Annotated in this window: 55 protein-coding genes (2 of these 55 running past the window's edge); 22 read left to right on the top strand and 33 right to left on the bottom strand. The window is 66.0% G+C overall.

Annotated elements, in window-relative coordinates; translation table 11 throughout:
- On the bottom strand, positions 1-352 hold the beginning of the coding sequence (locus Q0982_RS00740; RefSeq protein WP_299390882.1) for a sulfotransferase domain-containing protein. 482 nt of this gene lie to the left of the window's left edge; 352 of the gene's 834 nt are visible here — the first part of the coding sequence; it begins with the start codon at positions 350-352; the stop codon falls past the left edge of the window.
- Between the two features lie 388 nt (positions 353-740).
- Here Q0982_RS00740 and Q0982_RS00735 point away from each other — a divergent pair, with 388 nt between their 5' ends.
- The 4 genes from Q0982_RS00735 to Q0982_RS00720 all read left to right on the top strand — a co-directional run bounded on the left by Q0982_RS00735 (position 741) and on the right by Q0982_RS00720 (position 4,940).
- Positions 741-2,198 carry an undecaprenyl-phosphate glucose phosphotransferase gene (locus Q0982_RS00735; RefSeq protein ID WP_299390881.1) on the top strand — a complete coding sequence of 486 codons (1,458 nt, stop codon included), beginning with the start codon at positions 741-743 and terminating at the stop codon, positions 2,196-2,198.
- 16 nt (positions 2,199-2,214) lie between these two features.
- Positions 2,215-2,970, top strand: coding sequence for a hypothetical protein (locus Q0982_RS00730; protein WP_299390879.1), 756 nt, complete (start codon positions 2,215-2,217; stop codon positions 2,968-2,970).
- A 68-nt stretch (positions 2,971-3,038) separates the two neighbouring features.
- On the top strand, positions 3,039-3,611 hold the full coding sequence (locus tag Q0982_RS00725; protein WP_299390877.1) for a polysaccharide biosynthesis/export family protein: 573 nt from the start codon (positions 3,039-3,041) through the stop codon (positions 3,609-3,611).
- 198 nt (positions 3,612-3,809) lie between these two features.
- On the top strand, positions 3,810-4,940 hold the full coding sequence (locus Q0982_RS00720; RefSeq protein WP_299390876.1) for an outer membrane beta-barrel protein: 1,131 nt from the start codon (positions 3,810-3,812) through the stop codon (positions 4,938-4,940).
- 24 nt (positions 4,941-4,964) lie between these two features.
- On the opposite strand, the gene Q0982_RS00715 is transcribed toward Q0982_RS00720, so the two are convergent.
- From Q0982_RS00715 to Q0982_RS00700, 4 genes are read right to left on the bottom strand one after another with little or no spacing between them, the layout of a single operon-like run.
- Positions 4,965-6,380, bottom strand: a complete 1,416-nt coding sequence (locus Q0982_RS00715; RefSeq protein ID WP_299390874.1) for a CoA transferase — start codon at positions 6,378-6,380, stop codon at positions 4,965-4,967.
- Entirely contained in the window at positions 6,377-6,574 is a 198-nt protein-coding gene (locus Q0982_RS00710; protein ID WP_299390872.1) for a DUF2783 domain-containing protein, read from the bottom strand. The genes Q0982_RS00715 and Q0982_RS00710 overlap by 4 nt, the downstream gene beginning before the upstream one ends.
- A 7-nt stretch (positions 6,575-6,581) precedes the next feature.
- Positions 6,582-8,252 carry an FAD-dependent oxidoreductase gene (locus Q0982_RS00705; RefSeq protein ID WP_299390871.1) on the bottom strand — a complete coding sequence of 557 codons (1,671 nt, stop codon included), beginning with the start codon at positions 8,250-8,252 and terminating at the stop codon, positions 6,582-6,584.
- Between the two features lie 22 nt (positions 8,253-8,274).
- Positions 8,275-9,231 (bottom strand): MBL fold metallo-hydrolase, encoded by a 957-nt coding sequence (locus Q0982_RS00700; RefSeq protein ID WP_299390869.1) that lies wholly within the window; start codon positions 9,229-9,231, stop codon positions 8,275-8,277.
- 346 nt (positions 9,232-9,577) lie between these two features.
- On the opposite strand from Q0982_RS00700, the gene Q0982_RS00695 reads away from it, so the two are divergent.
- The 4 genes from Q0982_RS00695 to Q0982_RS00680 all read left to right on the top strand — a co-directional run bounded on the left by Q0982_RS00695 (position 9,578) and on the right by Q0982_RS00680 (position 13,169).
- Positions 9,578-10,588 carry a TRAP transporter substrate-binding protein gene (locus tag Q0982_RS00695; protein WP_299390867.1) on the top strand — a complete coding sequence of 337 codons (1,011 nt, stop codon included), beginning with the start codon at positions 9,578-9,580 and terminating at the stop codon, positions 10,586-10,588.
- A gap of 3 nt (positions 10,589-10,591) precedes the next feature.
- Positions 10,592-11,152, top strand: a complete 561-nt coding sequence (locus Q0982_RS00690) for a TRAP transporter small permease (protein ID WP_299390865.1) — start codon at positions 10,592-10,594, stop codon at positions 11,150-11,152.
- 19 nt (positions 11,153-11,171) lie between these two features.
- Positions 11,172-12,473, top strand: a complete 1,302-nt coding sequence (locus Q0982_RS00685; RefSeq protein ID WP_299390863.1) for a TRAP transporter large permease — start codon at positions 11,172-11,174, stop codon at positions 12,471-12,473.
- A gap of 84 nt (positions 12,474-12,557) precedes the next feature.
- The gene (locus Q0982_RS00680; protein ID WP_299390862.1) at positions 12,558-13,169 is read left to right on the top strand and encodes a LysE family translocator; all 612 of its coding nucleotides are present in this window, start codon (positions 12,558-12,560) and stop codon (positions 13,167-13,169) included.
- Between the two features lie 33 nt (positions 13,170-13,202).
- Here the strand turns inward: Q0982_RS00680 and Q0982_RS00675 are convergent, their stop codons facing one another.
- The 7 genes from Q0982_RS00675 to Q0982_RS00645 form a co-directional block, all read right to left on the bottom strand.
- Positions 13,203-13,694 carry a MarR family winged helix-turn-helix transcriptional regulator gene (locus tag Q0982_RS00675; protein ID WP_299390860.1) on the bottom strand — a complete coding sequence of 164 codons (492 nt, stop codon included), beginning with the start codon at positions 13,692-13,694 and terminating at the stop codon, positions 13,203-13,205.
- A gap of 1 nt (position 13,695) precedes the next feature.
- A complete protein-coding gene (locus Q0982_RS00670; protein WP_299390858.1) occupies positions 13,696-15,018 on the bottom strand; it encodes a TRAP transporter large permease in 1,323 nt (440 codons plus the stop codon).
- On the bottom strand, positions 15,015-15,563 hold the full coding sequence (locus Q0982_RS00665; protein ID WP_299390856.1) for a TRAP transporter small permease: 549 nt from the start codon (positions 15,561-15,563) through the stop codon (positions 15,015-15,017). The genes Q0982_RS00670 and Q0982_RS00665 overlap by 4 nt, the downstream gene beginning before the upstream one ends.
- 3 nt (positions 15,564-15,566) lie before the next feature.
- Positions 15,567-16,817: a flavin-dependent oxidoreductase gene (locus Q0982_RS00660; RefSeq protein WP_299390855.1), complete on the bottom strand. Its 1,251-nt coding sequence runs from the start codon at positions 16,815-16,817 to the stop codon at positions 15,567-15,569.
- A 231-nt stretch (positions 16,818-17,048) separates the two neighbouring features.
- Complete coding sequence (locus Q0982_RS00655) at positions 17,049-18,098, bottom strand: TRAP transporter substrate-binding protein (RefSeq protein WP_299390853.1); 1,050 nt, start codon at positions 18,096-18,098, stop codon at positions 17,049-17,051.
- Positions 18,099-18,207: 109 nt separating this feature from the next.
- Complete coding sequence (locus Q0982_RS00650) at positions 18,208-19,212, bottom strand: NAD(P)-dependent oxidoreductase (RefSeq protein WP_299390851.1); 1,005 nt, start codon at positions 19,210-19,212, stop codon at positions 18,208-18,210.
- Positions 19,213-19,260: 48 nt separating this feature from the next.
- Complete coding sequence (locus Q0982_RS00645; protein WP_299390849.1) at positions 19,261-20,163, bottom strand: LysR substrate-binding domain-containing protein; 903 nt, start codon at positions 20,161-20,163, stop codon at positions 19,261-19,263.
- Positions 20,164-20,267: 104 nt separating this feature from the next.
- On the opposite strand from Q0982_RS00645, the gene Q0982_RS00640 reads away from it, so the two are divergent.
- The gene (locus Q0982_RS00640) at positions 20,268-21,251 is read left to right on the top strand and encodes a DMT family transporter (protein ID WP_299390848.1); all 984 of its coding nucleotides are present in this window, start codon (positions 20,268-20,270) and stop codon (positions 21,249-21,251) included.
- Here Q0982_RS00640 and Q0982_RS00635 read toward each other — a convergent pair.
- Entirely contained in the window at positions 21,248-21,931 is a 684-nt protein-coding gene (locus Q0982_RS00635) for an RraA family protein (RefSeq protein ID WP_299390846.1), read from the bottom strand. The genes Q0982_RS00640 and Q0982_RS00635 overlap by 4 nt on opposite strands.
- Before the next feature lie 88 nt (positions 21,932-22,019).
- Here Q0982_RS00635 and Q0982_RS00630 point away from each other — a divergent pair, with 88 nt between their 5' ends.
- The 3 genes from Q0982_RS00630 (at position 22,020) to Q0982_RS00620 (ending at position 25,361) form a co-directional block, all read left to right on the top strand.
- Positions 22,020-23,624 carry a gamma-glutamyltransferase family protein gene (locus Q0982_RS00630; RefSeq protein ID WP_299390844.1) on the top strand — a complete coding sequence of 535 codons (1,605 nt, stop codon included), beginning with the start codon at positions 22,020-22,022 and terminating at the stop codon, positions 23,622-23,624.
- A 94-nt stretch (positions 23,625-23,718) separates the two neighbouring features.
- Entirely contained in the window at positions 23,719-24,879 is a 1,161-nt protein-coding gene (locus tag Q0982_RS00625) for an MFS transporter (RefSeq protein ID WP_299390843.1), read from the top strand.
- Positions 24,876-25,361 (top strand): GNAT family N-acetyltransferase, encoded by a 486-nt coding sequence (locus tag Q0982_RS00620; protein ID WP_299390841.1) that lies wholly within the window; start codon positions 24,876-24,878, stop codon positions 25,359-25,361. The genes Q0982_RS00625 and Q0982_RS00620 overlap by 4 nt, the downstream gene beginning before the upstream one ends.
- A gap of 33 nt (positions 25,362-25,394) precedes the next feature.
- Here Q0982_RS00620 and Q0982_RS00615 read toward each other — a convergent pair whose 3' ends face one another.
- A complete protein-coding gene (locus tag Q0982_RS00615; RefSeq protein ID WP_299390839.1) occupies positions 25,395-25,853 on the bottom strand; it encodes an Lrp/AsnC family transcriptional regulator in 459 nt (152 codons plus the stop codon).
- A gap of 169 nt (positions 25,854-26,022) precedes the next feature.
- On the opposite strand from Q0982_RS00615, the gene Q0982_RS00610 reads away from it, so the two are divergent.
- Positions 26,023-26,853, top strand: a complete 831-nt coding sequence (locus Q0982_RS00610) for a PhzF family phenazine biosynthesis protein (protein WP_299390837.1) — start codon at positions 26,023-26,025, stop codon at positions 26,851-26,853.
- Between the two features lie 84 nt (positions 26,854-26,937).
- Complete coding sequence (locus Q0982_RS00605) at positions 26,938-27,381, top strand: DUF3574 domain-containing protein (RefSeq protein WP_299390836.1); 444 nt, start codon at positions 26,938-26,940, stop codon at positions 27,379-27,381.
- Positions 27,382-27,650: 269 nt separating this feature from the next.
- Here the strand turns inward: Q0982_RS00605 and Q0982_RS00600 are convergent, their stop codons facing one another.
- From Q0982_RS00600 to Q0982_RS00555, 10 genes are all read right to left on the bottom strand, one after another.
- A complete protein-coding gene (locus Q0982_RS00600) occupies positions 27,651-28,283 on the bottom strand; it encodes a hypothetical protein (RefSeq protein ID WP_299390834.1) in 633 nt (210 codons plus the stop codon).
- 7 nt (positions 28,284-28,290) lie between these two features.
- Positions 28,291-28,740: a GFA family protein gene (locus Q0982_RS00595; RefSeq protein WP_299390832.1), complete on the bottom strand. Its 450-nt coding sequence runs from the start codon at positions 28,738-28,740 to the stop codon at positions 28,291-28,293.
- Between the two features lie 27 nt (positions 28,741-28,767).
- Positions 28,768-29,343, bottom strand: coding sequence for a sugar O-acetyltransferase (locus tag Q0982_RS00590; protein WP_322096918.1), 576 nt, complete (start codon positions 29,341-29,343; stop codon positions 28,768-28,770).
- A 37-nt stretch (positions 29,344-29,380) separates the two neighbouring features.
- Positions 29,381-30,154, bottom strand: a complete 774-nt coding sequence (locus Q0982_RS00585) for an HpcH/HpaI aldolase/citrate lyase family protein (protein ID WP_299390829.1) — start codon at positions 30,152-30,154, stop codon at positions 29,381-29,383.
- The gene (locus Q0982_RS00580; protein ID WP_299390827.1) at positions 30,151-31,674 is read right to left on the bottom strand and encodes a tripartite tricarboxylate transporter permease; all 1,524 of its coding nucleotides are present in this window, start codon (positions 31,672-31,674) and stop codon (positions 30,151-30,153) included. The genes Q0982_RS00585 and Q0982_RS00580 overlap by 4 nt, the downstream gene beginning before the upstream one ends.
- A 9-nt stretch (positions 31,675-31,683) precedes the next feature.
- The gene (locus Q0982_RS00575; RefSeq protein ID WP_299390825.1) at positions 31,684-32,166 is read right to left on the bottom strand and encodes a tripartite tricarboxylate transporter TctB family protein; all 483 of its coding nucleotides are present in this window, start codon (positions 32,164-32,166) and stop codon (positions 31,684-31,686) included.
- A 164-nt stretch (positions 32,167-32,330) separates the two neighbouring features.
- On the bottom strand, positions 32,331-33,308 hold the full coding sequence (locus Q0982_RS00570) for a tripartite tricarboxylate transporter substrate binding protein (protein ID WP_299390823.1): 978 nt from the start codon (positions 33,306-33,308) through the stop codon (positions 32,331-32,333).
- A 194-nt stretch (positions 33,309-33,502) separates the two neighbouring features.
- Positions 33,503-34,711: a D-alanyl-D-alanine carboxypeptidase family protein gene (locus Q0982_RS00565; RefSeq protein WP_299390822.1), complete on the bottom strand. Its 1,209-nt coding sequence runs from the start codon at positions 34,709-34,711 to the stop codon at positions 33,503-33,505.
- 190 nt (positions 34,712-34,901) lie between these two features.
- Entirely contained in the window at positions 34,902-35,831 is a 930-nt protein-coding gene (locus tag Q0982_RS00560) for a glyoxylate/hydroxypyruvate reductase A (protein WP_299390820.1), read from the bottom strand.
- An 84-nt stretch (positions 35,832-35,915) separates the two neighbouring features.
- A complete protein-coding gene (locus tag Q0982_RS00555) occupies positions 35,916-36,623 on the bottom strand; it encodes a TetR/AcrR family transcriptional regulator (RefSeq protein WP_299390818.1) in 708 nt (235 codons plus the stop codon).
- A gap of 184 nt (positions 36,624-36,807) precedes the next feature.
- Here Q0982_RS00555 and Q0982_RS00550 point away from each other — a divergent pair, with 184 nt between their 5' ends.
- The 7 genes from Q0982_RS00550 (at position 36,808) to Q0982_RS00520 (ending at position 44,891) form a co-directional block, all read left to right on the top strand.
- Entirely contained in the window at positions 36,808-38,157 is a 1,350-nt protein-coding gene (locus Q0982_RS00550; RefSeq protein WP_299390816.1) for an NAD(P)-dependent oxidoreductase, read from the top strand.
- A gap of 43 nt (positions 38,158-38,200) precedes the next feature.
- Positions 38,201-39,478, top strand: coding sequence for an NAD-dependent dihydropyrimidine dehydrogenase subunit PreA (gene preA, locus Q0982_RS00545; protein WP_299390815.1), 1,278 nt, complete (start codon positions 38,201-38,203; stop codon positions 39,476-39,478).
- A gap of 80 nt (positions 39,479-39,558) precedes the next feature.
- On the top strand, positions 39,559-40,797 hold the full coding sequence (locus Q0982_RS00540) for a Zn-dependent hydrolase (RefSeq protein WP_299390813.1): 1,239 nt from the start codon (positions 39,559-39,561) through the stop codon (positions 40,795-40,797).
- A gap of 73 nt (positions 40,798-40,870) precedes the next feature.
- Positions 40,871-41,731, top strand: a complete 861-nt coding sequence (locus Q0982_RS00535) for an ABC transporter ATP-binding protein (protein WP_299390812.1) — start codon at positions 40,871-40,873, stop codon at positions 41,729-41,731.
- Positions 41,721-42,647 carry an ABC transporter permease gene (locus Q0982_RS00530; RefSeq protein WP_299390810.1) on the top strand — a complete coding sequence of 309 codons (927 nt, stop codon included), beginning with the start codon at positions 41,721-41,723 and terminating at the stop codon, positions 42,645-42,647. The genes Q0982_RS00535 and Q0982_RS00530 overlap by 11 nt, the downstream gene beginning before the upstream one ends.
- Complete coding sequence (locus Q0982_RS00525; RefSeq protein ID WP_299390808.1) at positions 42,644-43,804, top strand: ABC transporter permease; 1,161 nt, start codon at positions 42,644-42,646, stop codon at positions 43,802-43,804. The genes Q0982_RS00530 and Q0982_RS00525 overlap by 4 nt, the downstream gene beginning before the upstream one ends.
- An 85-nt stretch (positions 43,805-43,889) precedes the next feature.
- Entirely contained in the window at positions 43,890-44,891 is a 1,002-nt protein-coding gene (locus tag Q0982_RS00520) for an ABC transporter substrate-binding protein (protein WP_299390806.1), read from the top strand.
- Between the two features lie 78 nt (positions 44,892-44,969).
- Here Q0982_RS00520 and Q0982_RS00515 read toward each other — a convergent pair whose 3' ends face one another.
- The 8 genes from Q0982_RS00515 to hydA form a co-directional block, all read right to left on the bottom strand.
- Positions 44,970-45,377: a hypothetical protein gene (locus Q0982_RS00515; RefSeq protein WP_299390804.1), complete on the bottom strand. Its 408-nt coding sequence runs from the start codon at positions 45,375-45,377 to the stop codon at positions 44,970-44,972.
- A 135-nt stretch (positions 45,378-45,512) separates the two neighbouring features.
- A complete protein-coding gene (locus Q0982_RS00510; RefSeq protein WP_299390802.1) occupies positions 45,513-46,757 on the bottom strand; it encodes an aminotransferase class V-fold PLP-dependent enzyme in 1,245 nt (414 codons plus the stop codon).
- A gap of 20 nt (positions 46,758-46,777) precedes the next feature.
- Complete coding sequence (locus Q0982_RS00505) at positions 46,778-48,049, bottom strand: amidohydrolase family protein (protein ID WP_322096917.1); 1,272 nt, start codon at positions 48,047-48,049, stop codon at positions 46,778-46,780.
- A gap of 123 nt (positions 48,050-48,172) precedes the next feature.
- Positions 48,173-49,114 (bottom strand): ABC transporter permease, encoded by a 942-nt coding sequence (locus tag Q0982_RS00500; RefSeq protein ID WP_299390799.1) that lies wholly within the window; start codon positions 49,112-49,114, stop codon positions 48,173-48,175.
- Positions 49,115-49,128: 14 nt separating this feature from the next.
- Positions 49,129-50,178: an ABC transporter permease gene (locus Q0982_RS00495; RefSeq protein ID WP_299390797.1), complete on the bottom strand. Its 1,050-nt coding sequence runs from the start codon at positions 50,176-50,178 to the stop codon at positions 49,129-49,131.
- Positions 50,168-51,745 (bottom strand): ABC transporter ATP-binding protein, encoded by a 1,578-nt coding sequence (locus tag Q0982_RS00490; RefSeq protein WP_299390795.1) that lies wholly within the window; start codon positions 51,743-51,745, stop codon positions 50,168-50,170. The genes Q0982_RS00495 and Q0982_RS00490 overlap by 11 nt, the downstream gene beginning before the upstream one ends.
- A gap of 79 nt (positions 51,746-51,824) precedes the next feature.
- Positions 51,825-52,844, bottom strand: coding sequence for a BMP family protein (locus Q0982_RS00485; RefSeq protein ID WP_299390793.1), 1,020 nt, complete (start codon positions 52,842-52,844; stop codon positions 51,825-51,827).
- Positions 52,845-52,960: 116 nt separating this feature from the next.
- Positions 52,961-54,403, bottom strand: a complete 1,443-nt coding sequence (gene hydA, locus Q0982_RS00480) for a dihydropyrimidinase (RefSeq protein WP_299390792.1) — start codon at positions 54,401-54,403, stop codon at positions 52,961-52,963.
- 253 nt (positions 54,404-54,656) lie between these two features.
- On the opposite strand from hydA, the gene Q0982_RS00475 reads away from it, so the two are divergent.
- A complete protein-coding gene (locus Q0982_RS00475; protein ID WP_299390790.1) occupies positions 54,657-55,520 on the top strand; it encodes a nitrilase-related carbon-nitrogen hydrolase in 864 nt (287 codons plus the stop codon).
- Positions 55,521-55,557: 37 nt separating this feature from the next.
- Here the strand turns inward: Q0982_RS00475 and Q0982_RS00470 are convergent, their stop codons facing one another.
- Positions 55,558-55,852, bottom strand: partial view of an anti-sigma factor gene (locus Q0982_RS00470; protein ID WP_299390788.1) — the final stretch only. 497 nt of this gene lie beyond the right edge of the window; the window shows 295 of its 792 coding nt (coding positions 498-792); its start codon lies beyond the right edge, outside the window; the stop codon is at positions 55,558-55,560.

Raw genomic sequence — 55,852 nt, 5'->3', positions numbered from 1 at the left:
TCGCTTCGCCTGCAATGGCGTGATGGTGATACTGGGACAGAAAGCGGTCGACCGGATCGCGCACGATGTAAATCAGCCTCACGCCCGGCGCCGTGTCGAAGATGCGCTCCGGCACGCCCGGAAACTCCGTGTGCTTGGTGTAGTTGGGCGAGGCCTCGCCGTTGATCCGGGCGCCGCTGGCGAACTGCGCTCGATACCAGTCCAGTCCCTGCGCAAAATTCTGCTTGGCCAGGAAGAAGTCGGTTTCCTTTTCACGCGAAAGCCCGATATCCGGATGTGCTCCGAGGTAGCGGTACAGGCTGGTGGTACCGCACTTCATGGCACCAATGATGATGAAATCCGGCGCCATCATGGCTTCCCGCTAGCGGTCGTCGTGAACGTGGTTCCGTCTTTAGGTTTCAGCCCTGCGATCACGAAGACGCCAAGGGGCTCTCGGCTCCTGCGATCGGCCAATTCTGTGGCCGTCTTTTCGCGGTCGCACAAAGGCCTGAAAGATGCCAGTGATTTTCCTATGACAGAGAGGGAAGTCACAACAAAGCCCACAGTTAGACCACGCGAAATCACACTTTCGCATGTTCGGAAATGGCTATTGTTTTGCGGTGCAGTAGAGAGGGGTGTCTCGTTCGGCTTCGGTGTTCGAGACCTGCGTCGTTAAACAGGATCGCGCGACAGAACGATCACAGACGCGACGGGTATGCCTAGGAACGCAGTGCCGCTGAGTCTGACAGGGGGATTGTGTAATGGATGCTGCGCTGGCGGCAGTGGACGGAAAACGGGCTAGTCGGGACGTCAGGCCGATCTCGCGCATCGCCGTCGACATCGTTTTTCGCGTTTGCGATCTGATGATTATCGGCCTCCTGGGCCTGGCAGTGTTTTTCCTCCGGCAGGCAGAAGATCCAAGTCTGTACTACCCCAAGTACCTCGGCGCGATCGTCGTTGCCATGGTGGTCGCCACGATGATGCTCCACCGTTTCGACGTGTACCGGGACGACTTTCTCTTCGCCAAGCGCATCCCTTACGGAAACATCGTCACCGCCTGGACGGTCACCTTCTGCGTCTTGCTGGCCCTGGCCTTTCTTATGAAGGTGTCTGACACCTACTCACGCATCTGGGCGCTTTCGTGGTTCTTGGGCAGTTGTGCGGGCCTGGTTGCCGGCCGACTGCTGCTGCGGCGCTGGGTGCGCGGGCTAGCTGCGGCCGGTCGCTTCGCCAATCGCACGGTTATCGTCGGGGCCGGGGAACAGGGGCGCCGATTGGCTGCCTACCTCCAAACCCACGGCGATCTGAGCACCAAGATTGTCGGTTTTGCGGATGACCGGCGTTCCCGGGTGCTGCGGGAAAGCAATGGCGTGCCGCTCCTGGGCACGGTGGGAGACCTGATTGGGATGATCCGCCGGGACGAGGTGGATCAGGTTGTTGTCGCGTTGCCCTGGACCGCCGACCAGAGGCTGAGGGAGGTCGTTGGCCAGCTTGAGCGCACACCGGTTCCGGTCAGGCTGGCACCGGATCTTGCGGCCTTCAGCTTTCCCGACCGCACCTTTACCCGGCTGGCCAGGTTGCCCGTGATGCAGCTCTTCGACCGGCCAATCTCCGGCTGGTCCTTCATCCTCAAAACGATTGAGGACCGCGGCATCGCGGCCCTGCTGCTGTTTCTGCTCTCGCCCCTGTTTCTGCTTGTTGCTCTTGCGATCAAGTTCGATTCGCCCGGGCCGGTCTTCTTTCGGCAGAAGCGCTACGGCTTCAATCACAATCTCTTCGATTGCTGGAAGTTCCGGACCATGCACCACCACATGACCGACGCCAATGCAGAGGTCCTGACGCGCCGCAATGACGGGCGCGTGACGCGCGTCGGCCGCTTTCTGCGCAAGACCAGCCTCGACGAATTGCCGCAGCTCATTAACGTCCTGAAGGGCGACATGTCCCTGGTTGGGCCGCGGCCCCATGCCACCTCCGCCAAGGCCGGCGGTCATCTTTATGAAGATGCGGTCGATGCCTATGCCGCGCGTCACCGCGTCAAACCGGGCATCACCGGCTGGGCCCAGGTGAACGGCTGGCGCGGGGAGACCGACACGGTCGAAAAGATTGAGCGTCGGGTCGAGCACGATCTCTTCTACATCGAGAACTGGTCGCTGGCCTTCGACCTGCAGATCCTCATCAGAACCGCCTTCGTCGTTCTCGGCGATCGCGAAGCCTATTAGAAGGGAGCCTGACATCTTGCCGGACACCATGAAGGTTCCCCCTCTGCGCAAGGCCATTATCCCTCTGGGTGTGAGGCCTCTCGGGCTCCAGCCGATCGCCGGAGTGCCGGGACAGGCGCCTTCCTTTGCCGGAGAAGACCGCGATCTGCGTGCGGTCGTGGAAGAAGCGCGTGCCTGCGGATTGAGCGAGTTGGTCCTGGTGACGGAAGATGGGGTGACCGTCGTGGACGACCGCCGCGGCGGACGCCACATCCACGTTTTGGGTTGGCCTTCCGCAGCGGACCCGGAGGGCAGCGACGCGCCCCGGCCGCGCCAGATCAGGGTCGGGCGTCAGAGCGGCCAGCGCAGCCTTGCGACCGCGCTGCTCGCCGCTCGCAAGGTCGTTGGCCAGGAGCCGGTGGCCGTGCTCGTGCCGGCCCAGCCACAGACCGGTGGTGCCATGGCGATGCTGCGCCTGGCGGCACGCTATCGGCAGGCAGGCGGGAATGCGGTTGCCGTGCTGGATGACGGTCTGAGAGAGCGGGATGGCTGCTTCGCCGCGGTCACGGCGGCGTCCTTGGGCCGCTACATCCTGCAGCCGCAAGTCTTCGAGGCGCTTGAGAGTCAGGCCGTTCCTGACCTTCATGCAGCCGTTCTCTCAACCGCCGAGGCTTGGCCTCTGAGCGTGGTTGCCATGCGCATTGAACCGGAACCCGGACAGAATCGTGCCGATCGGCTGCGCCAACCAGCGGAGGTCTGGGCGGGCAGCCGCTTGTCCGAGGCCGGCGACTGATCGTGATCGACGCACTGCCGACCGGGGAGCGGCAGGCGGTGTTTGTAAGGTGAGTAAAGGAGGAGGAGATGCACGTCGGGGGAAGCTTTGCCGTCAGGTCTCTGGCGGCGGCCATGCTTTCGATTCTCGTTGCCGGATGCACCGGGGCAGGGTCTCTGCCGCCGCTTCCGGCCAAGGCGGAAGGACCATACAAGTTGGGTGCCGGCGATCGGGTCCGCCTGGTGGTCTTCGGGCAGGAGGAACTGACCGGAGAATACCTTGTCAGCGATTCCGGGTTCGTGACGGTGCCCTTGATCGGGGCGGTCGATGCGGAAGGCATGAGCGTTCAGCAGCTCGAGGATGCCGTTGCCGAGAAACTCGCGCAGGGAATCCTGGTCTCTCCGAACACAACGGTCGAGATTGCGACCTACCGGCCATTCTATATTCTGGGCGAGACCAGAGCGCCGGGACAATACGCCTATGTGCCGCGGATGACGGTGCTCACCGCGGTCTCGATCAGCGGAGGGTTCACCTTCCGGGCGGATCAGGACACCGTTTCGATCACCCGAGAAGTTGATGGCGGGCTTGCGGAGTTCAGGGCCGATCCGCTGGCGCTCGTGCAGCCGGGCGACGTGATCAACGTTTACGAACGCTACTTCTAGGCGGTTCCCATTTCTGATTCCGTTGATCCTGTCGCGGTTCCGCCGCCGATGACCGCTTTGCCACGCCCTGACTCTTCGGCCCCGGGGTTGCTCGCTGTGCGGCGGATGGCCTGTGCCGTGCTGGCAGGGGGGCTGGCAGGAGGACTGGCAGTTTCCCTGGCGGCCGCTCCGGCGGCGGCGCAGGAAAGTGGCGAGCCGGTGGCCGTCTTTGAACGGCCGCGCGAGGCCTTTGATGCAAAAGGGCTCGACCTGGGTGGGTTTCGCCTGTTCCCAAGCCTCAGCGTCAGCGAGACCTATGACGACAATATCTTCGCCGACGAAAGCGGCGAGGAAGACGATTTCATCACCTCGGTCGCGGCATCCTTGGTTGCCCGGAGCGAATGGTCGCGCCACAGCCTGCGCGTTGTCGGCCAGATCCGGGATCAGACCTTCCTGGACAACTCGAGCCAGGACCGCACCGAATACCTGGTTCGTCCGCAGCTTCGGCTGGATCTGGCGGAGCGGAACCAGGCTGATCTCAGCGCCGAGTACAGCCGGCAGGTCATCGGCCGCGACGACCCGGAGGATACCGGTGAAGAGGACCCGACGGAGTTCGACCGTTTTCAGGTGAATAGCGGCTATACCCACCGTTTCAACAGGGTTTTCGTGGGCGGGCAGGTGCAGGTGCGCCGGGACGACTACGTTTCCACCGGCGATGACGACCGCGACCGCATCGAGTATCGTTTCGGCCTGCCGATCGGCTATGAGATCTCCGAAATCACTGACGTGACTTTGGAGCCCTTTTTCCGCATCCGGGAGTTCGATGAACTGGACGAAACAGGCGCGGACCGCGACGCGCGGGCGGGCGGCGCCACCATCGGTATTGAAACCGAGCTGAGCCGCCTCGTGCATATCGCCCTGGATGTGGGGTTCATTGCCAATGACTTCGAGGACCCCGACTTCAATGACGATGTCGACTTCATCGTCGACGGGGATTTCACCTGGTACGTCACCGAGCTGACAACCGTGAAGGGGCGCCTGGCGCGGCGGGACAATGCGACCAACACGCCCGGGTCTTCGTCAAAGACCCAGTCGACGGTTTCCGGCGAGGTCCAGCACGAGCTGATGCGCAATGTTCTGTTGGTGGCCGAGGCGCGTTACGTCCAGGACGATTTTCGCGAGGTGGACCGTGTCGACGACCGCGCCATCTTTTCCGTCGGCGGCGAGTACTTGATCAACCGCTACGTCTCGATCGGGGCGGACTACCGCTATGTGCAACGCTGGTCGGATGACGAGGACAGGGATTTCTCCCGCAACCTCGTGACGCTCGGGCTGCGCACCAAGTTCTAGGAAGCAGCCCCAGGCTCGGGGCGCTTAGGGCCACGCCGGCGGGTGGCTGCCCAGAGGAACGCTCGGGCGCGCAAAGGCGGGCGGCGTTTCTGACATCTGCGCCGCATGCCTGATGGCGCTGAGGCGCCCGAAACCGGAGGCCAGGGTTTCCATCAGGCTTTCCAGGTAGCGCTCTTCCGGTTCCGCGCAGTCGTGGCCGCCGGCAACCCGGCCAAGACTCTGCAGCCAGCGGCCGCTGCGCGCCAGGGAAACCCTGACATGCCAGCTACCGCCCTCTTCGGCTCGTCGGATCAGGGCGGCAATGGCCCCGAAGGCCATAAGGTATCCGGATGCGTGGTCGAGCGCTTGGCAGGGCAGTTCCTTCGGGCCCTCGACCCCGGCTGCCTGCGCTTCCGCATGATTGATCCCGCTGGCGGTCTGGACCAGGGAATCGAAGCCGCGCCGTCCGGCCCACGGCCCGTCGTAGCCATAGGCGTTGAGGGAGACATAGACGATGCCGGGCCGCAGGGCGGCGGCCTCGGCCGGGCCGAAGCCATGGCCGGCCACCGCGCCGGGACGGTAGCCCTGGACGAAGACGTCGGCATCACGCAGGAGGCGGGTCAGGCCTGCGCGGCCTTCCGCTTGGCGCAGATCCAGGTGCGCTGAAAGCTTGCCGCGGCCGCTGTCGATCACCAGAGGTTCGATGAAAGGCAGGTGCGGGCCGGCGATCCGCATCACCTCCGCACCGTGGGCGGCGAGGGCGCGGCCGGCGACAGGCCCGGCGATGATACGGGTGAGGTCGAGAACGCGGATGCCGGCGAGAGGACGGGGTGCAGCATTTGGCGGTTCCGGCGCACTCTCGCCGATGCGTTCTATCGACAGGACGGGTTGTGCGGCAAGGGCTGCCCCCTGGGGGCTGTCCAGCCAGTCTTTTGCGCTGCGCATCATCGTCGCCACCAGGCCGCGCTCGGCGACCGCGTCCTCGAAATCCGCCGCCTGCCAGCCGTTCAGGGCCTGCTGCACCGCGTCCCGCTCGTAGGCGCAGCCGAGCAGGGCCAGAGTGCCGTCGCAGTGGTGCGGGAAGTTCGTGTGCAGGCGCACCCAGCGGCCATCACCCGTACGGTAGACGCCCGCAATGGGGTCCCAAAGGCGCTTCGGTGCCTCACCGTCGACCCGGAACAGCCGCTCGCTGCGGAACTCGCAGGCCGCGTGCCGCATGTCGACGGCAACCTCCTGGGCACTCCCGCCGCGCAGGCGCCAGAAGGCCGCCGCAGCCAGTGCGGTTGCCGCAATCGTGGTCTGGGCGACCGTACCGACTGCGAAGGAGGAGGGGAGAACCGGCTCGCTGCCGGTGAGCACAGCCGCGTCGGCCAGCTCGCCGTTCAATCCGGCGAGGGCCAGCAGGTCGCCCAGAACCGCCCGCGGCGCGGGTGGTGGTGTCGTCGGAAAGGGGGCTGTCACGGCTTCGGCCGGGCAGCGTCGATGGCCTCGCGCAGAACCCGCATGTCGCCGATGTGGTTGGCGAGGAGCAGCACCAGCTTCGCGTTGACCTTGGTGCTGTCCTCCGGGGCGAGATCCCGGTGCAGTTCCATCAAGGCCGCATAGAAGTCGTCGGGGGCGGCAAGGCCCGGGTCCGTTCTCAGATGTTCCGGCATAAAAGACTCACGCAAGGGAAAGAGACTTGGCCATGGCTTTGCCGACGCTGTCGGCCCGAAGCGCGGACCAGCGCCCGGCCAGATGCTGGTCCGGACGGACCAGATAAAAGGCGCCGGGCCTGGCGCCGTAACGTTCGGCGAAAAGGCCCTCGCTGTCCACCCAGGCGGCCTCGGACCCTGCCACGGCGGCACCTGGTGCGCGGATCGCCAGTACTCGAAGCTGCGGCCAGGCCTCCGCCAGTCGGTCACTCTCTGAAGAGCTGCCCGCCGCAGCATCATCGCCATCCTGGTAGTGTAGGCCAACGAAACCGCCGGCCAGCAGTTGCAGCAGCCAGGCTTTCTCGTTCCCCCGGATGAGCGGTGCATCGGCGCAGGGCGCGCCGACCGGAAGGCCCGGGGGCTGCCGGCCCTCTGAGGCGGTGAGGAGGGGCGATCCTTCCAGGATTGCCGGGCGCGACAGGCGGCCGGAGTTGACCAAGGGGCGGGCAAAGGGGTGCTCTGCCGCCAGCTCCAGGGTTGCGTCGCGGAAGAGCTGGCTGATCGCAGTCTTCGGTGTGATGAAGTCGGTGCTGCGGGTGGAGTTCAGGATGTTCTCGTCGGCCGCCGGTATGCGCTCGGCGTCGTAGCTGTCCAGCAGCCGCTCCGGCGCTTCGCCTTTCAGAACGGCAGCGAGTTTCCAGCACAGATTGTCACCGTCCTGCAGGCCGCCGTTGCCGCCGCGGGCGCCAAAGGGCGAGACCTGGTGGGCGGAGTCGCCGATGAAGAAGATGCGGCCGTGACGGAAGCGCTCCAGCCGGCGGCACTGGAAGGTGTAGACGGACACCCAGTCGATCTCGAAGTCGACGTCGTCGCCGAGCATGGCCTTCAGGCGAGGGATCACCCTTTCCGGCCGCTTCTCCTCTTCCGGGTCGGCGTCCCAGCCGAGCTGCAGGTCAATCCGCCAGACGTTGTCCGGCTGGCGGTGCAGCAGCGCCGACTGACCGGGATGAAAGGGCGGATCGAACCAGAACCAGCGTTCGCTGGGAAAGTCTGCCTTCATGACCACGTCGCAGATCAGAAAGCGGTCGCGGAAGACCTGGCCGGTGAAGTCGAGGCCCAAGGCCCGGCGTACCGTGCTCCTGGCCCCGTCCGCCGCCAGCAGATAATCGCAGGTCAGGTTGTAGGGGCCGTCGGGCGTGTCGATCTCCAGAGCCGGGTCAGCGGCGTCTTGGTCCACGGCGACGACGCGGTTCTTCCAGCGCAGATCCACAAGCCCCGTCGCCATGGCCCGCTCCACAAGCCACTCTTCGGCGTAGTACTGCTGCAGATTGATGAACGCGGGCCAGCGGTGTCCCCCCTCGGGCAGCAGATCGAAGTCATAGATCAAGCTGTGGCGCCAGAAGACCTTGCCCTTGTTCCAGGTCACGCCCTTGGTCTGGATCTGTGCACCCAGACCCAGACGGTCGAGGATTTCCAGGCTGCGTTTGGCAAAGCAGATGGCGCGGGAGCCGAAACTGACGGTGTCGTCGTCGTCCAGGACCACCGTGGCGATCCCCTGCTGCGCCAGATCCACCGCTGCCGCGAGGCCCACGAGGCCGGCACCGACAATGACCACGGGATGGTGGGCGGCGCCCGCGCCGGCACCTTGATCGGCACTGCGGCGATAGGGATAGCGTGGGTTCTTGTAGGTCTTGGGCATGCCCGCGGCGTTTCGTCTTCGACTAGTCCTGTTCCAGGGCCCGCCACATCTCCACGTCGCGCTCGGCAGTCCAGATCCTGGGGTCGGTGATGCCGGAGGCCTCGTCGTAGGCCCGCGCGACGTCGAAGGGCATGCAGTGCTCGAAGATCACCCAGCCGCCGAACTTGGGTTCCAGCCGCTCGAAGGTCTCGCCGTAAATGTCCTTCAGCGCCTTACCTTCCGCCACGCCTTTGGCCACCGACTGATACATCTCGGTCAGGAAAGCCTGCGTGCCGGCGATGCCGTCCTCCACCGCTTCAGGGGTCTTCAGGGCGGCGCCGCGCCCGGGCACCAGTTTCTCTGCCCCGAGGTCACGCAGGCGGCCCAGCGTCTCGGGCCAGTCCTTCAGATAGGCATCGCCGGTATAGGGCGTAGCACCGAACTCCACCAGGTCGCCGGCGAAGAGGACTTTTTCCTTCGGCAGCCAGACCACGGTGTCGCCCTTGGTGTGGCCGCGGCCGAGCTGCAGGATCTGCACCTCGCGCTGGCCCAGATGGAGGGTGAGGGATCTTTCGAAAATCACGTTCGGCCAGGTGAGGCCCGGCACCGTTTCCACCGACTGGAAGAGCCGCGGGAAGCGCCCGACTTCGGAGTCGTAGTCCTGCTGGCCACGTTCGACGATCAGGTCGTGGGTGTCACGGCTGGCGATGATCTGCCTGGCGCCGTAGGCCGAAGCGCCGAGCACGCGCACGGCGTGATAGTGACTGAGTACGACATAGTCGATGGGTTTGTCGGTCACTTCGCGGATGCGGTCGATCACCCCCTGGGCCATGACCGGGGTCGCCTGCGTGTCGACCACCATGACGGAGTCATCGCCGATGATGATGCCGGAATTGGGATCACCCTCCGCCGTATAGGCATAGAGTCCATCGCCCAGTTCCTCGAAGGTGATCGTCTTTTCCTCCAGGTCGCCCTGGGATGCGAAGGCCTTGCCCGCCATCCTGCCGTCCTCTCCTCACTGTCTGCCGGGCCCGCTTCTCGGCGTGACCCCGTATCTTTGCGCCGTTTGTGCGCAAACTTCTGTTCCAGGATGTAACCGTCAAGTCCTGGGTCTGCGCAAGCGTCAGCCGAAGCGCCGGTATGCCGCACTACCCCCGGTAAGTGCCGCCGGTGGCCCTATTGACCGCCGAACGCAGCATGCGATCTAATGCCGGGAGTATCGCAAAAGGCGAAAGACGGCGCGACCCACCTCTTGCGGCCGGAGACCAGCCGGCCAATCCCGGATCACGCGCCGCATTCTGCGGCCAGGCCGCGCCCGGCCCTGCCGGTAATCAGAGGGGGTAGCGATGACACTCTTGAGAACCTGTATGTCCGCTTTGCTGGGGGCTGTCGTGGCCGTCGGCGCCGGACTCTCTGCCGCGCAGGCAGCCGAGGAATGGCGGATGGCGCATAAGATGCCGCCCGACAGCCCGGAAGGAAAAGTTTTCCAGCGCTTCGCCGACCTGACCGAGGAATACAGCGGCGGCAAGCTGAAGATCAAAATGTATCCGAACGAGCAGCTCGGCAAGACCAACGCGGTGATGGAGCAGCTCAAGCTGGGCACCGTGCATCTCTATGCCGAGGGCTCCACCTACATGAAGAAGTGGGTGCCCGAAATCACCTGGATCAGCGCTGCCTTCCTCTTCGACGACCGCGACCACTGGGTGCGGTTCATGAACAGCGATATGGCCAAGGGCTGGTTCAAGAATGCCTCGGAGCAGGCGGGTGTCGGCGTGCTGGGCGACCCGACAGCGATCATCCGCGGGCCTTACCGGGTCATGGTGACGAATGAAGACGTGCGCAGCTACGAGGACATGAAAGGTCTGAAGCTGCGCATGCATCCCAACAAGACCGCGATTGCGACCTGGACCCATCTCGGCGCGGACGTGAAGACCCTGGCCTGGACCGATGTCTATCAGGCCATCGACAAGAAGATTGTCGGCGCGGTGAACAGCCCCATCGCCCTGGTCGAGTCCATGCGGTTCTACGAGGTGGCACCCCACGTGGTCCGCCATGACGAGTACTACCAATCGATTGGCTTCATGACGAACCAGGCGGCTTACGACAAGCTCGCCCCGGAACTGCAGGATGCCGTCAACCGCGCTTACGTCGATGCCGGTGCCTACAGCCATGACATCATGGGTACGGCAGCGGAGGAGTCGATTGCCCGCATGAAAGAACAGGGCGTGACCTTCGTGAATATCGATCGTAAGCCTTTCGTCGAGTCCATGGCGCAGTTCTATCAGGACCTGGAGTCCCAAGGGGAACTGCCCAAGGGTTTCCTGGCGATGGTCGAGGCGACACGGACCCCGCAGTAAGCGGTGTCGGGGGGACAACACCTTGAAGGCGGGCCGCTGGCGCGGCTCGCCTTCCGCCTCGACGGTCTGCTGGAGGCCCTGGGCCGGGTCTTTCTGGTAATCGCCAACCTCTGTCTTCTGCTGATGCTGATCGGCACGGCGGCGACCATCCTGCTGCGTCCGCTGAACCTCTCGTTCTATTGGATCTGGCCCTGGACGATGCAGTTCTTCGTCTGGATGTCGTTTTTCGGCTTCTATGCCGTTTACCGCTTCCGCAAGGATATTGCCGTCGACTTTGTGGTGTTGCGCCTGGGGGACGGCGCGATGCGCGGCACGCGCTACTTCGTCGCCCTCGTGGTGATGACGGTGACCGGCGTGATCCTACTGCAGATGCCCACCATCATCGCATCCCAGGTCGGGGTGATCGACGCTGTGGTGACGCCCTGGGGCGAACTGGAGCGCTACACCCTTTCGATCCCGCTGGGAATCTCCTGCCTTCTGATCTTCATGAACGCCCTGCTGGACTTCGTGAAGGCCTGGTTCGACTGGCCGGAGCCGCACACGCTGCCGGCCGTGGACAGCTAGAAAAGGGGACAGAGAGAGCGTGGCCGCCGTCCTCTTCATCGCCTTCATCGCGCTGATCCTGCTGCGGGTGCCGGTGTCCATGGCCATCGGCGCGGCGGTTCTCCTGGCCTTCGCGACCTCTGAGTTTTCCGATGCCCTTTACATCGTCCCGCAGCAGATCCTGGAGGGGGTGAACAAACCCTCCCTCGCTGCCGTGCCTTTCTTCATCATGGCCGGCAACCTGATGAACGTGGTCGGCATGACCGACCGCATCTTCAACTTCGCCAATGCCCTGGTGGGGCACTTCAAGGCCGGGCTGGCGCAGGTCAACGTTCTCTCGTCAATGATCTTCGCGGGGGTTTCGGGCGCCGCCGTGGCGGACTGCGCCGGGCTCGGTACCATCGAGATCAAGGCGATGAAGGAGCGCGGCTACAAGGCGGAGTTCGCTGCGGCCGTCACGGTCTGCTCGGCTGTGGTCGGGCCGATCATTCCGCCCTCCATCGGCCTCGTCGTCTATGCCTTTCTGGCTCAGCAGTCTATCGAGCGGATGTTTCTGGCCGGCGTCGTTCCCGGCCTGATCGTCGGCCTCTCGCTGATGACCTTCAACCGCATCCTGGCCATTCGCCACAACTTCCCCACGCAGGAGAGAGCCGGCCATCGGGAAGTGCTGAGCACCGGCATCGACGGCGTGCTGGCCCTCGTCGCGCCGGGGATCATCCTGGGCTCGATCCTCGGCGGCATCGTGACCGCGACCGAGGCTGGGGTGCTGGCCTGCCTCTACTGCCTGGTGCTCGGCGTCGTCTACCGCTCGCTGACCTGGGCACGGCTGTGGAAGGCGCTCACCGACACCATGCTGATGACCTCGGTGATCATGATCATCATCGGCTTTTCCATCGCCATGGGCTGGCTGCTGGCCATCGAGCAGGTGCCGCAGAAGCTGGGGGACGCGATCTTCGCGCTGACCGAGAGCCGCGCCGTCTTCCTGGCGCTGATGATCGTCTTCGTCCTGCTTATCGGCTGCGTCGTGGAGGGGGTGCCGGCGAAGCTCATGCTGGTTCCCATGCTGCTGCCGGTGATCGACAGCTTCGGGGTCGACCGCGTCCACTTCGGCATTGTCCTGCAGTTGGCACTGCTCATCGGCATCGCCACGCCGCCCATGGGGATCGGCCTCTACATCATGGTGGAGGTGGGGAAGGTGCCCTTCGAAAAGGTCACCATGGCAGTCATCCCGTTCCTGGTCCCGCTGATCGTGGTCCTGATCCTCATCACCTACGTGCCGGCGCTGACCCTCTGGCTACCGGACCTGGTCCTCGGCCCGGACACGGCGGTCATCTTCAACTGACAGCGCCCTTCCGGCCGGCTTGAAAAGCCGTTGGATCTCTGGTCTTTTGTGCTGTCACGCTGCCTGCCTTCGAAAGGGTTTCCGATGTCCGCCGAATATCTGCTGACCTCCATCGTGGTCATCCTGCTGCCCGGAACCGGGGTCATCTACACCCTTGCCTACGGGCTCAGCAAAGGCTGGCAGGCCAGCGTTCTGGCGGCTTTCGGCTGCACTCTTGGGATTCTGCCGCATATCGCGGCCAGTATCGCCGGGCTGGCGGCCCTCCTGCACACCTCCGCCCTGGCGTTCCAGATTGTGAAGTATCTCGGTGTGGCCTATCTGCTCTACATGGCCTGGGGCATTCTGCGGGAAGGCGGCAGCCTGGAGGTTTCGGAGCGCAGCGCGTCGGTCTCCGGCATCAAGGTCATCGTCAACGGCTTCCTGCTGAACATCCTGAATCCGAAGCTGTCGCTTTTCTTCCTGGCCTTTCTGCCCCAGTTCGTGCCGGCGGCGGCGCCCAACGCCACCGCTTCGATGCTGGTGCTGGCGGCCACCTTCATGGCGCTGACCTTCATCGTCTTCGTCGGCTACGGCGCTTTCGCCTCGGCGACCCGGCGCTACGTGATCTCGAAGCCCAGGGTCATGCTGTGGTTGCGGCGCGGCTTTGCCGGGGCCTTCGGCCTGCTCGGCCTGCGCCTGGCTCTCGCCGAGCGCTGAGCCTTACAAACCCTGAGGCCGCAGCCGCGCGGGTCAGCGCCGGGCGCGACGGCCTTCGGGTTCTGTGTATCCGCTCAAAGCATCGCGCTCCGTAAGCTGGCGGATGGCCTCCAGCAGCGCGCGGCGCTGCGCGGCACTGAGACCGGCGAAGAGCTTGTCCTCCGCCAGATCGATCTGCGGGCGGATGGCCCTGAACCAGGTTTCGCCCTTGGCGGAAAGCCGATAGCCGATGGACCGGCCGTCGCCGGATTTCCGCTCGCGGAGCAGGACGCCGTCGCGGATCAGTGGCTTCAGCGAAGTCGTCATGACCGAGGGGGCGGAAGCCATGGCAGCGCAGATGTCCTTGTGGCTGACCCCGGGGTTCAGCATCACCAGTTCCAGTGTCATGAACTGCAGCGGGGTGATGGCCTGATCGGCGAAGACCTCGGAGAACACCTGCTGTCCGCGCAGGAAGGCATGGCGGAAGAGATGTCCGCCCAGGCCGTTCAGCAGGCCGTAGTCCAGGTGTTGCGGTGGGCGCGTCATTTCAGAACATCGCCCGCATCAGCCACAGCGTGATCCCTGGAAAAGCCGCCAGCACCACAATGCGCAGGATGTCGCTGAGCACGAAGGGCGCCACCCCGCGATAGGTGACGCTCAAAGGAATGTCGCGCGCCAGGGAATGAATGATGAACAGATTCAGGCCCACAGGGGGCGTGATCAGGCCGACCTCCACCACCATCAGCGCGAGGATGCCGAACCAGATGGCCGTTTCCTCCGGCGTCAGGCCGAAGTCCAGAGCCATGACGATGGGGAAGAAGATCGGGATGGTGAGCAGGATCATGGAGAGCGAGTCCATGACGCAGCCGAAGACCAGGTAGCAGGCCAGGATCAGGGTCAGCACCACCCAGGGCGAGAGCCCGGAGGCCGAGACCCAGTCGGCGGCGGCCTGGGGCGTCTGGGTCAGGGCGAGAAAGGTGTTCAGCGCCTGGGCGCCCAGCACGATGAAAAAGATCATGGCGGTGGCTGAGGCCGCGCCCAGGACGCAGTCGACGAAGTCCCGGCGGCTGAGCCGGCCGACCGCAAGGGCATAGGCGCCGGTGGCGACGGCGCCGATGGCCGCCGCCTCGGTCGGCGTGAACCAGCCGAGATAGATGCCGCCGATGACGAGGGCGAAAATGAAGACCACCGGCCAGATGGCGGCCAGGGCCCGGAAGCGCTCCCGATAGGGGACGCGGGGGGCGGTCTGGGCTGCTTCGGGCCTTACGCGGGCATAGATTGCGACCGTGGCCATGTATCCCAGTGCCGCCAGGATGCCGGGCACCAGCGCAGCAACGAACATCTTGATGATGTTCTGTTCGGTCAGGATGGCGTAGATCACCAGGATGACCGAGGGTGGGATCAGGATTCCGAGTGTGCCGCCGGCCGCCAGCACGCCGGTGGAGAGCGCATCGGAGAAGCGCAGGCGCCGCATCTCCGGCAGGGCGACCTGCCCCATGGTGGCGGCGGTGGCCAGCGAGGAGCCGCAGACCGCGCCGAAGCCGCCGCAGGCCCCGACGGCGGCCATGGCGACGCCGCCGCGGCGGTGGCCCAGCCAGTCGGCGGCGGCACGGAACAGGCTTTCCGACATGCCGGACTTGGCCGCGAACTGCCCCATCAGCAGGAACAGCGGCACGATGGAGAGCGAGTAGCTGGAGAAGGTGTCGTAGGTCAGCGATTTCATCTGGGCGAGAACCGGCACCGGCGTGCCGGTGACGATCCAGGTGCCGGCCAGGCCGGTCAGCAGCATGGCCGCGCCGATGGGCATGCGCAGGAAGATCAGCCCAAGCATCACTGCAAAGGCGAGGGCGGAGAGGGCAAGGCCGCTCATCGTATCTCCTGCCTGCGGATCGCCTCATTGAGGCTGCGCCAGACGGTGTAGAGGCAGACGAGCGCGAAGAAAACCGCCCCGGGAAAGGCTGCCGCGTAGGCATAGCCCAGCTTGAAGCCCAGGATCATGGTCGTTTCGCCGTAGGAGAACTTGTCGAGCATGCCGAACCAGAGCCGCCAGGCGATCAGCCCGGCGGCGGCGGTGAGGGCGATGTTGCCGACCATCGCCAGCGTCGCCTGGGCCCTCACCGGCAGGCGGGAGATGAAGATATCCACGGTGACATGGCCGCGGCGGTACTGACACCAGGGCAGAAAGGCAAAGACCGCGATCGCACAGCCCGCCTCCACCAGCTCGAAGTCGCCTGGTACGGGTCCCAATCCGGCAAAGGAAAAACCGCGTCCGATGATCGAGACCACGGTCATCAGCGCGATGGCGGTCAGCACCACGCCGCCGGCCAGGGCAAGGATGCGGCAGACCGCGCCGAGCGCGCGCCCGACGCGGGCTTCCAGTTGGGGGGCGACCCCCGCTGCCTCTGCGCTGGTCACGGATCAGACGGCGACGATCGATGGGCGGGCGTTCAGCGTTTCCACATCGAAGCCGGCGATGTGCTTGTAGGCTTTCGCGGTGCGATCCAGCTCTTCATAGCTGAGCACGTCCTCAATCTTCTCGAATCCCCCTGGTGCCCGTTCCTCGACGATGTCGAGGACCCTGTCCGGCCCGTCGCCGCGGTTGGCCGTGACGATCTTCGCCGTGGCCGGGCGGCGCTCGTCATCGTAGGCGGAGAGCGCCTCCGCCGAAAGCCCCCTTTGAAGCAGTTCGCGGGTCAGCACCCGGGCATCGATGATGGCCTGGGTCGCCCCGTTGGAGCCGATCGGATACATCGCATGGGCCGCGTCGCCCAGCAGGGTCATGCGGCCATGGGTCCAGCGGGGCAGGGGGTCGCGGTCGACCATGGGGTATTCGTAGACGCTTTCGGCCTGGCGGATGATCGTCGGGACGTCCAGCCAGTCGAAGTGCCAGTCGGCAAAGCGCGGCAGGAAGTCATCGAGCGCGCTCTTGCGGTTCCAGTCCTCCCGCTTCCAGAGGGTGTCCGGCGGCATCGCCAGATCGGCGATCCAGTTGATGACGGCGCCGTCCGCGTCCTCGGAGAGCGGGTAGCAGACGAACTTGCGCGCCTTGCAGCCGGCCATGGCCATGGCGGCCCCGCCCAGGAAGCGCGGGCCGCGGGTGACGCCGCGCCACATCATGATCCCGCCCCAGACCGGCAGGCCCTCGTCGGGATAGAGCTCTGCCCGGGCGGTCGAGTGGATGCCGTCGGCCGCGACGAAAAGGCTGCCGCGTTCGGTCCCCAGAGACCTGCCGGTCTCCCGCTCGGAAAGATCGACCTCCACGCCCTCTGCTGTTTCGCGCCAGGCCTCGACGGCCGTTCCGCTGCGGATCGCTTCCGGCCCCAGCCGTGCCTGCGCCGTCTCCAGCAGCATCATCTGCAGCTTGCCGCGATGAATGGAGAACTGCGGCCAGTCGTAGCCGGCGCTCTGGCCCCGCGGCTCCTTCCAGATCAGCTTGCCGCCGGTGGAGAAGTAGGCCACCTCGCGGGTCCGCAGCGCGATCCGGTCGAGATCCTCCAGCAGGCCGAGCTCGGTCAACTCGCGCACTGCATGGGGTTGCAGGTTGATACCGACGCCCAGCGGCTTCAGTTCCCGGACCGCTTCGAAGACCTTTACGGGGATGCCGGCCTGATCGAGGCTGAGCGCCAGGGTGAGGCCGCCGATGCCGGCCCCGGAAACAAGAACGGTCATGACAAAGTCTCCTCACGTGAGTGCTGGCAGCCTGTTGCCGCACCACGAGCTTCAGGGCTCTATTCCAAAACGCAGCGGCGGAGACTGGTGCAGCATGCTTCGAGACGGGCCTTTCGGCCCTCCTCAGCATGAGGTCGTGTCTTGAGATCCAAGACCAACCTCATCCTGAGGTGCGGAGCGCAGCGAAGCCTCGAAGGATGCGCCACGGAGCTGTGACGATGCGCCTCGGCCTCACTCTTCGCCGGCGTACTTGGCGATCAAGGCCTTGGCATCGGCCACCATGGCCGCGCCGTCGTAGCCTTTGCCGTTCATCTCCGCGATCCAGGCCTCGGCGAGAGGCGCGGCGACGGCCTTCCAACGTGCGACCTCTTCCGGTGCGAGTCTGCGGATGGCGTTGCCCGCCGCCTCGGCAGCCTTGATGCCGGGCGCATCGCCTTCGTCCATGACCCGGCCGACCCAGGCCGAGGTTTCGCGGCCCGAGTTGGCATCGATGATCGCGCGCAGATCGTCCGGCAGTCCCTCGTAGCGGGCCTTGTTCATAACGAAGACGAAGAAAGCGGTGTAGAAGCCGCGCGCGGAGTCGAAGTCCGTGTGGCTGTTGACCAACTCCGCCACCTTCAGCGGCGTGGTGACCTCCCAGGGAATGACGGTTCCGTCGATGACGCCCTTGGAAAGCGCCTCCGGCATCGCCGGCACCGGCATGCCCACCGGCGTAGCGCCGAGGGCGGAGAGCAGGGCATTCACCTGGCGGGTCGGGCCGCGCAGCTTCAGGCCGTCCATGTCTTCCAGCCTGGAGACACCGTCGCCCTTCACGTGTAGCAGGCCGGGGCTGTGGACGTGGACCGCGAGGACCTGCACGGTTGAGAACTCCGGCTTCAGGTATTTCTCGAAGAAATCCCAGGCCGCCTTGCTGGTGTTCTCGGCGGATGCCGGCATGAACGGCAGCTCGAAGGCCTCGGTGCCCGGGAAACGCCCGGAGGTGTAGCCGGGCAGCGTCCACACGATGTCGACCACGCCGTCCTTGGCCTGATCGAAAAGCGCCGGCGGTTTGCCGCCCAACTGCATGGCGGGATAGACCTCCACCTTGATGCGGCCGCCGGACTCCACCTCGACCTTCTCGGCCCAGGGGGTAATGAAATTCTTCGGCACGGGTGCCGGCGCCGGCAGGAAGTGGTGAACCCTCAAGGTCACCTCCTGCGCCGTGGCCAGGCCAGGCACGACCGCGCTGAACAGAGCGGTCAGGGCAAAGGCCGCGAAGGCAAGGGTGGTCAATCGCTTCATCGGTTCCTCCCAGTCTGGGCGACCGCTGGTTCGGTCGCTTGATGTCCGGTCCGCCACGGCGGCCAAGATTGTTTATGACATAAACGAATATCCCAGGATGCTTTTCGGTTCAACCCTGCCGTCGCTGATTCTCCTCCACCGGGTAGGGTCCCTGCTCGAAAGTCTCGGCATGATATCCCTTGGACCCGACCAGCCGGGCGAGGGGGCTGCGCGGGTCCTGCCCGGAGCGAAGCGCCGCGACAGCCCGGGCGAAGTCGTACTGCGGTTGCCATCCAAGGTCCTGGCGTGCGCGCGCATTCACGTAGACCCGGTCGACCGTTTCCGGGAGCCGCCAGCCAAGCTGCCGGTAGACCGTCTCGGCCTCGGGGAAGTAGCGGCGAACCACGGCGGCGGCGTCGCTGCGCAAGGGCCCAAGGTCGCGCTGCGTGAAAGGCGTCGTTGCCGAGACGATGTAGCGAGCGAAGCCGATCTCCGGCGCACGTTCGGCCGCCAGCAGGTGCGCGCCGACCATGTCCGCGAGGTCCGCGCGGCGGTAGAGCAGCTCGTTGGTCTTGACGTTTTCGTCCGCATAGGCGGTGCGGACCGACGCGTTGTCGTCTTCTTCCGGAAAGAAGCGCGACGTCCTCAGCACCAGGCAGGCCAGGCCTTGGTTGCGGTGGAAGAGCTGGCAGAGATCCTCCGCCGCGGCCTTGGTGACGCCGTAGATGTTCTTTGGCCTGGGAGCGACGTCTTCGGTGATCCAGGCCGCCGGCTCTCCGGGTGCCGGCACCAGCGCGTCGCCAAAGACGCTGGTCGTGCTGGTGAAGATGAAGGCCTTTACGCCAGCGGTCACTGCCTCCTCCAACAGGGTCAGGGTGCCCGTGACATTGGTGTCGACGAAGTCCTGCCGGCTGTGGGTGACGATGTGCGGCTTGTGCAGCGTGGCGGCATGAAAGAGGACCTCCACGCCAGCCATGCTTTGGCGGACGGCCTCCCGGTCGGTGACGGAGGCCACCCGGTCCGTAAAGCGCGATGGCAGGATGTCGAGACCCAGAACGTCGTGCCCTATGTCCTTGAGCGTGCGGACAAGGGCTTCGCCCAGATGGCCGCTGCTGCCGGTGATGAGGGCCTTCATCGACTTTCAGGCATCTTGAAATCCCAATCCATGACCCCAATCCGTCATCTACGCGAGTTCGGCCTCCAGCCAGGACAGCAACGCCTTCATTTCAGGCCTTAGTGGGCGTTTGTGGTGGCGGTAGACCGCGATTTCCTCGGCCCGCACCACAGACTGGTCGAAGGGTCTGACCAACTGGCCGGACTGCAACAGCTTACCCACGGCGCGCTGCCAGCCAAGCCCGATTCCATGCCCTTCCACCGCGGCCTGAATCATCACCGGATAGCTGTCGAAAACGCTGCCCTCATGACCGACGCGGTGGTTGGCGCCAACCTCTTGCAGCCAGTCATCCCACTCCATCCAGTCCTGCGGATCGACAGAGTGGTGGAGCAAGCGCTGTGCCGACAGGTCCGACAGGGGTAGCGGTGCCGTCTTGCCTTCCAGATAACCCGGGCTGCAGACCGGAAAGACCTCGTCGACCGCCGTGAAGACCAGCCGGTGCGGGCCGCAAGCCCGCTCGGCGGTCTGAATGGCCACGTCGAAGTCGTCCTCCGCCAATGCAACCGGCCGCGTCGAGGCGGTGATACGGACATCGATCCGCGGGTGCTGCTGGTGGAAGGCGGAGATGTGCGGCATCAGCCAGTAGAAGGCGTAGCAGAGCTCGGCGAAGAGAACGACCTCGCCATCGCGCCGCTTGCCGCGCAGCTCGCCGGCACCGGCGGCCAGGCTCTCCAGGCTCTCCGAGACGATGCGGCTGAGATCCTGGCCCGCCGGGGTGAGGAAAACCGCACGGTGCCGGCGCTCGAAAAGCCGGACTCCGAGATTCTCCTCCAAGGCGCGGATCTGCCGGCTGACGGCGGCCTGGGTCAGATGCAGTTCCTCGGCGGCACGGGTGAAGCTCTCCAGCCTGGCAGCCGCCTCAAAGGGCAGAAGACTGGCGAGCGGGGGAAGCGCCTTTCCAAGCTTATTCATAATCCTGTGTAATGTGAAAATGCCGAGAACTCATTTGAAAGAGGAGGATAGCAGAACCCATTCTTTACCAGAACTGATAATTCTACTGAGTCCGGAGCAGAATGATGGCGCCCAGCCCTGCCAGCCGCCCCGATGCGACCCTCGTCGGCGTGACCATGATCGTTGCCTCAGTGCTGATGATCTCCTTCGGCGACGCCGTTGTGAAATGGATCAGCGGCGACCTGACGCTCTGGCAGATCTTCGTCGTCCGCTCCCTTCTGGCGATCCCCCTCTGCCTGCTCGTGTTGCGAGGGCTTCGCCAGCCTGTTGCGATCGGTCCGGGAAACGGCGGCTGGGTCTTCCTGCGTTGCCTGCTGCAGATGACCATGTGGGTGACACTCTACGTTTCCCTGCCGCTTCTCAGTCTGCCGGTCGCCGCAGCGGCGATGTACACGGCGCCGCTGTTCATTGCGTTCTTCTCGGCCTTGCTGATCGGGGAGCCGGTCGGGCCCAGACGCGGCTTTGCCATTGCCTTTGGCTTCGTCGGCGTTCTGATCATCGTCAAGCCCGGCAGCGATGCGTTCTCCTATGCCACCCTGCTGCCGCTACTCTCGGCAGTCTGCTATGCGCTGGCGATGATCATCACCCGCGGCAGGTGCCGGGATGAAGACCCCTTTGTCCTGGCGCTTTGCCTGAACGCGATGCTGTTCTTTTCAGGAATGGTCGCAAGCGGGGCCGTCGCGCTTCTGGATCTAACCCCACAGGCCGCGGCGGCGAACCCTTTCGTGCTCGGACCCTGGGTCTCGCTGAGCGGGCAGGACTGGGCGCTCATGGCCGTCCTGGCCGCCCTGATCGTCGGGGCGGCGGCTGCAGCGGCCAAGGCCTATCAGTCCGGACCGCCGGTCATCGTTGCGACCTTCGACTACTCCTACCTGGTCTTCGCCATCCTCTGGAGTGCACTGCTGTTCTCAGAACTTCCGGATGCGGAAACGCTGGCGGGCATGGCTGTGATCTTCACCGCCGGGCTCCTGGTCCTGCCAAAGCCGAGGCCCCGGTTGGACAAGGCACTTGAAAGGCAGGGCTGCGAACAGCGGAGGGCGCGGCCCTAAAGCCCGCGCTTTGCCTGCACCATGGCGCTGGCGCCGGTCCGCTCGCCGAGCTTCTCGCCGGCCAGCAGGCGCTTGTGCCCCTCCAATTCCCCTTCCTGCTTGCCGAGCGCCCAGTCGATGTCGGCTTCCGCCTCTGCGGGCGGCAGGATCAGCACACCGGAAAAGTCGGCGATGACGAGGTCGCCTGGGTTCGCCACGGCACCGCCGCAGCAGACCGCGACGTTGAAGCTGCCGCCGATGTCGTAAAGCCGGGTGGTGATCGGCGCGGCCCCGCGGGACCAGACCGGCAGGCCCAGGTCTTCGATCTCCGGCAGGTCCGTGCAGGGCCCGTCGATGACGACACCCGCGCAGCCTGTGGCCTTGATGGCCGCGGCCACGCCGCCGCCCAGGCAAGCGTGCTTGTGATCGCCCAGACGGTCGACGACCAGAACGTCTCCCGCTCTCAGAAACTGGATCACGTGGTGGAGCAGTGTTGAGTCCTGACCGGGGAGGGCGAGAGTCACCGCGGTGCCGGCGACGCGCTGGGCCGGAAAGGCGCTTTCGGAGAGCACGCCCTGGATGGCCCGGTCGGCGAAACCCATATGGCGGCGATGGCCGATGGTGGCGGTTTCCGCCCGCGCAGCCTTGGCCAGCAATCCCGCGTTCACCTGCGGTGGCATCTCTCTGATATCATAGCTCATCGACTCTCTCCCCCGGCATTGCCGAGCCCGCAACGACAAGACCCGCAGCAACAAGACCCGCAACGACAAGATAGGGAGCTTAGCCCGCGTGAACGAAAACGTCGAACAGTGGCAGGTCCGCAAGCCCGCGGTCTCCTCGCCGGAGGGCGCGGTGGCGGCTCAGCACTGGCAGGCCGCGCGCGCCGGTGCCGCCATGCTGGCGCAGGGCGGCAACGCGGTGGATGCCGCGGTCGCCTGCGCCATGGCGCTCAATGTGGTCGAGCCCTGGATGTGCGGGCTCGGCGGAAGCGGCTTCCTGGTTGTCTGGCTGGCCGAGGACAAGGCGGCCCGGGTTTTCAATTTCCAGGGGACACTAGCCCAGGCCATCGACCCGGCGGACTACCCGCTGGACCCGGATGAGCCAGCTTCCCTCATGGGCTATCCGGGAGTCCGGGACCAGGCGAACGTGCGCGGCTACGGGGCGATCACGCTGCCGGGTGCCGTTGCGGGCCTGTCGACAGCGCTCGCCGCCCACGGCCGGCTGTCCTGGGCCGAGGTGCTGGCGCCGAGCATCGCCCTGGCGGAGCGGGGCCTGCCGGTGGACTGGCACACCACCCTGCAGATTGCCCTGGCGATGGACCTGATCCGCTGGGACCCTGCGGCTTCCGAGATCTACCTGCCGGACGGCGTTCCACTGCTGCCGGAAACCTACCGGCCCCTACCGGCGCTGACGGCCACGCTTCGGACCCTGGCGGAGGAGGGGCCGCAGAGCTTCTACCAGGGTTCGCTCGCCAAGAAGATCGCCGCCGACCTCCAGGCCGGGGGCTCGCGCATCACGGCTGATGATCTGGCGGGCTACACGGTCGAGCAGCACGCGCCGCTCAGCGGCATCCATAGGGGTGCCGCGGTGCATACCGCGGGGGAGACCTCCGGCGGGGCCCGGCTGCTCGACATGCTGGCCTATCTGGGCGCGGAGTTCACGCCGGGCAAAGCGGTGGGGCCTGACACCTGGATCGCCTACGCCCGCGGTCTCGATCAGTCTTTCGCCACCCACAAGCGCAAGGTCGGCCTCGCCGCCGCGGGGGCGGAAGAGGGCGGCTGCACCTCCCACATGTCCGCCGTCGATGCGCAGGGCAACATGGTGGCCCTGACCTATACCTTGCTGAACCGTTTCGGCAGCGGCGTCGTGTTGCCCCAGACCGGCATCCTGATGAACAACTCGGTCTCCTACTTCGACCCGCGCCCTGGCAACCCGGTCTCCATGGCCGGCGGCAAGCGGATCAACTCTTCCAACATGTGCCCGACCATCGCCACCCGCGACGGCGAGGCGCTCTTTGCCGTCGGGGCCTCCGGGGCCAACCACATCGTGCCCTGCACCGCGCAGATCACCGCCCTGCTCCTGGATTACGGGATGAGCCTGGAAGACGCCTTCCACAGCCCGCGCATCGACGCCTCGGCCCGCGGCTCGGTGCGCGCCAATCCCGCCATGGGCGCGGCCGGGCTGGCGGAGTTGGCAAAGGTCTTTGAGATCGAAGTGGCGCAACTGATGGTTTTCCCGAAACTCTACTCCTGTCCCTCCGGCGTCCTCCGCGACCCCGCGACCGGCGCCTGTTGGGGTGCGGCCGATCCTTCGGCCCCGGCCGCCGGTGCCGCGGTACCGGCCCCATTCGATCTGGCGCCGGAGGGGGCGGGGACGACGGCTCCGCGGGCCTAGAGGTGTGAAGCCCCGGGGAAACCGTACGGCTAGAGCCGGGAGCCTTTCGGCGGCTGCCGCCCACCCGGGCCTGCCGCGCCTGTTGGGCGCGCAGGTGCCGGCCGATTTCGCCGACTGGCTTGATTTCGTTGCTGTCGGCGCTCTGCTGGCCTTCACCTGGCAGCAGGGGCCCACGGCTTTTGCCCTGCTGGCGGCGGCGATGGGGCTGCCCTACGTGCTGATCGGCCCGCTCGCCGGGGCACTCACCGACCGGGCCGACCTGCAGCGGGTTCTGGTGCTCAGCAACCTCGGCCGCGCGGCGGCGACCTTCGCCGCGGCCTTCGCACCCGATGCCACAGTGCTTTTGCTGATCGTCTTTGCTCGCGGCTGTGCCGATGCTTTCTACACGCCGGCCAAACAGGCGGCGATCCAGGCGCTGGTGCCGGCGCCGGACCTGATGGCGGCGAACGGCATAAGCCATGCCATCAACCAGACCTCCAAGGTCGCGGGTCCGGCGCTGGGTGGTCTGTTGCTGCTGTTCCTGCTGCCCCAGGAGATCCTGCTGGCCAATGCTGCCGTGTCCCTGCTTGCCGCGGCCATGCTGCTGGGGCTGGGCCGGCGGTTGCGGTCCGCCACGCCGTCGCTTGCGTCCCGTTCGCTGCTCGGTGACATCCGCGAAGGCCTGGCGGAGTTCAGCGCCAAGCCCGCCTTGCGCGCCGGCCTTGTGCTGATGGCCATGGGCTACTTTTTTCTCTTTCTCTACGACGCCCTGATCCCGCTTCTGACTCTGGCCCTGCGCTACGACGAGAGCGTCTTCGGCCTGGCCGTTGCGGCAGCGGGCGGCGGCGGCGTTCTGGCCTCCCTGGCCGTCGGCGCCTGGGGCGCGCGGCGCAATCCCTTCGCGCTCATGGGCCTCGGCTACCTGATCTCAGGACCCCTGGCCATCGTGCTGGGCATTGCCCCGGGCGCGGCCTTCGATCTGCCCTGGGTCGCCTGCATCGGCGTCTTCGCGGTCCTGGGCGCAGCAACGGCGGCGGTCGTGGTACCGTTTCGGACCATTATCCAGCGCGAAGCTGACGCGGAGCGGATTGCCCGGGTTTCCGCAACCTGCGAGGCGGTGACGGTGAGCGTAATGCTGGTGGCGCCCTTCATCGGCGCGGCTATTGCAGAGCTTTACTCGGTCGCCGCCGCCTTTATTGCCGGCGGCCTCGCCTTGACTCTGCTGGCGGTGGCCGCTTTCTTGGCCGCACGTCGCCGGGGAGAACTGAATCCATGACCGCCACAATCCGCGACGCCACCGCCAATGACGTGCCGCTGCTGGCCGATCTCAATGACGAGATCCAGCGCCAGCATGCATCAGCTTATCCCGGCGACTTCCTCTACCCGGCAGACAAGGGCAAGGTTGAGAAGTTCTTTGCCGCCCTGCTGCGCAACAAGGACAACCGCATCGTCGTTGCGGAGCTGGACTCCGCTGCCGCCGGGTATCTCTGGTATGAGGCGCAGCGCCGCCGTGCCAATGCTCTGAAGCCGAAGCTGGCGAGGTTGTTGGTACATCACGTCTTCGTGCGCCCGGAGTTCCGGCGCCGGGGCGTGGCCGCCGCCCTGATGGCGGCGGTCCAGAGTGCGGCGCTGGATGGCGGCTTCCAGGAGATCGCGCTCGACACCTGGGCCAGCAACGAGCGGGCGCAGGCCTTCTTCGCGGCCTACGGCTTCGAGCCCTATCGTCTGGCACTCAGAAAGCCGGTCGGCGACTCCTGATCCTCCTGCGGGCTGTACAGAGCGGCCGAAGCCTCAGCGTCCAACGGGCAGTGGCGGCAGACGGCGCGGGACAGGCGTGGCTTTGACGATGGCGGTGTTGGTCTCCGCCCGGTCGGCGACCGCATCCAGGAGGCCGTCCAGGCTGTCGATGTCCGCAACGCAGAGCCGGGCGATGAAGCAGTCCTCGCCGGTGACCTTGTCGCACTCGACGCACTGGGGGATCTTGCGGATCAGTTCTTCGACCTTGTGAAGCTGGCCGGGCAGGGGCTTGATCCGGACGATGGCCTGCAGGCCATAACCCAATGCCTTGCTGTCCAGGTCGACGGTGAAGCCGCGCAGCACGCCGACGTCCTCCAGCCGGCGCACCCGCTCGGTCACGCTGGGCGCCGACATGCCGACCCGTCCCGCCAGATCGCGCATGGAAAGCCGCGCGTTGTCCGTCAGCGCCTCGATCAGCGCCACGTCCACGGTATCCAGGGCGGCCCCTTTCATTTGTAAGGTCTTCATCATCTGAGCCTTCGCAATCAACGATGAAACGAGCCAAACACCTTTGAAAGGCCCTGTAAAGGCCCGCGCTTCGGGATTACGGTTTGCGTTCTTTCTCCGGGCGCGGATGAGCCCCCGGGCCTTTCCATTCTGATCGCGCAAGAGGACCGCAGTTATGGACGTGCTACGCATCGCCGCTTTCTCAAAGGGGGCCGAGGGCGGGAACCCGGCCGGGGTGGCCATCGGCGACGCCCTGCCCGAAGCCGCGGAGATGCAGCGCATCGCCGCCGAAGTCGGCTTCTCCGAGACTGCCTTTGCGGCCCCCGACGGCGACGCCTGGCGCGTGCGCTACTTCTCGCCGGAGTCCGAGGTGCCGTTCTGCGGCCATGCCACCATCGCCCTCGGCGCGGCGCTGGCCATGCAGCAGGGCGACGGCGTTTTCCCGCTGACCCTGAACGAGGCAGAAATCACGGTCGAAGGCCGGCAGGACAGCGGCATCGTGACCGGTGCGCTGCAGTCGCCGGCGACCCGCAGCCGGCCCCTCGACGAAGAGCTCCTGCGGCGGACCCTTGCGCTTTTCGGTTTGACCCGCGATGACCTGGATCCGCGCATCCCACCGACCTTTGCCGAGGCCGGGGCGACCCATATCGTACTCGGGCTGAAGGAGCGATCGACGCTGGCCGCCATGTCCTACGATCTGGATGCGGGGCGCGAGCTGATGAACGATGCCGGCCTTGTCACCATCGCGCTGGTCCATGCCGAAGACGATCAACGCTTCCATGCCCGCAACGCCTTTGCCTCCGGCGGTGTGCTGGAGGACCCGGCGACAGGCGCGGCAGCGGCGGCACTGGCGGGCACCCTGCGCGACATCGGCTGGCCCCACGGCGGACGTATCGAGATCTTCCAGGGGGAGGACATGGGGGCGCCCTCGCACCTGATCGTCGAGATTCCGCCGGAGCTGGGCAGTTCCATCCGGGTGTCCGGCAGTGCGCGCGTCATGACCTGACAGCCCGGGCGCGCGCCAAGATCTTGCCGCGCCGCCCGCGGATCGGGCTATAGTTGCCGTCTCACCGCAAAGGAGACAGCACCGATGAGCCTGCCGCGCCTCTTCACTTTTGCATTTTTGCCTGCCGTGTTCTTGGCGGTCACCCTTGTCGTCGCGCCCACGCCCAGCGGGGCCCAGGTCGCCATGCCGGCCTGCCAGACCGACTACCTCTCCATGGCGCGGCTGGAGCTTTACTTCGGCACCACGAAGAAGGACGGCTCGACCGTGAGCGATGCGGCCTGGAGCAATTTCCTGGACGAAGAGGTGACGCCACGCTTCCCCGACGGCCTGACAGTGCTGCGCGGCTACGGCCAGTGGCGCAACAGCCAGGGCGTCATCGCCAAGGAGGGCTCCATCGTTCTGGTGATCCTCTACTTCCCCTCCGAGGAAAGCGAGAGCAAGATCGAAGACATCCGCGCCGCCTACAAGGACCGCTTCGACCAGGAAAGCGTCATGCGCGTCGACAGCGCCAACTGCGTGTCGTTTTAGGGGCGGTATTGCCGCTTCACCTGTCCACCAACAAGAGTCCCCCCTCACCCAGCTTCGGCTAGGCTCACCCTTTAGGTTCGCCAAGTCTGCGCAACCCTTTCCCACCGGGGGAGAGGGCAATGATGGCGTTTGGGTTCCCTCTCCCCTTTGTGGGAGAGGGAGGGGCCCGCGCCAGCGGGAGGGTGAGGGGCCCAAGTCGGCGGCGTCACCCCTCGTCGCAGGCGCGTATGACACTGAAGCTCCGACCCGGTCCTTCCCCACGATCCGCTTTATGGCGCGAGGCGGACGTCGAGCAGGAAGTCGGCGGCCTGCGGTACGGCGTGGTCGACCGTAACCTCCAGAATGCGGTCGGAGCGACCCCTCAGCTTGCGCCACTGCGGATAGCGGTAGTCCTTGGCGCGGGAAAAGGTGGCGAGGCCGCGGCGGGCCGCCCGGCGCAGGGTGGCGCCGGAGTTGATGGGGCTGAGGCAGAGGCTGTCGATGTGGGCTTCGGCCAGCCGGCGCGTATCAAAGACCAGCACCTCCCGCTGCCGGCCCCGGTTCATCCTGGCGCCCAGCAGCCGCTGGAGGCCGGCCTCGTCGGCCCAGAAGAAGACCTTACCGTTCAGGATGCCAAGCCAATCGGCGGGCGTAAGGCCGTCGTCGAGGCAGGTCCGCAGCGCTTTCTCGGAAAGCGGCAGGTTGTCGTTCAGGACTGCGGTGCCGTGTTCGGGGTGATGCAGCGGGACGGCCTCGGGCCGTCGGGTCGTGAGCAGCCGCTCCCGCTCTGCCGCAGGGGTTTCGAAGCGATCGAGCAGCGCGCGCGTGGACAGCAGGCCGTGCCGTCTGATGCCTTCGTGGGCGCCGGGCTCCGTCACATGAAACAGCCGCGGATGCCGCTCGGCCAGCTCCTCCGGGGTCACCTCCTGGCTACCCACACCTGCGGGTGGCCGGGTCGCCCAAAGCGGCGTCGCGTTGGCGGGACGTGGTGTCGAGACGGGGCAGGCCATCGGCCATCTCTACCCAAGGCAGCTTGAGGCGCCAGAAGGCATGGGCCTGCGGCGCGAAGCGCTCCGGATGGTCCATGAATCCGATGCAAAGGTGGATCTCCCCGGCGAGGCCCGCATCGGAGTACCCGATGGACGTGCCACAGTCGCCGCAGAAGCTGCGTTCGACCCCAGGCGTCCTGGAGAAGGTCTTGGGCGCTCCGCGGGTGAACCGCACCTGGTCGACCCGGTAGCCGACCCAGACGGTCAAGGGGCTGCCGATGGCACGGCGGCAGTCGTCGTCGTGGTCGTAGACAACCGAGAAGGGTTCGCCGCGCAGCTCCGCGGCAATCGCACCGCAGAAGCAGGCCCCGGTTTCAATCCGTTCGGTCATCGTGACATCTCCGAGATGCAGCAGCAACTATGGGTGTGCCGTGGCGCGGCCTTCAATCGTTCGTACCACCCGCGCCGGGTTGCCGACCACCACGGTGTTGGCCGGTACGTCCCTGACCACCACCGATCCGGCGCCGACGACCGCGTTCTCGCCGATGGTGACTCCGGGCAGCAGCACAGCGGCGCCGCCGATCCAGACATTGCGGCCCAGGGTGACGGCCGCCGTGGTCTCGACGCCGGTCGCCCGCTCGCCCGGGTCGAGGGGGTGGATCGCCGTGTAGAGCTGTACCGCCGGGCCCAGCATGGTCTTCGGCCCGATCTCGACGCGCCCGCAATCGAGGATCGCACAGCCCGCGTTGATGTAGACGTCGTCGCCGAGGAAGAGATTGACGCCGTAGGCGCAGTGAAAGGGCGTCTCGATAAAGACGTTCTCGCCGACACCGCCCAGCGCCTCCCGCAGGGCCGGGGTGAGGCCGGCGTCTTCGTCGGGCACCGAATGGTTATGGGCGTGGAGCGCTTTGCGGACCTTTGCGCGCAGGCCGCGCAGTTCCACGTCGAAGATGCTGTAAGGCTCGCCAGCCAGCGCCTTTTGCCGTTCGCTCATGGTCATGGCCGCATGCTCGCCGATAGCAGCGCCCCGCTCAACTGCCGATGAGCCGCACCGCTTCCGGAATCTTCGCGGCCTCGTCGTGCAGGCCGGAGAGCAGGGCGCCGACGTCCGAAACGCCCATCACCAAGCTGTAACCCTGGTCGAAGAGGGCCTGCACACCGGCATCCGCCCGCGGCACCGAGCCGAGGGCGAGCCCTCGGGCCTTGGCGGCGGCTTCGATCTTCGCGATGGCCGCCAGCACCTCCGGCCCGTCGGTCTCCCCCAAGCGGCCGACGGCGCCGGAGAGGTCGTAGGGGCCGATGAAAAGCATGTCGATGCCCTCGACGGCGGCGATGGCCTCCAGGTTCTCCATCGCGGCCCGGGTCTCGATCTGAACCATGATGGTGAGCCGCTCGTGCGCCCAGTCGGCGTAGCCCGCGCGCTGGCCGTAACGCGAGGCGCGCACCGTGCGCGCGAAGCCGCGGCGGCCGTGCGGCGGGTAGCGGCAGGCAGCGACCGCCGCTTCCGCCTCTTCGGCGGTGTTGATCTGCGGGATCAAGAGGCCGCTCGGCCCCAACTCCATGATCCGCTTGAGGTAGATCGGGTCGCCCGAGGGCACGCGGATGATCACCTCGCCGCCGCCGGCCTCGATGGCCCGGATCATGGCGAGCGTCGTCTCCAGATCCGCGCCCGCATGCTCGTTGTCGATCAGCGCCAGGGGGAAGCCCGTGTTCACCAGGGCTTCGGCGACGTTGGCCGAGGCGAACTGCAGCCAGGCCCCGTATGTGGGCGTCTTGGATAGCATGCGCTTCTTCAGTTCGCTCATGAGGGTGTCTCGCTTTCGCTATGATTTCTTTTGCTTTTATTCCGCGCCGCCCGGATCAGAGGGGCCAGGCAGAGGTAGAGCCAGAGCGCCACGGTGACGGCGCCCAGGCCGGCGGCAATAGGGCGGCTGAAGAAGCCCAGCAGATCGCCCTCGGTCTTGATCATGGTGATGAGGAAGTTCTTTTCGATCACCTTGCCCAGCACGATGCCGAGGATCGCCGGGGCGATGGGGATGTCGTTGCTCTCCATGAAATAGGCCAGGAGACCCAGCACCAGCATGATGCCGATGGAGAAGGTGGTGTTGTCGACGGCAAAGGCGCCGAGGATGGAGAACACCAGGATCAGCGGCATGAGGACGCGCTTGGGGATGGTCAGCACGTGGCGGGCCAGGCGGATTGCCAGACTGCCCAGCGGAAGCAGCAGCAGGTTCGCGATGATGAAGGCCAGAAAGATCGCGTAGATCAGATCGCCGTCGGTCTGAAAGACACGCGGGCTCGGCGTGATGCCCTTCAGCATCAGCACGCCGATGGCAATGGCCGTGACTGAGTCGCCGGGGATGCCGAAGACCAGCGCCGGCGTCCAGGCCCCGGCGACGGCGGAGTTGTTGGCGGAGCCGGCATCGACGATGCCTTCCTCGTAGCCCTTGCCGAACTTCTCCGGCTTCTTCGAGAAGCGCTTGGAGAGACTGTAGGCGATCCAGGCGGCGATGTCGGCACCGGCGCCGGGCAGGGCGCCCAGCACGTTGCCCAGCAGGCTGGAGCGCATGATGTTCAGCCAGTAGCGCCGGACCGTACCGACCATGTAGCCGAAGAGGGAGCCGATGGGGGCGACACGGCTTTCCGTCTGCAGGTCCGTGGTCACGGTCCGCAGGACCTGGCTCAGGGCGAACATGCCGATCATGGCGGGAATGAAAGAGACGCCGTCCAGCAGATCGATCTCCCCGAAGGTGAAGCGCGGATGGCCGGTGGCGATATCGATCCCGACGGTGGAGATCATCAGCCCGATGAGCAGGGAGAGGGCCGAGCGGACAACCGATCCGCCCGAGACCATCACGGCCGAGGTGAGCCCCAGGCAGCCGAGCCAGAAGTACTCCATGGAGGAGAAGCGCACGGCGACCCCGGCGAGCTGGTTGGCGAAGAGTGTCAGCAGCAGCACGCCGATGATCCCGCCGATGGCCGCCGTCACCAGGCTCGCCCCCAGCGCCTTCTCGCTCTCGCCGCGCTGGGTCAGGATGAAGGCCTCGTCCACGTAGGCGGCGGAGGCCGGGGTGCCCGGAATGCGCAGCAGGGCGCCGGGGATGTCGCCGGCGAAGATGGCCGTCGCCGTGGTGGTGACGATGGCGGCGACCGCGGGCACGGGGTCGAGAAAAAACGTGATGGGCACCAGCAATGCCACCGACATGGTGGCCGTGAGCCCGGGGATGGAGCCGACGAAGAGCCCGTAGAGCGCCGACAGGAAGATCGTCAACAAGACCTCGACCGTAAAGACCGAAGTGAGGGCGGCAGCGAGGGCTTCGGGCATCGTCGCCGCCTAGAACAGCAGGGTTTCGATGAGGCCGCGCGGCAGCGGCACCCGCAGCAGCCAGGTGAAGCCGAAGTGCAGCGCAAAGGGCAGGCCGAGCGCCAGAGCCAGCGTGATCGTCCAGCCCGCCGCCAGCACCCGCAGCAGGAAGACCAGCAGCAGCGCCAGGGCGAGCAGGAAGCCCAGGGGCTTCACCAGTGCGATGAAGGCGACAGTGCCGATCACAACGGCGCCGGCCCGCAGCAGGGCTTTGCGCCGCCGCAGAGCCGGCTCGATGGTGAGGACCGGGGCAGCCGTCCCCGCCAGCCGCGCGCGAAGGTCGGCGGCGATCAAGACCAGTCCGCAGAGACAGAAACCGATGCCGATGATGATCGGGAAAAACTCCGGCCCGTAGGCCATGCCGGCCATAACCGGGAAGCTTACGGCTTCCAGGATGATCGCAAGGCCGACGAGCCCGGCCAACAGCCCAAGCGGCAGATCCCCCAGTTTCATGCGGCCAATCCTGCGCGCCCGCTCACCCTTCGAGACGGCCCTTCGGCCTCCTCAGGGTGAGGCAAGGGTCTGACGTGATTGACCTCATGCTGAGGAGCGGAGTGTCTCGAAGCATGAGGTCAATCATGGTTGCAGAAGGGCGATCACCTCGATGAGCGAGACCGCTACTGCGTCAGCCCGATCGCCTTCATGGTGGCGCCCAGGTTGTCGGAGGTGGCCGCCATCATGGTGGTCAGATCGGCGCTGCCCATCTTCACCACTTCGGCCCCGCGGGAGGCCTTGAAGTCGGCCCAGTCCTGGGTGTCGAAGGCTTCCAGGGCCGCCTTCTCGTAGCTGCAGGCGATCTCCTCCGGCAGGCCCTTGGGGCCGCTGATGCTGATAAAGGCGGCCAGGGTCCAGCCGGACTTCAGCAGTTCCTTGGTGGTCGGCACCTCCGGCAGGGCGCCCATGCGGCTGTCGTGCATGTAGGCCAGCGCCTTCAACTCGCCTGATTCGATCAGGGCCTTGCCTTCGGAGAGGGCGGGGGTGGCGACGTCGACGCCACCGGCGATCAGCTCCTGCATGGCCGCGGCTGCGCCGTTGGAGGGCACCCAGCGGATCGCCGCCGGGTCCATGCCTTCGGAGTTCAGCATGCCGGCCAGGGCGAGGTGCCAGATGCCGCCCTGTGCGGTGCCGGAACCGGTGAGTTTGCCCGGGTTGGCCTTGGCGTAGGTCAGGAGGTCGTTGAGGCTGTTGAACTCGGAGTCCTTGGCCACCAGCACGCTGGAGGGCACGATGTCGACCAGGGCGATGGGCGTGATGTCGGTATGGTTCAGCTCGGTCAGGCCCGCGTGGTGCATGGTGGTGATCTCCACCGTGGCCGCGCCGATGGTGTAGCCGTCGGGCTCCGCCGTGGCGATGGCGCTGTGGCCGACGACGCCGTTGCCGCCGGTGCGGTTGACCACGTTGAAGGGCACGTCGAAGTGCTTCTCCAGCATGCTGGCCAGCATGCGCGAGTTGGCATCGGTGCCGCCGCCGGCGCCCCAGGGTACGACGTAGGTGACCGGCCGCTCCGGCTTCCAGTCGCAGGCCGCAAGGGCCGCGCTCGCCGACAGCAGGGCCGCGGCGGCCGTTGCCATGATCACACCGGTGGTTCGAAGCATCCGCATGGTTTCCTCCCGCATTGTTGTTTGGACCTGAAAGAAGAGCTGGGGGTGGCCGGCCGGACGGTTCTTCGGGCCGCCGTCCTAAGTGCTTGGCACACCAACGATCAATGCTAGTGGCGGCTCACTGCTTTGGCAATCGCCGCGACGTTCACAAGAAGGGGCAGGAGGACGGTGCGATCGACGCGCGCGCGTCAGCGCCAGAGCGTGTCCGGATTGTTCAGCAGCTTGGGCGGCACTGCCAGGCAGTAGTGGCCGAGGCTCCAGAGATGTTTGCAGGCCTCGCCGGCGTCGCGCTGGTTCAGGTCGACCAGCAGGGCTGTGTAGAGCTGCGGGTCGTGGCGCAGCTTGGCGATCACCGCCGGGCGTCCGTGCCGCGTGACCTCTTTCAGGGACTGGCGGTGGCCCTTGATGATTGCGTTGGCCTGGGCCTTGCTGGCGAAGGAACCGAGCACCAGGCCCCAGCCCGGCAGCTTGCCGTCGCTGGGGGCGGTGCCGACCGCCGGCGCCACCGCGCACTGTCCGCCGGGCAGCACGTAGGGAACCGCGGTGGTCGGCGTGGCGGGCAGAGACCCGAGGGTCCCGGCGTCGGCACCCGGCGAGGGCGCCGCGAAGGCCGTGTTCATAAGCTTGGTCATGCGGGCGTTGCGGACACCGCTGGTCTTGCCGCCCAGAACAACCGCGATCACTCGCCGCCCGTCCCGCTCCGCCGTGCCGATCAGGTTGTAGCCGGAGCCGCAGGTGAAGCCGGTCTTGAATCCGTCGGCACCGGGATAGCCGACCATCCAGCCGTTGGTGGTGGGCCGCGCGCGGCGGTTCAGCATGAACTGGGTTTTGGAGAAGCGGGCGAAGTGCTGCGGAAAGGTCTTGAGCTGCGCACGCGCCAGGATCGCCATGTCCTTGGCGGTGGTGACCTGCATCTGGTCCGGCAGGCCGGAGGCATTCTTGAACACCGTGCGCCGCATGCCGAGCGCGCGGGCCTTGCGGGTCATGGCGGTGGCGAAAGCCTCCTCGCTGCCGCTGACCGCCTCGGCCAGAGCCACCGCCGCGTCGTTGGCGGAGCGCACGATCATGGCATCCAACAAGAGGCCTACGCGCACCTGCTTGCCGGCGCCGAGGCCGAGCTTGGTCGGCGACTGGCCGGCGGCGTGCTTGGAAATCGGGACTTTCTGGTCGAGCGCCAGGCGGCCGTCGGCCAGCGCCTCGAAGACCATGTAGGCGGTCATGACCTTGGTGAGGGAGGCGGGGTACCACAGATGCGTGGCGTTCTCGGCCTGCAGGACCGCGGCGGTCTCCGCCTCGATCACCAGAACGGCGCCCTTGGGTGTCTCGGCGCGGGAAAGACCGGGGAACACGCAGACAAACGCAGCGAACAGCAGCGCCCATCGCCTCCATCCCGACATGTCTTCCCCCGTTCCGCCCGCGTTGGGCCTCAGATAAACGCTTGTCTCAGATAAGATAGTACGTCGCCGGATCAACGAGAAGGTTCACCAAAGGTCTACTCTGTTCGGCGTAGAGAGCCGCGTAGCAAAGCAAAAACTCTATTATATCTCAATGGAATGAGATCGTAATTTAAGATTATGCTTTGGTTCGCTAGTAGCCCTGTTCCAGATCGACCAGGTCGGGGACCGGCTCGCCGGCGCGGAAGCGGCGGATGTTCTCGGCGATCACCTTGGCGCCGGCCTCCGGGTCGATCAGGCTGGCGATGTGGGGGGTCAGCAGCACCTTGGGATGGGTCCAGAAGGGGTGGTCCTCCGGCGGCGGTTCCTGGCGCAGCACGTCCAGGGTGGCGCCGGAGAGCTGCCCGCTGTCGAGCGCCGGGACCAGGTCTTCCTCGACCAGATGGCCGCCGCGTCCGACGTTGATCACGGCCGCCCCTTCGGGCAGTTGCGCGAAGAGGGACTTGTTCAGGATGCCCTCGGTCGCCGGCGTGAGGGGCAGCAGGCAGATCAGGATCTCGGCCAGGGGCAGCAGTTCGGCGAGCCCGGCTTCGCCGTGATGGCAGACAATCCCGTTCAGGTCTTTCGGGCGCCGCGACCAGCCGTGTACGGCGAACCCGATCCCCGCCAGGGTGCGCGCCACCTCGGCGCCCATGTTGCCGAGGCCCAGCACCGCGACATGCCGTTCCGGCGCCGGTGGCGTGATGATCTGATCCCAGGCCTTGCGCTGCTGCGCGGCCTGGATGTCCGGCAGGCGGCGGTGGTGGCGCAGCACGTGGAGCGCGACGTACTCGCGCATACGCTGGCGCAGGTCGTCGCCCACCGTGCGGATGACGGGCAGGTGCTTGGGCAGGTCCGGGTCCACCAGCACATGGTCGATGCCGGCGCCCATGGAGACGACGCACTTCAGATTGGGGAAGGTCCTGAGGCCGCCGGGCGGCGGCTTCCAGACCACGGCGTACTCCACATCGGCCTTGTCCCCGGGTGTTTCCCAGTCGCGGCAGTCGATGTCCGGCAGCAGGCCCTGCAGTTTCTCCCGCCACCATTCGGCACGGGCGTTGCCGACGCGCACCACCAGAGCCATCAGATCATCCCTCTGCAGGGAAGGGCGGCTCGAAGGACTGCGCCGAGAGTTCGTCCTTGCGCTTCAGCAGCACCACCGCTTTGATCATTCCGCTGCACCCCGGTAGCTCAGCCCGCAACCGCGCAGCACCATGCGCACGACCGTCTCGGCGGCAGTGTCGTAGTCCTTGGCGGCGAGCTGGCGGCGGCCGACCAGGGCACTGACCTGCGCCTCGAAATCGGCGTAGTGCTGGGTCGCCGCCCAGATCACCGAGAACAGATGGACGGGGTCCACCGGCTCGATCTTGCCTTGGCGCACCCAGCTTTCCAGCACCTTCGACTTCTGAGCCACAAGGCTTTTCAGGTCGTTCTTCAGAAAGTCGCCGGTGTGTTTGGCGCCGCGGATCATCTCGTTGGCGTAGACCCGCGAGGCGAGGGGGCGCTCGCGCGAGTGGCGGATCTTGGCGCGGATGTAGTCCGCCAGCGCTTCGGCCGGATCGCTGTCTTCCGTCAGCCGGTCGAGTTCGCCCAGCCAGAGCGTCAGAATGTCGTCGAGCACGGCGCGGTAAAGCGCCTCCTTGGTGCCGAAGTAGTAATGGACGTTGGCCTTGGGCAGGCCGGCGCGCTCGGCAATGGCTGCCGTGGTGGCGCCGCGGTAGCCCTGCTCGGCGAAGATCTCTTCGGCGGCCTCGAGAATAAGCGCCCTGTTGCGCAGCCGGATGTGGCCGGGGGCGGTTTCCTCTTTCTCGGCCTCTTTTCCGGGCTCTTTCCCGGCCTCTTTTACTGGGCCTTCTTTTGCTGCCGTTTCGCTCATCGGCTTTCTTTGTTTTCCTATCGCGTCTTTCGAACCGACCGTTCGCACGCACAAGGATAGCGCAAAACCTGACCAACTGGTCAAAATTAATTGACCGCTTGGTCAAGGCAACGCTACAGTCATCCTCAACAAAGAAGCAATACGCCGGAAGTGCGTAAGCAAGCAAATGATCGGGGAGATCAGGATGGGTAACCAACCGGACATTGCGGCCGGGCGCTTGACCGATTCCGATTACGCGGAAAACTTCAGCGACGTGCATCCGCCGCTGGACCGCAAGGCGGCGTTGATCGAGGCGAGCCGCTGCTATTTCTGCTACGACGCGCCCTGCATCGAGGCCTGTCCCACCGGCATCGATATCCCGAGCTTCATCCGCAAGATCTCGACCGACAACGTGCGCGGCGCTGCGCAGGACATTCTGGACGAGAACGTAATGGGCGGGGCCTGCGCACGGGTCTGTCCGACGGAGGTGCTCTGCCAGGAGGCCTGCGTGCGCAACACGCAGGAGCACAAGCCGGTGCAGATCGGTCTGCTGCAGCGCTATGCCACCGATGCGGTGATGGACGACGCTGCGCACCCTTTCCAGCGCGCCGAGCCGACGGGCAAGCGGGTTGCCGTGGTAGGTGCCGGTCCGGCGGGGCTTTCCTGCGCACACCGTCTGGCGATGCACGGCCACGACGTCGTGGTCTTCGAGGCCAAGGCCAAGGCCGGCGGCCTCAACGAGTACGGCATCGCGGCCTACAAGGTGCCGGAGGACTTTGCCCACCGTGAGGTCGATTTCATCCTGGAGATCGGCGGCATCGAGATCCGCAACGGCCAGGCGCTGGGGCGCGACATCGCCCTGGCGGACCTCAGGCGCGACTACGACGCGGTCTTTCTGGGTATGGGGCTCGGCGGCGTGCGGGCGCTGGGGCTGGAGGGCGAGGACCTGGGCGGCGTCTATAACGCCGTCGATTTCATCGCCGACCTGCGCCAGAGCGACAATCTGGCCAGCCTGCCGGTGGGCCGCAAGGTGGTGGTGATCGGCGGCGGCAACACCGCCATCGACATCGCTGTCCAGACCAAGCGTCTGGGGGCAGAGGACGTGACGCTGGTCTACCGCCGCGGGCCGGAGGCCATGTCGGCGACCGGGCACGAGCAGGAGTTCGCCCAGGTCAACGGCGTAAAGATCAAGCACTGGGCCCAGCCGCGCCAGATCCGCGGTGCCCATGATCACGTCACCGATGTGGTTTTCGAGTACACGCAGCTTGACGACAATGGGCGGCTCGGCGGCACCGGCGATGCCTTCAGCGTGCCCGCCGACATGGTCTTCAAGGCCATCGGCCAGGAGATGCTGCCCCTGCCGCAGGCCAACGGCGGCAGCGAGCTCCTGGAGATGGACGGCGCCTGCATCGCCGTCAACGACGAGCGCCAGACCTCGCTGCCCGACGTCTGGGCCGGCGGCGACTGCGTGGCGGTCAGTGAGGACCTGACCGTCGCCGCCGTGCAGGACGGCAAGCTGGCGGCGGAGTCCATCAATCGTTTTCTGCGGTCCTGAGAGGGCCGCAAGCAGGAAGGGCTGCGGCCCGGGAGGCAAGGACATGGCTGACATTCGTTGCGACATCGCCGGTGTAAAGTCCCCCAATCCCTTCTGGCTGGCCTCGGCGCCGCCGACGGACAAGGAATACAACGTCGTCCGTGCCTTCAAGGCCGGCTGGGGCGGCGTAGTCTGGAAGACCCTGGGCGAGGATCCGCCCATCGTAAATGTCTCGTCGCGTTACGGGGCCATGACCTACAACGGCACCCGCATGGCCGGCTTCAACAACATCGAACTGATCACCGACCGGCCCCTGGACGTGAACCTGCGCGAGATCAAGCAGGTGAAGCGCGACTGGCCGGACCGCGCCATGGTGGTCTCCCTCATGGTGCCCTGCGAGGAAGAGAACTGGCGCAACATCCTGAAGCAGGTGGAGGAGACCGAGGCCGACGCGGTGGAACTGAACTTCGGCTGTCCCCATGGCATGTCTGAACGGGGTATGGGCTCCGCCGTCGGCCAGGTGCCGGAGTACATCGAGATGGTGACCCGCTGGTGCAAGAAGCACAGCCGCATGCCGGTCTTCGTGAAGCTGACCCCCAACGTCACCAACGTGCTGGGGCCGGCACGGGCGGCCAAGGCGGGCGGGGCCGACGCGGTCTCCCTGATCAACACCATCAACTCCATCATGTCGGTGGATCTCGACATCATGGCGCCGACGCCGACGGTGGGGGGCAAGGGCAGCCACGGCGGCTACTGCGGCCCGGCGGTGAAGCCCATCGCCATGCACATGGTGGCCGAGATCGCGCGCGACCCGGAGTGCGCCGGCCTGCCGATCTCCGGCATCGGCGGCATCAGCGACTGGCGCGATGCGGCGGAGTTCATGAGCCTCGGCGCCGGCTCCGTTCAGGTCTGCACGGCGGCCATGCACAAGGGCTTCAAGATCGTTGAAGATATGATCGACGGCCTCGGCTACTGGATGGACGGCAAGGGCCATGCGACGTTGGAGGATTTCCGCGGCGCGGCGGTGCCCAATGTTACCGATTGGCAGTACCTGGACATCAATTACGAGACCGTCGCCAAGATCGACCAGGATCTCTGCATCCAGTGCGGTCTCTGCCACATCGCCTGCGAGGATACCTCGCACCAGGCAATCGCAGCACAGAAGGACAACGGGTCGCGCCGCTACGAGGTCATCGACGCCGAGTGCGTCGGCTGCAATCTCTGCATGCACGTCTGCCCGGTGGAGGGCTGCATCTCCATGGTCGAGGTGGACAACGGCAAGGACTACATGAACTGGACCCAGGACCCGCGCAACCCGATGAACCAGAAGGCAGCGGAGTAGGGACGCGGGCGCAGGGCCGGGGGCCAAAGAGCATATCCGCCGGCTGGCCGCCGGCGGGCTAATTGGGGGGATGTTTTTCGATGACCTTGAAGAACCTCACGGTCAATCAGGACCGCTTGTGGGACTCCTTGATGGAGATGGCCCGGATCGGCCCGGGCGTGGCCGGCGGCAACTGCCGCCTGGCCCTGACCGATTTCGACCGCGAGGGGCGCGACCTCTTCGTGCGCTGGTGCCAGGATGCCGGCTGCTCCATCACCGTCGACAAGATGGGCAACATCTTCGCGCGCAGGCCGGGCAGCGATCCCTCGCTGCCGCCGGTCGCCACCGGCAGTCACCTGGATACCCAGCCGACCGGCGGCAAGTTCGACGGTGTCTTCGGCGTGCTGGCGGGCCTGGAGGTGATCCGGACCCTGAACGATCACGGCATCGAGACGGCGGCGCCGGTTGAGGTTTCGGTCTGGACCAACGAGGAGGGCTCGCGCTTCGCCCCGGCCATGGTCGCCTCCGGCGTTTTTGCCGGGGTCTTCGATCTGGACTACGGCCATTCCCGCGCCGACGTCGACGGCAAGACCATTGGCGAGGAACTGGAGCGCATCGGCTACCTGGGCGAGGAGACGCCCGGCGAGCATCCGATGAAGGCCTTCTTCGAGGCCCACATCGAGCAGGGACCGATCCTGGAGGCGGAGGAAAAGACCATCGGCGTCGTCACCGGCGCCCAGGGCCAGCGCTGGTTCGAGGTGACGCTGACGGGGTCTGAGTCCCATGCCGGGACCACACCGATGAACCGCCGCAAGGATGCCCTGGTGGCTGCCTCCAAGCTGGTAACGGCTATCAACGAGATCGCCCTGGCCCATCCGCCCCATGCCGTCACCACGGTCGGCATGATGCAGGTGAGCCCCAATTCGCGGAACACCATTCCCGGCTCGGTCTTCATGACCGTCGACCTGCGCCATCCCGATGACGAGACGCTCAGTCAAATGGAAAGCGAACTGCGTGCGGCCTGTGCCGGCATCTGCGATCCGGTGGGCGTCGAAGCGGCGATCGAGAACATCTGGTGTTCGCCGCCGATCGCCTTCGATACGGACTGCGTCGCGGCGGTGAAGAAGGCGGCCGGGGCGGCCGGCTACGGCAACATGGACATTATTTCCGGCGCCGGACACGACGCCTGCTATATCAGCCGGGTGGCGCCCACCGCCATGATCTTCGTGCCCTGCGAGGACGGGGTCAGCCACAACGAGAGCGAATCGGCCACGCCGGAGGATCTGGCGGCGGGCTGCAATGTGCTGCTGCATGCCATGCTGGAGCGGGCTAGTGCTTGACCTTTCCGGGCGAACAGGCCGGAATGGCGCAAAGCCCCCACAGGGAGCAGGGATGTGAGAGGGGCATGACAGGATGGCGCTAGAGGCGGCGATGCAGCAGGAAGCGGGGGCAGCGGCAAGGGAAGCGGGTGCCGAGGACCGGGCCGAAGGTCGGTCGCGGCCGGTCATCGACGTCCGGAACCTCTCCCTGACCTTCGAGACCGCGGACGGGCCGGTCTATGCTCTGTCGGAGGTCGACCTTACCGTCAACGCCGGGGACTTCGTCTCCTTCATCGGGCCCTCCGGCTGCGGCAAAACCACCCTGCTGCGCGTCATCGCCGATCTGGAGCGCCAGACCGCGGGCCAGATCAGCGTGAACGGCGTCTCACCCCACGAAGCGCGCCAGGCCCGCGCCTACGGCTACGTCTTCCAGGCGCCGGCGCTCTATCCCTGGCGCACAGTCGAGCGCAACGTCATGCTGCCGCTGGAGATCATGGGTATGAGCAGCGCCGAGCGGCACGACCGGGCGGCGCGCTATCTCGACCTGGTGAACCTCAAGGGCTTCGAGAAGAAGTTCCCCTGGCAGCTTTCCGGCGGCATGCAGCAGCGGGTTTCCATCGCCCGCGCGCTGTCTTTCGAGCCGGACCTGTTGTTGATGGACGAGCCCTTCGGCGCCCTCGACGAGATCACCCGCGATCATCTGAACGAGCAGCTTCTGCGTCTCTGGGAGCGTACGGGCAAGACGGTGATCTTCGTCACCCATTCGATTCCCGAGGCGGTCTTCCTGTCCTCCAAGATCGTCGTCATGTCGCCGCGCCCGGGGCGCATCATCGACGTCATCGACTGCAACCTGCCGCCGGACCGCACCCTCGACAGCCGCGAGAGCCAGGACTTCGCGGAGATCGCGCACCGGGTGCGCGAGGGGCTGCGGGCCGGGCACAGCTATGACGACTGAGGCTCTCGGCGCTCCGGCACGACCGTCGCCCGGGCTTCTGTCCCGGATCTTCGCGGGCCGCAGCGGCCCCTTGGCCGTGGTCTGCCTGGCGATCTTCGCGCTCTGGTACCTGGGAACCGTCTGGCTGAACGCGCCCCTGTTGATCGACCGTTATGAGCGGCAGGGGGAAGACTGGTCCATCACCCGTTTGGCCGAAGACGCCATGGCCATGGAGCGTCCGGTGTTGCCGGCGCCGCATCAGGTGGCGGTGGAGCTGAACAAGTCGATCTTCCAGCGCAACGTGACCTCCAAGCGCAGCCTCGTCTACCACGGCTGGGTGACCCTCTCCTCGACCCTGCTGGGCTTTGCCATGGGTACCTTGCTGGGCATCGCGCTTGCGGTCGGCATCGTCCATGTGAACACCCTGGACCGCAGCCTGCTGCCCTGGGTGATCGCCTCCCAGACCATACCGATCCTCGCCATCGCGCCGATGATCATCGTGGTGCTCGGCAACATCGGTTTCACGGGGTTGGTGCCGAAGGCGCTGATCTCCATGTACCTCTGCTTCTTTCCGGTGACCATCGGCATGGTGAAGGGCCTGCGCTCGCCCGACCCGCTGCAGATGGACCTGATGCGCACCTACAGCGCCAGCACCGGCCAGGTGTTCCGTAAGCTGCGCTGGCCCTCGTCGATCCCCTTCCTCTTCGCCAGCTTGAAGGTCGCCATCGCCATCTCCCTGGTTGGCGCCATCGTGGGTGAACTGCCGACCGGCGCCTCGGCAGGGATCGGCGCGCGGCTGCTGGTGGGGTCCTACTACGGCCAGACCGTGCAGATCTGGGCGGCGCTGCTCACCGCCGCGGCCATGGCCGGGCTGCTGGTGGCCGCCGTGGGCATGGTCGAGCGGCTGGTGCTGCGGCGCACGGGGGTCCGGCCATGATGCGCCGCGCTTGGAAGGAAGAGGGCGCCTGTCTCTTGGCCCTGTTGTGTTTCGCCGTCGCCCTTCTTCTGCCGGTCGGTCAGGACGTGATCGGCAACCGCGTGGCCTGGCTTGCGGAGCCCGGACTTCTGCTTGGCCTCGGCATCGCCGCCTTGGCCGCAGCGGGACAGGCAGCGCTGGCGCTCCGTGGCCTCGCAGTCGGCCTCATTCTGCTGGCGGTCTGCGTCGCCGGCGCCTGGGTGCCGCTTGCGGCGATCAGCCGGCAGTTCGCCGTCCTGGGCGCCGAAGCGCCTGTGGGTCTTCAAGGCCTGGGGGTCTGGGTCTTCGTCCTGGGGCTGGGCTTTCTGGTCTGGCGCACCCTCGGCCTGCTGTCGGAAGCCGCGGGCAAGGGAGACAGCAAAGGCTTCGCCGCGCTTCTGGTGCCGGGCCTGTTCGGCGCCTGGTTGATCTATCTCTGGCAGGTCGGAGTGACCGGCTTCGGCGTGCCGACGGTGCTGCTGCCCTCGCCGGAGCGCATTGCGGCCATCTTCATGGCTTCCACGGACACGCTGATCGCCGACTTCTACCAGACCTTCATCAAGTCGGTACTGACCGGCTTCCTTATGGGCTGCGGCAGCGGCTTCCTGGTGGCGATCCTGGTGGACCGGGTGCCTTTCCTGCAGCGCGGCCTGCTGCCGCTGGGCAATTTCGTCTCGGCCCTGCCCATTGTCGGCGTCGCGCCGATCATGGTGATGTGGTTCGGCTTCGACTGGCAGTCCAAGGCGGCGGTCGTCGTTATCATGACCTTCTTCCCGATGCTGGTGAACACCATCACCGGTCTGCATGCCACCCAGGCCATGGAGCGCGACCTCATGCGCTCCTATGGGGCGAGCTACCTGCAGACCCTGGTGCGGGTCAGGCTGCCCAACGCCTTGCCCTTTATTTTCAACGCCCTCAAGATCAACTCGACGCTGGCGCTGATCGGCGCCATCGTGGCGGAGTTCTTCGGCACGCCGATCGTCGGCATGGGCTTCCGGATTTCCACTGAGATCGGCCGCATGAACGTGGAGATGGTCTGGGCCACCATCGCCGTGGCGGCCGTGGCCGGCTCGCTGTTCTACGGCCTGCTGGCTCTGGCCGAGCGGGCCGCGACGTTCTGGCATCCCTCCTATCGATAATGATGGAAGATCAAGGATTTGGGATGCGTTTAGGGAGAGAAACCTCAAGAGCAAGAAACGAGACTCAGAGAAGAGGAGAGGCAAGATGAGAAAACTGATTTCACTGGCGGCGGGGGCGGGCCTGCTGCTGACGGCCGGCACGGCGGCGGCGGCCGACGAGGTGACGCTGCAGTTGAAGTGGGTGACCCAAGCGCAGTTCGCCGGCTACTTCGTCGCCCAGGACAAGGGCTTCTATGAAGAGGCCGGGCTCGACGTCACCATCAAGCCGGGCGGGCCGGATATCGCTCCGCCGCAGGTGATCGCCGGCGGCGGCGCCGATGTGATCATCGACTGGATGCCTTCGGCCCTGGCGTCGCGGGAGAAGGGCGTGCCGCTGGTGAACATCGCCCAGGTCTTCAAGAAGTCAGGCATGATGCTGACCTGCCGCAAGGACAGCGGCATCACTTCCCCGGCGGATTTCAAGGGGCGCACCCTGGGGGTCTGGTTCTTCGGCAACGAGTACCCCTTCCTGTCCTGGATGGCCAAGCTCGGCCTGCCGACCGACGGCGGGCCCGAGGGCGTGACGGTGCTGAAGCAGGGCTTCAACGTCGACCCGATCCTGCAGAAGCAGGCTGACTGCGTCTCCACCATGACCTACAACGAGTACTGGCAGATCATCGACGCCGGGCTCGGCGCTGACGACCTCATCGTCTACAAGTACGAGGACCAGGGCGTCGCGACCCTGGAGGACGGCCTCTACGTCCTGGAGGAGAACCTTCAGGACCCGGCCTTCGTGGACAAGATGGCGCGCTTCGTGGCCGCCTCTCTGAAAGGCTGGGAGTACGCAAAGAACAACGTCGAGGAAGCCGCCGACATCGTGCTGGAAAACGACGAGACCGGCGCCCAGACCGAGAAGCACCAGCGGCGCATGATGGGCGAGATCGCCAAGCTGCTGGAAGGCTCGGCCAAGGGCCTCGGCTACCTGGAGCCCGGCGACTACGACCGCACTGTCGATACGCTGCTGGCCAATGCCTCCACGCCGGTCATCACCAAGAAGCCGGAAGGTGCCTGGACCCACGCGGTCTGGGAAAAGGCCAACGGCATGTAAGTCCCGAAGTATAGAGGGGTGGGTTGGGGGAGCGCTTTGGCGCTCCCCCTTTTTTAGGAATGACGATAGAGATGGACGTCAATCCTTCTTGACGCAGGTTACATCGTCATTGACCACCTGGCAGTCGGCAGCGATCAGCCCTTTCCCGCAGTTCAATCCTTCGGGTCCCGAGTTGCAGCCGGTACATCCCCCCGGTTTACTGCAGTTGTCGCAGCAGGCGTCGAACTCCACCTCGCCGGTCATGGGGGCTTTGAGGGACTGCGGAGCCTGATCACCGCCGCCGGGCGGCGAACGGCGCTCAAAAACACGCTTCTTCGTGTTCTCCAACTCGGCCAGCACAGTGAACCCGGCAAGATCAACCGCGGTTGCTACCGGCTCCAACTGCTGCAGAGAAGCATCTGCAGAAATGGGTTCAGCCTGTGCGGTCACGGACAGCGCCAGAAAAAGGCACCCCAGGACCGCACAGATCAGGTTACGTAGGTTCATGGTTCGGATTCTCCTCAGTAGAGACGTCAAAGACAGGTGACGCCGCCGATGTGTCGGGAGTCCGAAGCAGAAAGTTCAAGCGTCTTCAGGTCTGCTGAAGACGTGTTCGCGCATATGGTCAGGAGCGAGGCCGCCCTAGAGCGATTCGTCCAAGGCCTCGATCAGCCGCTCGATCTCTTCCGGGCTGGTGTAGTGGACGAAGGAAAGGCGCAGCACGCCGGGTTCCGGGTCGATGCCCATGGCCTGGACCAGACGGTAGGCATAGAAGTTGCTGACGCAGGCGGCGATCCTGTGGTGCCGTAGGCGCTCGACAACCTCCGGCGCCGGCTTGTTCTTGGGATGGATCGCCACCGTCGGCGCGCGCACCGCCGGATCGGTGGGGCCGAGCACGCGGATGTCGTTGCGCTGACGCAGGTGGTCCAGCAGGGGCGCCAGCAGCGCCTTTTCCTGGGCCTCCATCAGGCTATGGACGCGGCGGCCGCGCTCGGCCTCGTCGGCCTCATCGCCTTCGACGGTGTGGGCGAAGTGACGGGCGTGGAGGGCATCGAAGTAGTCGGCGATTCCGGCGGAGGCGGCGATCTGCGCATGGTCGGGGCCGGCGGGCGTCAGCTTCTTCAGGATCTTGTCGGCGTTGAAGAAGTGACTTTGGTTGGGCAGGCGTTCGGCCAAGTCCCGCTTTACCGTCATCAGGCCCTGGTGCGGCCCGTAGGTTTTGTAGAGCGAGAAGAGATAGATGTCGGCGTCCAGGGCGGCCACGTCGGGAAAGCCGTGCGGCGCGTAGGAGACGCCGTCCACCGCGACCACCGCGCCGGCGGCATGGGCCTTGGCGGCGATCTCCGTCACCGGATTCACATGGCCGACGATGTTGGAGCAGTGAGGGAAGGCGACCAGACGAGTCTTGTCGCTGAGCAGCGAGTCCAGCGCAGCCGGATCGAGCTCGCCGCTCTCCGGGTCCAGCTGCCACTCGCGCACCACGATGCCGCTGTCCGCCAAGCGCCGCCAGGCGCCGGAATTGGCCTCGTGGTCCTGGTTGGTGACGACGATCTCGTCGCCGTCGTTCAGCATCTCGCGGAAGGCCTGGGCCAGAACGTAGGTGTTCTGGGTGGTCGAGGGGCCGAAGTGCAGCTCGTCCTCGGCGACGTTGAGATAGCCGGCGAGCCGCCGCCGCGCCTCATCCATCTCCGCACCCGCGCGCTCCGAGGCGGGGAAGGGGCCGTAGGGCTGCACTTTGGTTTCGCGATAGAAGCGGGTCAGCCGCTCGATCACCGGGCCGCAGGCATAGGAGCCGCCGGCGTTCTCGAAGAAGGCCCAGTCCTTCAGGGAGGGATCGGAGAAAGCGGGAAACTGGGAGCGGACGAAGGCAAGGTCGAGCTGGGACAAGGGACTTCCTCAATCAGGTATCAATGTTTCATAAAGTCGATAGCTTCATTGCCCAGCACCTTCAACTGCGATTTCACCGGTGGGGTCTCCGCAACCACCCGCCCGCGGCGGATGACGGTGAGGCGGACGGGCCGCAGGCGCAGGGCCTCCAGCACGTCGCCGGCCTGGAGAATCACCATGTCCGCGTTGCAGCCGGGGGTGAGGCCGTAGCCTTCCAGCCCCAGGGTCTTCGCGCCGTTCTCTGTGACCGCGGCGAAGCAGTCCTTCTGTTCCTCGACGCCGGTCATAAGGCCGACGTGGAGGCCCATCTGCGCCACCTCGATCATGTCGTGGCTGCCGAGGGGATACCAGGGGTCCATGACGCAGTCGTGGCCGAAGGACACGTTGATGCCCTGGGCCAGCAGTTCCTTCACCCGGGTCATGCCACGGCGCTTGGGGTAGCTGTCGTGACGGCCCTGGATGGTGATGTTGATCAGCGGATTGGCCACCGCGTTCACCCCAGCTTCGGCCATCAGCGGCATCAGCTTGGAGACGTAGTAGTTGTCCATGGAGTGCATGGAGGTGAGGTGGGAGCCGGTCACCCGCTCCTGCAGGCCCAGGCGTTGCGTCTCGTAGGACAGGCTCTCGATGTGGCGGGAGTTGGGGTCGTCGGTCTCGTCGCAGTGCATGTCGACCCGCAGGCCCCGCTTGGCGGCCAGCTCGCAGAGCAGGCGCACGGACTCGGCACCCTCGGCCATGGTGCGCTCGAAATGGGGGATGCCGCCGACGATGTCGACGCCCTTGTCGAGGGCGCGGCGCATGTTCTCCCGCGCAGTCGGGGAGCGCAGGTAGCCGTCCTGCGGGAAGGCGACGAGCTGCAGGTCGATGACGTCCTTCACCGTCTCCCGCACTTCCAGCAGCGCCTCGACGGCGAGCAGGCGGTCGTCGCAGATATCGACATGGCTGCGGATCGCCAGCGTGCCCTTGGCGACCGACCAGCGGCAGAGCGCCAGCGCGCGTTCCTTTAAGGCCTCCACCGTGAGGTCCGGCTTCAATTCGCCCCAGAGGGCAATGCCCTCCAGCAGCGTGCCGCTCTGGTTCAGGCGCGGCAGGCCAAGGCTGAGGGTCGCGTCCATGTGGAAATGGCTGTCGACAAAGGGCGGCGTGACGAGAAAGCCCTGGGCGTCGATTTCGAGAGCCGCCTCCGCCGCGATGGCCGGTGCCACCTCGGCGATGACGCCGTCCTGGACGGCGATGTCCAGGCCGCTTGCGCCATCGGGCAGGGTGGCGTTGCGGACAATGAGATCGAGCATCACATCTCTCCGATCGAGTACCCATCCTTCGAGACGCCGCTGACGCGGCTCCTCAGGACGAGGCGAGGTGTGAGCCTCGTCCTGAGGAGGGCCGGCAGGCCCGTCTTGAAGGGCGAGCGCACCTTACCGTTCGCCCTTGCGGAAGGGGACCAGCAGGGCCTTGGGGTAGGCCGCGCGCCGCGACATGACGATCATCGCCAGGATGCTGAGAACATAAGGCATCATGAGGAAGAACTGATAGGGGATAAAGGCCGAGGCGGACTGCTGCACGCGAATCTGCAGCGCTTCGAAGGCGGCGAAGAGCAGCGCGCCGAGCAAGGCCTTGCCCGGGCGCCAGGAGGCAAAGATCACGAGGGCGACGCAGATCCAGCCGCGGCCGTTGATCATGCCGATGTAGAAAGCATCGAAGACCGAAATGGTAAGGAACGCGCCGCCGACGGCCATGAAGGCGCTGCCCAGCATGACGGCGCCGGTCCGCAGGCGGTGGACGTCGATGCCCTGGGCCTCAACGGCCATGGGGTTCTCGCCCACCATGCGCACGGCCAGACCCAGCGGCGTGCGGTAGAGGCCGTAGGCGACCAGGGGCACCAGCGCGAAGGCCAGGTAGGTGAGGGGGCTCTGAGTGAACAGGACCTCACCGAGGAAGGGCAGCTCCGACAGGCCCGGAACGGGATAAGGCTGAAAGGGGTCGATCTTCGGCGGCGTGGTGACATCAGGCAGCAGCATGCGGAAAGCGAAGTAACTCAGAGCAGAAGCCAGCAGGGTGATGCCGATCCCGGTGACGTGCTGGGAAACGCCGAGGTAGACGCTGAAGCCGGAGTGTAGAAGGCCGAAGAGGGCGCCAAAGGCCGCGGCCACCAGCACCGCCGACCACAGCCCGCCGCCCTGGTAGACCCACATCCAGGCGACCATGGCCCCCAGGGTCATGATACCCTCGATACCGAGATTGAGAACGCCTGCGCGCTCGCAGATCAGCTCACCCAGGGTGCCGAAGATGAGCGGTGTGGCCATGCGCACCAGGGCGGCCCAGAAGCCCAGCGAGACGAAGATCTCCAGGATGTCCATGCCGCTCCGGCCCCTTAGCGCAGGCGGGGCCGGTAGCGCACGAAGAGCACGCTCGCCAGCACCAGCAGCAGGGCGGTCGCGGTCAGCACATCGGCCAGATAGTTGGAGATCGACATGGCCCGGCTCATGGCGTCGGCGCCGTTGTAGATGGCGGCGACGAAGATCGCCGCGGCGATCACACCCAGGGGATGCAGGCCCGCCAGCATGGCCACCGCGATGCCCGTGTAGCCGAAGCCGGGCGAGATATCGAGGGTGAGATAACCCTTGAGGCCCGCCAGCTCGCAGACCCCGGCCATGCCGGCGAGACCCCCGGAGAGCAGCGCCGTGCGCAGCACGGTCGCACCCATCGGAATGCCCGCGAAACGCGCCGCCTCCGGGTTGTTGCCGACGGCGCGGATCTCGAAGCCCCATTTGGAGTAGCGGATGAAGGCCCAGGCTGCGACCGCGAAGAAGACCGCCCAGAGCAGGCCGGAATGCAGGCGGGTGCGGGGAATCAGGGGTGAGAGTACGCCCTCGTCGATGATCGGCGCCGCCTGAGGCCAGCCCATGGCCAGGGGGTCCTTCCAAGGCCCGAAGAGCAGGTAGTTGGCAAAGAGCAGGACGACGAAGTTGAGGAGGAGGGTGGTCACCACCTCGTCCACCTTGAGCTTCAGCTTCAGGATCACCGGCAGGAGCAGCAGCAGTCCGCCGGCAAGCGCACCGACCAGGAAAAGGAAGGGCACCATCAGCAGGGGCGGCAGGGTGACGAGCCCGGTGCCGACATAGGTCGCCGCCAGCGCGCCGGCATAGAGCTGGCCCTCGCCGCCGATGTTCCAGAGCTTGGCCCGGAAAGCGACGGCGGCCGCCAGGCCGGTGAAGATCAGTGGTGCCGCGCGCGTCAGAGTCTCGCTCAGGGCGAAGACCGAGCCCAGCGCACCCTTCACCAGGGCGCCGTAGGCGGCCAGCACCGGCGCGCCGGCCCAGGCGATGAGCAGCCCGCAGAGCAGGAAGGCCAGGGCGATTGCCGTCAGCGGAGCGGCCAGGTTCAGCCACAGCGGCACATGGGCGCGGGGCTCAAGACGCATGGCGGCCCTCGTCCGAATGCTCTGCCGTACCGTGTCCGGCCATCATAAGGCCAAGGGTTCTGAGATCCGCTTCTTCCACAGGGACGGGTGCGGAGAGACGCCCGTGGTAGAGCACCGCGATGCGGTCGGACATCTGCAGCAGCTCCTCGAGGTCTTCGGAGATCAGGACGATGCCCGCGCCTTCGGCCCGCGCCTGGAACAGCAGAGCCTGCACAGCCGCCGCGGCGCCGACATCGAGCCCGCGGGTCGGCTGATTGGCGAGGATGATGCGTGGCTTCTGGTCCAGGACCCGGGCGAGGATGACCTTTTGCATGTTGCCGCCGGAAAGGCTGCGTGTAGCCGTGGTCGCATCGGCGCCGCGGATGTCGAAGGCGGCGATCTTTTCTTCGGCGTTGCGGCGCAGGGCCACTCCCTTGACGAAGCCGAAGCGCGAGAAGCGGTCTCCGCCATAGGCTTCCAGTACCAGGTTTTCCTCCACCGTGAAGTCACCGACGACGCCGGTTGCGTGACGGTCCTCCGGCACCCGCCCGACCCCGCGTTTCAGCATGGCGCCAGGGGAAGCCTCGGCGATGGCATCGCCGAGGATCTCGAAGCGCCCCGCCGTCGGGGCATCGAGACCGGAGATCAGGGCCGCGAGGGCGGCCTGCCCGTTGCCGGAAACGCCGGCAATTCCGAAAATCTCTTTCTCACAGAGGGTTATATCGAGATTCTCAAGCGATACTTTGCCCTCTGCACCGCGCAGTCCGACGCCTTCCATTCGCAGCAGAGGCGCACCCGGCTCCAGGCGGCTGCGTTCGGGCAAGGCGACCGCCCGCCCCACCATGGCCTCGGCGAGCCCTTCGCGGGAGGCCTCGGCGATGGGGAAGTCGGCCACCAGCCTGCCCTGACGCAGCACAGCAACGCGGTCGGCAATGGCCATCACCTCGTTCAGCTTGTGGGAGATGAAGATGATGGAGAGCCCCTCGGCCGCCATGGTCTTCAAGGTTGCGAAGAAACTCTCGACCTCCTGTGGCGTCAGCACCGCGGTGGGTTCGTCGAGGATCAGGACGCGGGCGCCGCGGTAGAGCGCCTTCAGGATCTCCACCCGCTGACGCTCGCCGACCGAGAGGTCGCGCACAAGGCGCCGGCTCTCGACCTGCAGGCCGAAGCGCGCCGCCAGGTCCTCGACATGGCGCAGCGCGGCCGCGCGGTTCTGCTTCAGGCGCCAGAGCGGTTCCGTGCCCAGCACGATGTTGTCGAGAACGGTGAGGTTTTCGCCCAGGGTGAAATGCTGATGCACCATGCCGACCCCGGCGGCGATGGCGGCCTTGGGGGAGCCTGGCGGCAAGGCTCCGCCGAAGACCGCGATCTCGCCTTCGTCGGCAAGGTAGTGACCGAAGAGGATACTCATCAAGGTGGTCTTGCCGGCGCCGTTCTCTCCCAGCAGGGCCAGGATCTCGCCGCGCCCCAACCCAAGGGAGATGGCATCGTTGGCGACCAGCGCCCCAAAGCGCTTGGTGATGCCGGACAGCCGCAACACCGGCTCAGCGCCGGTGGCGGCAGCGGCGGACGCTTGCGCCTGCGCCATCGTCAGATCCCCCGATGATCGATTTCTGCGGGGTCGGGACAGCACTGACGCCGCTGCCCCGATCCCGTAAGGCGTCCGGTCAGAACGTCGACTTGGGTTCGTCGTCGTTGGTCTGCACCACGAAGTCCCCAGCCTTGATCTGCTGAGCGAGGGCGTCGATCTTCGCCTTGGTTTCGGCCGGGATCTTGTCCTCAAACTCGTAGAACGGAGAGAGGGAGGCGCCGCCGGCCTTCATCATCGTCCATTCCTTGTAGTTCTCGGCCGTGAAGGTGCCGGCTTTCACCTGGGAGATGGCATAGTCGATGGCCGGTTCCATGTGCCAGAGGGCCGAGGCGACCACCACGTCGGTGCCGTTCTCGGCCTTGTTCATGTCGTTCACGTTGCCGAAGGCGATGATCCCCTTCTCGCGGGCGGCGTCGACCACGCCGGCCCGCTCGGCGTAGAGCACGTCCACCCCGGCCTCGACCTGGGCGAAGGCAAACTCTTTGGCCTTTGGCGGGTCGTACCAAGAGCCGATGAAGGAGACCTTGAACTCGACGTCCGGATTGACCGAGCGCGCGCCCTCCATGAAGGCGTGGAACAGCCGGTTCACCTCGCCGATGGGAAAGCCGCCGACCATGCCGATTCTGTTGGTCTTGGTCATGGTGCCGGCGACGATGCCCATGAGGTAGCAGGGCTCGTGGATCCAGTTGTCGAAGACGGAGAAGTTCTTGCCATGGGGGACACCCGGGTCGCCCATAAGAAAGGCGATCTCCGGATAGTCGTCGGCCACCTTGCGGGCCTCCCGGCTGATGCCGAAGGCCTCCCCGACCACCAGATCGACCCCGCCCTCGGCGTACTCGCGCATCACCCGGACGTAGTCGGTGTTGGGCACCTTCTCCGAGAAGCTGTACTCAATGTCGCCGCGTTCCTTGGCGGCGGTCAGCGCCCGGTGCAGGGTGCCCACCCATTTCTGCTGAATCGGCACCGTGTAGATTCCGGCGACTTTCAGCTTTTCCGCCTGCGCCGCGCCGCCGGAAAGTCCAAAGACGGCTGCAGCCACCAGAGCCGCCGCGCCGGCCTGCACGACCGTGCGGCGCCGCAGGCCGCGTTTTGCCAATACTGTACCGTTCCCCGAAATTCGAGAAGTCATCCCCCTAGCTCCCTTGTTTGCGGTGTTTCGCCACCTGTCTGTCGTTGCGTTTAGGCGGCGTCCGACCCGTTGCTACATCCGGGCTACATCCGGTTCACCGCCACCGGCGTCTTTGCCTCGCGCCGGCGGTTCACAGCGTCGTAGTAGGGCGCGAAGGTCGGCCGGTTGACGTAGCGCCCCGCACCGCGTTCGGTGCGGACTTCGCCGTCCTGGTAGACCACCTTGCCCTGGCTGATGGTGACCGTGTTGATGCCCTTGACGGTCATTCCCTCGAAGATATTGAAGTCCACGTTCTGATGGTGCGTGTCCTTGGAAATCGTGCGCTCCTTGGTCGGGTCCCAGATCGCGATGTCGGCGTCGGCGCCGACGGAGATGGAGCCCTTGCGCGGATAGATGTTGAAGATCTTGGCGGCGTTGGTGGAGGTGATGGCCACGAACTCGTTCATCGTCAGTCGGCCTGAGTTCACCCCGTGGTGCCAGAGCACGTGCATGCGGTCCTCGACCCCACCGGTGCCGTTGGGGATCTGGGTGAAGTTGTTGTGGCCCATGCGCTTCTGCGGAGCGCAGAAACAGCAGTGGTCGGTCGCCGTGGTCTGCAGCATGCCGGCCTGAAGGCCGCGCCAGAGCGCGTCCTGATGCTCCTTGGAACGGAACGGCGGGCTCATCACGTGGGCCGCGGCGAAATCCCAGTCCGGGTTGCGGTAGACCTCGTCGTTGACCAGCAGGTGACCGGCCAGGACCTCGCCGAAGACGCGCTGGCCTTCGTTGCGCGCCCGGGTGATGGCCTGCAGGGATTCGATACAGGAGTTGTGGACGATGTAGAGCGGCACGTCGAGCACCTGGGCAACGCGGATGGCGCGGTTGGCGGCTTCGCCCTCGACTTCGGGCGGGCGGGAGAGGGGATGGCCCTCCGGCCCTGTGATGCCGCTCTTCAGAATCTCGTTCTGAAGGTGGAAGACCAACTCGCCGTTTTCGGCATGGACGGTGCAGATAGCGCCCAGCTCGCGGGCCCGGGTGAAGGAGTTCACCAGCACCTCGTCATCGCACATGATGGCGCCCTTGTAGGCCATGAAGTGCTTGAAGGAGTTGACCCCGTGGTCGCGGGTCAGGGTCCCCATGGCTTCCTTGACGGTCTCGTCCCACCAGGTGATGGCGACGTGGAAGGAGTAGTCTCCCGCGGCCTTCTCCGCCCAGCCCCGCCAGGTGTGATAGGCCTCCATGATGTCCTGCTGGGGGTTGGGTATGACGAAGTCGATGATCATCGTCGTGCCGCCCACCATGCCGGCGGTGGTCCCGGTGAAAAAGTCCTCAGAAGCCACCGTGCCCATGAAGGGCAGTTCCATATGGGTGTGGGGATCGATCCCGCCCGGCATGACGTAGCCGCCGCCCGCGTCGATGACTTCGGCGCCGGAGGGAGCCTCCAGGTTCTCGCCGATGGCGACGATCTTGTCCGCTTCGGTCAGCACATCGGCCCGATAGGAGTGGTCGGCCGTCACCACGGTGCCGCCCTTGATCAAGATCGCCATGACTGCTGTCCCTCCTTGTGCCTGTCCCTGTTTTGGATTTCCTGTCCGTTTGGTCAATTTTGCATCATGTCGCAGCCCGATGCGAGTCCGCTTTTCGTGCTTTCGCCCGGTTTTCGGCCAGCGCACCGAAGGCCCAGGGCCCGGCGCCGGGCGAATAGGGCCTTGCATCACTTCCTGACCAAATGGTCAAATCTTCTGCAGGACAGATGGCGCTGCGGGAAAACCGGGGCGCATTGCAGAGGGAGAGCAAGCGATGGCGACGGTGCGGGCGGGCCTTATTCAGATGGCTCTGAAGGCGGATACGGGGGAAAGCCCGGAAACCATCCGCGACAGGATGAACGAAGCGCATCTGCCGCTGATCGACGAGGCCGGCGCCAAGGGCGTCCAGGTGTTGTGTTTGCAGGAAGTCTTCAACCAGCCCTACTTCTGTCCCAGCCAGGACGTGAAGTGGTACGGCGCCGCGGAAAAGGTCCCCGACGGCCCGACGGTCAAACTGATGCAGGAGTACGCCAAGAAGCACTCCATGGTGATCGTGGTTCCGATCTATGAGGAGGACATCACCGGCGTCTACTACAACACCGCCGCCGTCATCGACGCCGACGGCAGCTACCTCGGCAAGTACCGCAAATCCCACATCCCGCAGGTCGCCGGGTTCTACGAAAAGTTCTTCTTCAAACCCGGCAACTCCGGCTGGCCGATGTTCCAGACGGCCTACTGCAAGCTCGGCGTCTACATCTGCTACGACCGACACTTCCCGGAGGGCTGGCGCGCCCTGGCTCTGAGCGGGGCCGAGTACATCGTCAATCCCTCGGCCACCGTGGCCGGCCTCAGCCAGTATCTCTGGAAGCTGGAACAGCCGGCCTCCGCTGTCGCCAACGGCTGTTACATCGGCGCGGTCAACCGCGTCGGCACCGAGGCTCCGTGGAACATCGGCAAGTTCTACGGCTCCAGCTACGTCGTCAATCCGCGCGGCGAGTTCCTTGTGGAAGCCAGCGAGGACAAGGACGAACTGGTGGTCGCCGATATGGACATGGATATGGTCCGCGAGGTGCGGAACCTCTGGCAGTTCTTCCGCGACCGGCGGCCGGAAGCCTACGAGCCGCTGACGGCGATCTGACGCTCTTCGCTTTCCGAGGCGGTGCTCGCCCTGCCGCTCAGGAACTCTTGGTCCGAGAGGCCTGAGCGAGGGATGCGGAAAGGTCACGGGCCGCGCGGTCCAGCAGCGCTGGCGGGACGTCGCCGATCACCAGAAAGGCGAAGCCGTCGGCAATCCAGGACACGGCGGCGAGCCCCTTGAAGCTCTGCGTCTCCAGCGGCCGGCTGGCGGCCTCGGTCGGGGTCACGCAGAACGCCACCGGACGGTTCCGGCTGTCGAGATAGGCAAACTGGGCGAGCGGCGCCGCCTCGTAGCCGAGGATCTGGGCCCGGCGGTAGCGCAGGCCGCTGACG

It is taken from the genome of Pelagibius sp., from assembly GCF_028281305.1.
Lineage (GTDB): Bacteria > Pseudomonadota > Alphaproteobacteria > Kiloniellales > Kiloniellaceae > Pelagibius.
This window is presented reverse-complemented; position numbering and strand designations above follow the sequence as displayed.

Bases quoted from the DNA above. Each gene is read 5' to 3' on its own strand.
- Q0982_RS00735 (WP_299390881.1), top strand. From the start codon at position 741: ATGGATGCTGCGCTGGCGGCAGTGGACGGAAAACGGGCTAGTCGGGAC.
- Q0982_RS00725 (WP_299390877.1), top strand. From the start codon at position 3,039: ATGCACGTCGGGGGAAGCTTTGCCGTCAGGTCTCTGGCGGCGGCCATG.
- Q0982_RS00710 (WP_299390872.1), bottom strand. From the start codon at position 6,574: ATGCCGGAACATCTGAGAACGGACCCGGGCCTTGCCGCCCCCGACGAC.
- Q0982_RS00705 (WP_299390871.1), bottom strand. From the start codon at position 8,252: ATGCCCAAGACCTACAAGAACCCACGCTATCCCTATCGCCGCAGTGCC.
- Q0982_RS00700 (WP_299390869.1), bottom strand. From the start codon at position 9,231: ATGGCGGGCAAGGCCTTCGCATCCCAGGGCGACCTGGAGGAAAAGACG.
- Q0982_RS00695 (WP_299390867.1), top strand. From the start codon at position 9,578: ATGACACTCTTGAGAACCTGTATGTCCGCTTTGCTGGGGGCTGTCGTG.
- Q0982_RS00680 (WP_299390862.1), top strand. From the start codon at position 12,558: ATGTCCGCCGAATATCTGCTGACCTCCATCGTGGTCATCCTGCTGCCC.
- Q0982_RS00675 (WP_299390860.1), bottom strand. From the start codon at position 13,694: ATGACGCGCCCACCGCAACACCTGGACTACGGCCTGCTGAACGGCCTG.
- Q0982_RS00670 (WP_299390858.1), bottom strand. From the start codon at position 15,018: ATGAGCGGCCTTGCCCTCTCCGCCCTCGCCTTTGCAGTGATGCTTGGG.
- Q0982_RS00660 (WP_299390855.1), bottom strand. From the start codon at position 16,817: ATGACCGTTCTTGTTTCCGGGGCCGGCATCGGCGGCCTCACCCTGGCG.
- Q0982_RS00655 (WP_299390853.1), bottom strand. From the start codon at position 18,098: ATGAAGCGATTGACCACCCTTGCCTTCGCGGCCTTTGCCCTGACCGCT.
- Q0982_RS00650 (WP_299390851.1), bottom strand. From the start codon at position 19,212: ATGAAGGCCCTCATCACCGGCAGCAGCGGCCATCTGGGCGAAGCCCTT.
- Q0982_RS00645 (WP_299390849.1), bottom strand. From the start codon at position 20,163: ATGAATAAGCTTGGAAAGGCGCTTCCCCCGCTCGCCAGTCTTCTGCCC.
- Q0982_RS00640 (WP_299390848.1), top strand. From the start codon at position 20,268: ATGGCGCCCAGCCCTGCCAGCCGCCCCGATGCGACCCTCGTCGGCGTG.
- Q0982_RS00635 (WP_299390846.1), bottom strand. From the start codon at position 21,931: ATGAGCTATGATATCAGAGAGATGCCACCGCAGGTGAACGCGGGATTG.
- Q0982_RS00620 (WP_299390841.1), top strand. From the start codon at position 24,876: ATGACCGCCACAATCCGCGACGCCACCGCCAATGACGTGCCGCTGCTG.
- Q0982_RS00615 (WP_299390839.1), bottom strand. From the start codon at position 25,853: ATGAAAGGGGCCGCCCTGGATACCGTGGACGTGGCGCTGATCGAGGCG.
- Q0982_RS00610 (WP_299390837.1), top strand. From the start codon at position 26,023: ATGGACGTGCTACGCATCGCCGCTTTCTCAAAGGGGGCCGAGGGCGGG.
- Q0982_RS00605 (WP_299390836.1), top strand. From the start codon at position 26,938: ATGAGCCTGCCGCGCCTCTTCACTTTTGCATTTTTGCCTGCCGTGTTC.
- Q0982_RS00595 (WP_299390832.1), bottom strand. From the start codon at position 28,740: ATGACCGAACGGATTGAAACCGGGGCCTGCTTCTGCGGTGCGATTGCC.
- Q0982_RS00590 (WP_322096918.1), bottom strand. From the start codon at position 29,343: ATGAGCGAACGGCAAAAGGCGCTGGCTGGCGAGCCTTACAGCATCTTC.
- Q0982_RS00585 (WP_299390829.1), bottom strand. From the start codon at position 30,154: ATGAGCGAACTGAAGAAGCGCATGCTATCCAAGACGCCCACATACGGG.
- Q0982_RS00580 (WP_299390827.1), bottom strand. From the start codon at position 31,674: ATGCCCGAAGCCCTCGCTGCCGCCCTCACTTCGGTCTTTACGGTCGAG.
- Q0982_RS00575 (WP_299390825.1), bottom strand. From the start codon at position 32,166: ATGAAACTGGGGGATCTGCCGCTTGGGCTGTTGGCCGGGCTCGTCGGC.
- Q0982_RS00570 (WP_299390823.1), bottom strand. From the start codon at position 33,308: ATGCTTCGAACCACCGGTGTGATCATGGCAACGGCCGCCGCGGCCCTG.
- Q0982_RS00565 (WP_299390822.1), bottom strand. From the start codon at position 34,711: ATGTCGGGATGGAGGCGATGGGCGCTGCTGTTCGCTGCGTTTGTCTGC.
- Q0982_RS00560 (WP_299390820.1), bottom strand. From the start codon at position 35,831: ATGGCTCTGGTGGTGCGCGTCGGCAACGCCCGTGCCGAATGGTGGCGG.
- Q0982_RS00555 (WP_299390818.1), bottom strand. From the start codon at position 36,623: ATGAGCGAAACGGCAGCAAAAGAAGGCCCAGTAAAAGAGGCCGGGAAA.
- Q0982_RS00550 (WP_299390816.1), top strand. From the start codon at position 36,808: ATGGGTAACCAACCGGACATTGCGGCCGGGCGCTTGACCGATTCCGAT.
- preA (WP_299390815.1), top strand. From the start codon at position 38,201: ATGGCTGACATTCGTTGCGACATCGCCGGTGTAAAGTCCCCCAATCCC.
- Q0982_RS00540 (WP_299390813.1), top strand. From the start codon at position 39,559: ATGACCTTGAAGAACCTCACGGTCAATCAGGACCGCTTGTGGGACTCC.
- Q0982_RS00535 (WP_299390812.1), top strand. From the start codon at position 40,871: ATGGCGCTAGAGGCGGCGATGCAGCAGGAAGCGGGGGCAGCGGCAAGG.
- Q0982_RS00530 (WP_299390810.1), top strand. From the start codon at position 41,721: ATGACGACTGAGGCTCTCGGCGCTCCGGCACGACCGTCGCCCGGGCTT.
- Q0982_RS00525 (WP_299390808.1), top strand. From the start codon at position 42,644: ATGATGCGCCGCGCTTGGAAGGAAGAGGGCGCCTGTCTCTTGGCCCTG.
- Q0982_RS00520 (WP_299390806.1), top strand. From the start codon at position 43,890: ATGAGAAAACTGATTTCACTGGCGGCGGGGGCGGGCCTGCTGCTGACG.
- Q0982_RS00515 (WP_299390804.1), bottom strand. From the start codon at position 45,377: ATGAACCTACGTAACCTGATCTGTGCGGTCCTGGGGTGCCTTTTTCTG.
- Q0982_RS00505 (WP_322096917.1), bottom strand. From the start codon at position 48,049: ATGCTCGATCTCATTGTCCGCAACGCCACCCTGCCCGATGGCGCAAGC.
- Q0982_RS00500 (WP_299390799.1), bottom strand. From the start codon at position 49,114: ATGGACATCCTGGAGATCTTCGTCTCGCTGGGCTTCTGGGCCGCCCTG.
- Q0982_RS00495 (WP_299390797.1), bottom strand. From the start codon at position 50,178: ATGCGTCTTGAGCCCCGCGCCCATGTGCCGCTGTGGCTGAACCTGGCC.
- Q0982_RS00490 (WP_299390795.1), bottom strand. From the start codon at position 51,745: ATGGCGCAGGCGCAAGCGTCCGCCGCTGCCGCCACCGGCGCTGAGCCG.
- hydA (WP_299390792.1), bottom strand. From the start codon at position 54,403: ATGGCGATCTTGATCAAGGGCGGCACCGTGGTGACGGCCGACCACTCC.
- Q0982_RS00475 (WP_299390790.1), top strand. From the start codon at position 54,657: ATGGCGACGGTGCGGGCGGGCCTTATTCAGATGGCTCTGAAGGCGGAT.